The 57,671-nt window shown below is 69.4% G+C and carries 42 protein-coding genes; 25 read left to right on the forward strand and 17 right to left on the reverse strand.

Features of this window, described 5'->3' with window-relative positions:
- The first annotated feature begins 199 nt into the window (after positions 1 to 199).
- Positions 200 to 2,716, forward strand: a complete 2,517-nt coding sequence (hrpB, locus tag MJ605_RS17295) for an ATP-dependent helicase HrpB (protein ID WP_243042786.1) — start codon at positions 200 to 202, stop codon at positions 2,714 to 2,716.
- Positions 2,717 to 2,737: 21 nt separating this feature from the next.
- Here hrpB and MJ605_RS17300 read toward each other — a convergent pair whose 3' ends face one another.
- The 7 genes from MJ605_RS17300 to MJ605_RS17330 form a co-directional block, all read right to left on the reverse strand.
- Positions 2,738 to 4,129 (reverse strand): sugar porter family MFS transporter, encoded by a 1,392-nt coding sequence (locus tag MJ605_RS17300; protein ID WP_243042787.1) that lies wholly within the window; start codon positions 4,127 to 4,129, stop codon positions 2,738 to 2,740.
- Between the two features lie 64 nt (positions 4,130 to 4,193).
- Positions 4,194 to 5,099 carry an SMP-30/gluconolactonase/LRE family protein gene (locus tag MJ605_RS17305; protein ID WP_243042789.1) on the reverse strand — a complete coding sequence of 302 codons (906 nt, stop codon included), beginning with the start codon at positions 5,097 to 5,099 and terminating at the stop codon, positions 4,194 to 4,196.
- Positions 5,096 to 5,860, reverse strand: coding sequence for an SDR family NAD(P)-dependent oxidoreductase (locus tag MJ605_RS17310; protein ID WP_243042791.1), 765 nt, complete (start codon positions 5,858 to 5,860; stop codon positions 5,096 to 5,098). Before MJ605_RS17310 ends, MJ605_RS17305 begins: the two co-directional genes overlap by 4 nt.
- A 2-nt stretch (positions 5,861 to 5,862) precedes the next feature.
- A complete protein-coding gene (gene dgoD, locus MJ605_RS17315; protein WP_243042792.1) occupies positions 5,863 to 7,011 on the reverse strand; it encodes a galactonate dehydratase in 1,149 nt (382 codons plus the stop codon).
- Positions 7,008 to 7,646, reverse strand: a complete 639-nt coding sequence (locus tag MJ605_RS17320; RefSeq protein ID WP_243042793.1) for a 2-dehydro-3-deoxy-6-phosphogalactonate aldolase — start codon at positions 7,644 to 7,646, stop codon at positions 7,008 to 7,010. Before MJ605_RS17320 ends, dgoD begins: the two co-directional genes overlap by 4 nt.
- 5 nt (positions 7,647 to 7,651) lie before the next feature.
- Entirely contained in the window at positions 7,652 to 8,575 is a 924-nt protein-coding gene (locus tag MJ605_RS17325) for a 2-dehydro-3-deoxygalactonokinase (protein ID WP_243042794.1), read from the reverse strand.
- Entirely contained in the window at positions 8,572 to 9,300 is a 729-nt protein-coding gene (locus MJ605_RS17330) for a FadR/GntR family transcriptional regulator (protein ID WP_243042795.1), read from the reverse strand. The genes MJ605_RS17325 and MJ605_RS17330 overlap by 4 nt, the downstream gene beginning before the upstream one ends.
- 426 nt (positions 9,301 to 9,726) lie before the next feature.
- On the opposite strand from MJ605_RS17330, the gene MJ605_RS17335 reads away from it, so the two are divergent.
- From MJ605_RS17335 to MJ605_RS17395, 13 genes are all read left to right on the forward strand, one after another.
- Positions 9,727 to 10,857, forward strand: a complete 1,131-nt coding sequence (locus MJ605_RS17335) for an aldose epimerase family protein (RefSeq protein WP_243042796.1) — start codon at positions 9,727 to 9,729, stop codon at positions 10,855 to 10,857.
- A 100-nt stretch (positions 10,858 to 10,957) separates the two neighbouring features.
- A complete protein-coding gene (locus MJ605_RS17340; protein WP_243042797.1) occupies positions 10,958 to 12,139 on the forward strand; it encodes a glycoside hydrolase 5 family protein in 1,182 nt (393 codons plus the stop codon).
- A gap of 112 nt (positions 12,140 to 12,251) precedes the next feature.
- A complete protein-coding gene (locus tag MJ605_RS17345; protein WP_243042798.1) occupies positions 12,252 to 15,041 on the forward strand; it encodes a TonB-dependent receptor in 2,790 nt (929 codons plus the stop codon).
- A 102-nt stretch (positions 15,042 to 15,143) separates the two neighbouring features.
- Entirely contained in the window at positions 15,144 to 16,718 is a 1,575-nt protein-coding gene (locus MJ605_RS17350) for an exo-alpha-sialidase (RefSeq protein ID WP_243042799.1), read from the forward strand.
- Positions 16,702 to 17,700, forward strand: a complete 999-nt coding sequence (locus tag MJ605_RS17355; protein ID WP_243042800.1) for a glycoside hydrolase family 43 protein — start codon at positions 16,702 to 16,704, stop codon at positions 17,698 to 17,700. The genes MJ605_RS17350 and MJ605_RS17355 overlap by 17 nt, the downstream gene beginning before the upstream one ends.
- A 100-nt stretch (positions 17,701 to 17,800) precedes the next feature.
- The gene (locus MJ605_RS17360) at positions 17,801 to 19,450 is read left to right on the forward strand and encodes a M20/M25/M40 family metallo-hydrolase (protein WP_243042801.1); all 1,650 of its coding nucleotides are present in this window, start codon (positions 17,801 to 17,803) and stop codon (positions 19,448 to 19,450) included.
- A 373-nt stretch (positions 19,451 to 19,823) separates the two neighbouring features.
- Positions 19,824 to 21,803: a serine hydrolase domain-containing protein gene (locus MJ605_RS17365; RefSeq protein WP_243042802.1), complete on the forward strand. Its 1,980-nt coding sequence runs from the start codon at positions 19,824 to 19,826 to the stop codon at positions 21,801 to 21,803.
- Positions 21,804 to 21,877: 74 nt separating this feature from the next.
- Positions 21,878 to 22,858: a hypothetical protein gene (locus MJ605_RS17370; protein WP_243042803.1), complete on the forward strand. Its 981-nt coding sequence runs from the start codon at positions 21,878 to 21,880 to the stop codon at positions 22,856 to 22,858.
- Between the two features lie 68 nt (positions 22,859 to 22,926).
- Positions 22,927 to 23,880 (forward strand): prolyl aminopeptidase, encoded by a 954-nt coding sequence (gene pip, locus MJ605_RS17375; protein WP_243042904.1) that lies wholly within the window; start codon positions 22,927 to 22,929, stop codon positions 23,878 to 23,880.
- 68 nt (positions 23,881 to 23,948) lie between these two features.
- Positions 23,949 to 24,392 carry a hypothetical protein gene (locus tag MJ605_RS17380; protein ID WP_243042804.1) on the forward strand — a complete coding sequence of 148 codons (444 nt, stop codon included), beginning with the start codon at positions 23,949 to 23,951 and terminating at the stop codon, positions 24,390 to 24,392.
- Between the two features lie 158 nt (positions 24,393 to 24,550).
- Positions 24,551 to 25,837, forward strand: a complete 1,287-nt coding sequence (locus tag MJ605_RS17385; RefSeq protein ID WP_243042805.1) for a dicarboxylate/amino acid:cation symporter — start codon at positions 24,551 to 24,553, stop codon at positions 25,835 to 25,837.
- Positions 25,838 to 25,879: 42 nt separating this feature from the next.
- Positions 25,880 to 27,085 (forward strand): threonine synthase, encoded by a 1,206-nt coding sequence (locus MJ605_RS17390; protein ID WP_243042806.1) that lies wholly within the window; start codon positions 25,880 to 25,882, stop codon positions 27,083 to 27,085.
- Positions 27,086 to 27,218: 133 nt separating this feature from the next.
- Positions 27,219 to 27,434, forward strand: coding sequence for a hypothetical protein (locus MJ605_RS17395; RefSeq protein WP_243042807.1), 216 nt, complete (start codon positions 27,219 to 27,221; stop codon positions 27,432 to 27,434).
- A gap of 341 nt (positions 27,435 to 27,775) precedes the next feature.
- Here MJ605_RS17395 and MJ605_RS17400 read toward each other — a convergent pair whose 3' ends face one another.
- The 3 genes from MJ605_RS17400 to MJ605_RS17410 all read right to left on the reverse strand — a co-directional run bounded on the left by MJ605_RS17400 (position 27,776) and on the right by MJ605_RS17410 (position 34,443).
- Entirely contained in the window at positions 27,776 to 28,600 is an 825-nt protein-coding gene (locus tag MJ605_RS17400; protein ID WP_243042808.1) for a ribonuclease H-like domain-containing protein, read from the reverse strand.
- Positions 28,597 to 31,017, reverse strand: coding sequence for a DEAD/DEAH box helicase (locus MJ605_RS17405; protein WP_243042809.1), 2,421 nt, complete (start codon positions 31,015 to 31,017; stop codon positions 28,597 to 28,599). The genes MJ605_RS17400 and MJ605_RS17405 overlap by 4 nt, the downstream gene beginning before the upstream one ends.
- A 75-nt stretch (positions 31,018 to 31,092) precedes the next feature.
- Positions 31,093 to 34,443, reverse strand: a complete 3,351-nt coding sequence (locus MJ605_RS17410) for an autotransporter outer membrane beta-barrel domain-containing protein (RefSeq protein WP_243042810.1) — start codon at positions 34,441 to 34,443, stop codon at positions 31,093 to 31,095.
- Positions 34,444 to 34,796: 353 nt separating this feature from the next.
- Between MJ605_RS17410 and MJ605_RS17415 the strand changes: the two genes are divergently transcribed.
- The 5 genes from MJ605_RS17415 to MJ605_RS17435 are packed head-to-tail and all read left to right on the forward strand — an operon-like array spanning position 34,797 to position 42,383.
- On the forward strand, positions 34,797 to 35,462 hold the full coding sequence (locus MJ605_RS17415; protein WP_243042811.1) for a response regulator: 666 nt from the start codon (positions 34,797 to 34,799) through the stop codon (positions 35,460 to 35,462).
- Positions 35,459 to 36,913, forward strand: coding sequence for an ATP-binding protein (locus MJ605_RS17420; protein ID WP_243042812.1), 1,455 nt, complete (start codon positions 35,459 to 35,461; stop codon positions 36,911 to 36,913). The genes MJ605_RS17415 and MJ605_RS17420 overlap by 4 nt, the downstream gene beginning before the upstream one ends.
- A gap of 54 nt (positions 36,914 to 36,967) precedes the next feature.
- Positions 36,968 to 38,311 (forward strand): TolC family protein, encoded by a 1,344-nt coding sequence (locus tag MJ605_RS17425; RefSeq protein WP_243042813.1) that lies wholly within the window; start codon positions 36,968 to 36,970, stop codon positions 38,309 to 38,311.
- Positions 38,312 to 38,337: 26 nt separating this feature from the next.
- On the forward strand, positions 38,338 to 39,354 hold the full coding sequence (locus MJ605_RS17430; RefSeq protein ID WP_243042814.1) for an efflux RND transporter periplasmic adaptor subunit: 1,017 nt from the start codon (positions 38,338 to 38,340) through the stop codon (positions 39,352 to 39,354).
- The gene (locus MJ605_RS17435; RefSeq protein ID WP_243042815.1) at positions 39,351 to 42,383 is read left to right on the forward strand and encodes an efflux RND transporter permease subunit; all 3,033 of its coding nucleotides are present in this window, start codon (positions 39,351 to 39,353) and stop codon (positions 42,381 to 42,383) included. The genes MJ605_RS17430 and MJ605_RS17435 overlap by 4 nt, the downstream gene beginning before the upstream one ends.
- Positions 42,384 to 42,421: 38 nt before the next feature.
- On the opposite strand, the gene MJ605_RS17440 is transcribed toward MJ605_RS17435, so the two are convergent.
- The 3 genes from MJ605_RS17440 to MJ605_RS17450 all read right to left on the reverse strand — a co-directional run bounded on the left by MJ605_RS17440 (position 42,422) and on the right by MJ605_RS17450 (position 45,503).
- The gene (locus tag MJ605_RS17440) at positions 42,422 to 44,182 is read right to left on the reverse strand and encodes a tetratricopeptide repeat-containing diguanylate cyclase (RefSeq protein WP_243042816.1); all 1,761 of its coding nucleotides are present in this window, start codon (positions 44,180 to 44,182) and stop codon (positions 42,422 to 42,424) included.
- Positions 44,183 to 44,277: 95 nt separating this feature from the next.
- On the reverse strand, positions 44,278 to 44,586 hold the full coding sequence (locus MJ605_RS17445; protein ID WP_243042817.1) for a hypothetical protein: 309 nt from the start codon (positions 44,584 to 44,586) through the stop codon (positions 44,278 to 44,280).
- Positions 44,587 to 44,699: 113 nt separating this feature from the next.
- Complete coding sequence (locus MJ605_RS17450) at positions 44,700 to 45,503, reverse strand: SAM-dependent methyltransferase (protein WP_243042818.1); 804 nt, start codon at positions 45,501 to 45,503, stop codon at positions 44,700 to 44,702.
- A gap of 203 nt (positions 45,504 to 45,706) precedes the next feature.
- On the opposite strand from MJ605_RS17450, the gene MJ605_RS17455 reads away from it, so the two are divergent.
- Together MJ605_RS17455 and MJ605_RS17460 are read left to right on the forward strand one after the other, a co-directional pair.
- A complete protein-coding gene (locus MJ605_RS17455) occupies positions 45,707 to 46,123 on the forward strand; it encodes a hypothetical protein (protein ID WP_243042819.1) in 417 nt (138 codons plus the stop codon).
- Between the two features lie 140 nt (positions 46,124 to 46,263).
- The gene (locus MJ605_RS17460; RefSeq protein ID WP_243042820.1) at positions 46,264 to 47,121 is read left to right on the forward strand and encodes a fumarylacetoacetate hydrolase family protein; all 858 of its coding nucleotides are present in this window, start codon (positions 46,264 to 46,266) and stop codon (positions 47,119 to 47,121) included.
- A gap of 115 nt (positions 47,122 to 47,236) precedes the next feature.
- Here the strand turns inward: MJ605_RS17460 and MJ605_RS17465 are convergent, their stop codons facing one another.
- Positions 47,237 to 48,778, reverse strand: coding sequence for a S53 family peptidase (locus tag MJ605_RS17465; RefSeq protein ID WP_243042821.1), 1,542 nt, complete (start codon positions 48,776 to 48,778; stop codon positions 47,237 to 47,239).
- 190 nt (positions 48,779 to 48,968) lie between these two features.
- On the opposite strand from MJ605_RS17465, the gene hemB reads away from it, so the two are divergent.
- Positions 48,969 to 49,961 (forward strand): porphobilinogen synthase, encoded by a 993-nt coding sequence (gene hemB / locus MJ605_RS17470; protein WP_243042822.1) that lies wholly within the window; start codon positions 48,969 to 48,971, stop codon positions 49,959 to 49,961.
- Positions 49,962 to 50,006: 45 nt separating this feature from the next.
- Here hemB and MJ605_RS17475 read toward each other — a convergent pair whose 3' ends face one another.
- Both MJ605_RS17475 and MJ605_RS17480 read right to left on the reverse strand, forming a co-directional pair.
- Positions 50,007 to 50,387, reverse strand: coding sequence for a tautomerase family protein (locus tag MJ605_RS17475; RefSeq protein WP_243042823.1), 381 nt, complete (start codon positions 50,385 to 50,387; stop codon positions 50,007 to 50,009).
- A 17-nt stretch (positions 50,388 to 50,404) separates the two neighbouring features.
- Positions 50,405 to 50,956, reverse strand: a complete 552-nt coding sequence (locus MJ605_RS17480) for a DUF4865 family protein (protein WP_243042824.1) — start codon at positions 50,954 to 50,956, stop codon at positions 50,405 to 50,407.
- Between the two features lie 112 nt (positions 50,957 to 51,068).
- Here MJ605_RS17480 and MJ605_RS17485 point away from each other — a divergent pair, with 112 nt between their 5' ends.
- From MJ605_RS17485 to MJ605_RS17495, 3 genes are all read left to right on the forward strand, one after another.
- Entirely contained in the window at positions 51,069 to 51,959 is an 891-nt protein-coding gene (locus MJ605_RS17485) for a LysR substrate-binding domain-containing protein (protein WP_243042825.1), read from the forward strand.
- Between the two features lie 85 nt (positions 51,960 to 52,044).
- Positions 52,045 to 53,886 carry a monovalent cation:proton antiporter-2 (CPA2) family protein gene (locus MJ605_RS17490; protein ID WP_243042826.1) on the forward strand — a complete coding sequence of 614 codons (1,842 nt, stop codon included), beginning with the start codon at positions 52,045 to 52,047 and terminating at the stop codon, positions 53,884 to 53,886.
- 80 nt (positions 53,887 to 53,966) lie between these two features.
- Positions 53,967 to 54,182 carry a hypothetical protein gene (locus tag MJ605_RS17495; protein ID WP_243042827.1) on the forward strand — a complete coding sequence of 72 codons (216 nt, stop codon included), beginning with the start codon at positions 53,967 to 53,969 and terminating at the stop codon, positions 54,180 to 54,182.
- 16 nt (positions 54,183 to 54,198) lie between these two features.
- Here the strand turns inward: MJ605_RS17495 and MJ605_RS17500 are convergent, their stop codons facing one another.
- Positions 54,199 to 57,654 (reverse strand): ankyrin repeat domain-containing protein, encoded by a 3,456-nt coding sequence (locus MJ605_RS17500; protein WP_243042828.1) that lies wholly within the window; start codon positions 57,652 to 57,654, stop codon positions 54,199 to 54,201.
- Positions 57,655 to 57,671: the final 17 nt, after the last annotated feature.

A 57,671-nucleotide genomic window follows, 5' to 3' on the forward strand; every position in this document is an offset into this window, starting at 1 on the left:
GATCGTGCTGATCACCCCGCGGGTGATCACCAGCAGCGAGGAGGCCAAGCAGGTGACGGACGAGTACCAGCGCAAGTTCGAGTCGCTCGCCCCGCTGCGCGCCGCGCCCACCGCCGCGACCACGCCCAAGCCGTAGCGGCGGGTTGCCCTCGCCCCGCCGGGAGAGGGCGGAAAGGGAGGGGCGGCTATCATGGATGGGATGAGCCATCCGCTGTCCTTTCCCATCACGCCCCTGTTGCCCGAGATCGGCGCCTCACTGGCGGCGCATCCGCGCCTGGTGCTGGAGGCGCCGCCCGGCGCCGGCAAGACCACGCAGGTGCCGCTGGCCCTGCTGCGGCAGCCGTGGCTCGGCGACCGGAAGATCCTGATGCTGGAACCGCGACGCATCGCGGCGCGCGCCGCCGCGCAGTTCATGGCGCGCCAGCTTGGCGAGGAGGTCGGGCAGACCGTCGGCTATCGCATCCGCTTCGAATCACGGGTCGGCGCCGCCACGCGCATCGAGGTGGTGACCGAGGGCATCCTCACCCGGCTGATCCAGGACGATCCCGAACTCGCCGGCATCGGCGCCATCCTGTTCGACGAATTCCACGAGCGCCATCTCGCCGGCGACCTGGGCGCGGCGCTGGCGCTGGACGTGCAGGGCACGCTGCGGCCGGAGCTGCGCATCGTGGTGATGTCCGCCACGCTGGATGGCGAGCGCATCGCGGCATGGCTCGATGCGCCGCGCATCAGCAGCCCCGGGCGCGGCTTTCCCGTGCGCGTGACCTATCCGCCGGCCCGCGTGCAGGAAAGCATGGAGCACCATCTGGCGCGCATCGCGCGGCAGGCCTTGGCGGAGAACGACGGCGACGTGCTGGCCTTCCTGCCGGGGCGGCGCGAGATCGCGCGCGCGCAGGCGGTGCTGGAAACCGCGCTGGACGAGGCCATCGACATCGTCGCCCTGCATGGCGAGCTGTCGCTGGCCGAGCAGCAGGCGGCGCTGGCGCCGGCGGAGCCGGGCACGCGGCGCATCGTGCTGGCCACCAATGTGGCCGAATCCAGCGTGACCCTGCCGGGCATACGCGCGGTGGTGGACAGTGGACTGGCGCGCGAGCCGCGCTTCGATCCCAACTCCGGCTTCACCCGGCTGGAGACGGTGACTATCTCGCAGGCCTCGGCCGACCAGCGCGCGGGCCGTGCGGGCCGCGTGGCGGAAGGCACCGCCTACCGCCTGTGGCCGCAGAGCAAGCGGCTGGAACCCTCGCGCACGGCGGAGATCGCCCAGGCCGAACTGTCCGGCCTCGCGCTGGAACTGGCGGCCTGGGGCATCATCGCCGGCAGCGGCAGCGACTTGCCCTGGCTCGATCCGCCGCCGCCCGGCGCGCTCGCGCAGGGGCGCGAACTGCTGGCCCAGCTGGGTGCGCTGGGTGCCGACGGGCGCATCACGTCGCTGGGCCGCGCCATGCTGGAACTGGGCGCCGCGCCACGCCTCGGCGCGGCGGCCCTGCGCGCGCCGCCGGAACGGCATGCGCTGGTGGCCGACCTGCTGGCCTTGATGGAGGCGCGCTCGCCGCTGCGCGGCGAGCAGGCACGCAGCGATGATTTCCGTGCACGGGTCAGCGCCCTGCATGCGTGGCGCGACCGCCGTACCGCCGGTGCGCGCGGCGGCGCCGACGCCGGCGCGCTGGCCGCCATCGAGCAGGCCAGCAAGGGCTGGCGCCGGCGCCTGGACGTGCGCACGGCGGCCAGCGGCGTGCCCGATAGCCACGCCGTGGGCGACCTGCTGCTGCACGCCTTTCCCGACCGCGTGGCGCGCCGTGACGACGGCAACCCGTTGCGCTACACGCTGGCCAACGGGCGCGGCGCGCGCCTGCACGAAGGCACCGCCCTGCATGGCGAGCCCTGGCTGGTGGTGCTGGATCTGCGCCTGGAGGCGCGCGACAGCCTGGTGCTGGCCGCCGCGCCGCTGGACCCGCGCGTGCTCGAACGTGACTACCCAGCGCAGTTCCGCCGCGCGCGCGCGCTGCGCTGGAACGACGAGCGCAACGCAGTGGAGGCCTTCGAGGAACAGCGTTTCGCCGCCATCGTGCTGGAGCGGCGCGGCGTGCCGGTGAAACCGGAGGACGCATTGCCCGCGCTGCTTGCCGCCATCCGCGCCAAGGGGCTCGACGCGCTGCCGTGGAGCGAGCACGCCCGTCGCCTGCGCGCGCGCATGCAGGCCTTGCGCACCTGGTTGCCGGAACTGGGCCTGCCCGACGTTTCCGACGCCGCCCTGCTCGCCACGCTGGAACACTGGCTGGCGCCGTACCTGGAAGGCAAGCGCCGGCTCGATGCGCTGGATGCGGAAGAGCTCTCGCAGGCGCTCGGCACACTGTTCGACTACGAGCAGCGCCGCCTGCTGGACGCGCAGGCGCCCGAAAGCCTCAGCGTGCCCAGCGGCATGAACCGCCGCCTGGAATACGCCGGGGGCGAGCCGCCGGTGCTCGCGGTGAAGCTGCAGGAACTGTTCGGCCTGGCCGACACGCCGCGCATCGCCAACGGCCGCATTCCCGTCACGCTGCACCTGCTGTCGCCGGCCGGTCGCCCGATCCAGGTCACGCAGGACCTCAAGGGCTTCTGGGAACGCACCTATCCGGAAGTGAAGAAGGAACTGAAGGGCCGCTACCCGCGCCATCCCTGGCCGGACGACCCCTGGACCGCCGCCCCCACGCACCGCGCCAAGCCGCGCGGTACCTGAGCCGCGCGGCGGGCGCGGACTTCAGCGGCCGATCTCGCGCAGCCGCTTGCCGCCCATCAGGTTGCGTTCGATCTGCTCCAGCGTGACACCCTTGGTCTCGGGCACCAGCCAGAACGTCAGCGCGATGAACACCACGTTGAGCGCGGCGTACAGCCAGAACGTGGCGGCGTTGCCGATGCCGTTGAGCAGGCTGAGGAAGGTGAAGCCCACGACCAAGTTGCCGATCCAGTTGGTGAAGGTGGAGCAGCCGATGCCGAAGTCGCGGCCCTTCAGCGGCTGGATCTCCGAGCACAGCGTCCACACCAGCGGGCCGGCCGACATGGCGAAGCCCACGATGAACACCAGCAGCATCGCGACGGTGAAGATCTGCGCGCCATGGTCGTGGATGCCGCCGTGCATCATCGTGCCCACCACGCCCAGGCCGACGGCCATCACCGCGAAGCCGGTGTAAAGGATCGGCTTGCGGCCCCAGCGGTCGATCAGCGCGATGGCGATGAAGGTGGCCAGCACGTTGGTCAGGCCCACCAGCGCGGTGAACCACATCTGCGTGGTCGTGTCATAGCCCATCGCCTGGAAGATGCGCGGCGCGTAGTACATCACCACGTTCATGCCGGTGAACTGCTGCATCAGTTGCAGCAGCACGCCCAGGCCTACCGAGCGGCGGAAGTTGCGGTTCTCCCGGAACAGATGCCAGCCGCGCTGCGGCGTCTTGAGTTGCTCCTCGATGTCGGCCGCCTCGCGAGCCACCACCGCGGCGTCGCCGCGCAGGCGGTGCAGCACGCCGAGTGCCTCCTCGCGGCGGCCGCGCATCAACAGCCAGCGCGGGCTGTCGGGCAGCAGCAGCACGCCGAGCAGGAACAACGCGCCGGGAATGGCGATGATGCCCAGCATCCAGCGCCAGTTGCCGCTGTAGCTGAGCGCGGTGTCGGAAAGGAAGGCGACCAGGATGCCGATGGTAATCATCAGCTGGTAGGTGGAGATCATCGCGCCGCGGATATGCTCCGGCGCCACTTCCGCCAGGTACAGCGGCGCGGTGAAGGTCGCCAGGCCGATGGCCAGGCCCAGCACCACGCGCGCGGCGACCAGGGTTTCCGGCGACCAGGCCAGGCCCGACAGCAGCGAGCCGAGCACGAACAGCACCGCGCCCAGGATCAGCGAGCGCTTGCGGCCCAGCGCGGCCGACAGCCAGCCCGCGCCCACCGCGCCCACCGCGGCGCCGAACATCATGGCGCTGACGATCCACTCGATGGTGTGGTCGCTGGCCTTGAACTCGTCCTGGATGAACTGGGTAGCGCCCGAGATCACGCCGATGTCCAGGCCGAACATCAGGCCGGCCAGCGCGGCGAGCACGCAGGTGAAGATCACGGTCGCCTTCGATTGCGCCGTGGACGGCGCGATGGCATTGGCATTCATTGGAAGGTGTTCCCCGCTGACGGTAGTGGGCGCCTGGATGGGCGATGAGGACGAACCGCAGTCCCTATGCGGCGGCGATGACGTGTGGTGGCGGACCGGCGAAGCGCGGTTCCGGCAGGCCATGGAAGCCCGTGTCGGCACGGAACAGCGCGCCGGCATGGGGCTGGGCGGCCAGCGCATCGCCGGCGAGGCCGTCGCGCGCGCTGGTGATGTAGAGCACTGAATGGTCGGTGCCGCCGAAGGCCGGCTTGGTCGCCTGCATGGCGGGCACCTCGACGATGCGGTCCAGCCGTCCGTCCGGCGTGTAGCGCACCACGTGGCCCAGGCCCCATTGTGCGTTCCACAAGCCGCCGTCGCGGTCCACCGTCGAACCATCGGGCTCGCCTCGCGGGTCGTCCAGCGCGGCGAAGAGGCGCTGCGCGCCTGGCGCATCGCCGTAGTCGCAGCACTGGATGGCGCGCGACAGTGAATCGCAGAAATACATGGTGCCGCCGTCGGGGCTGAAGGCGATGCTGTTGCTGATCGCCACGCTGGGCAGCGGCAGGCGTTCGAGCGAGAGCTCGTGGTTGAGCCGGTAGAAACCGCCCACTGGCTGCTTGGGACCCTCGGCCGGCTCGTGCAGCGTGCCGAATACGAAGCGGCCCTGGCGGTCGCAGGCCCCGTCGTTGAGCCGCGTCGGCAGGCCGGCCTCCACGGCCATGAGCGGCACCATGGCCCGCGTGGACGGGTGGAAGAACGCCAGCCGCGAGGCGAGCCCGAGCAGCAGCCAGCCGTCCCCCTCGCACAGCGCGAAGCTGGCGAGCCGCTCGGGCATGGGCCACTGGTGCAGGGCGCCGTCGTGCGGGCGGTAGCGCCACAGCATGGCGGCGTGGATGTCGGTCCAGTACAGCGCTTGCTCGCGGTTGCACCAGGTGACGCCTTCGCCCAGCGTGTTGTGCACCTGCATGGCGACGGTGGCGCGCAGGCTCATACCCAGCCACCGTCCACGATGACGTCCTGGCCCGTGCACATGCGGCTGTCGTCGGCAGCGAGGAACAACGCGGCGCGTGCCAGGTCGTCCGCCATCAGGTAGCCGGGCAGGCATTGCACGCGGGCGATCTCCGCCTCGCCGGCCTCGTCCAGCCACAGCCGGCGCTGCTTCTCGGTGATGACCCAGCCCGGCACCAGCGCGTTGATGCGGATGCGGTCGCGGCCCAGCTCGCGGGCCAGGCCGTTGACCAGGCCATGCACGGCGGCCTTGGCCATGGCGTACAGGGGATAGCCGGCATTCTTCTTCATCCAGCCGGTGGAACCCAGGCAGATCACCGAGCCGCCGCCCAGCGCGCGCATGTCCTCGCGCACCGCCTGGGTGGCGAAATACTGGTGGCGAAGGTTGATCGCCACGCTCTGGTCGAATTCGGCGGCGGTGGTGTCGCCGAAACGGTGGCGCACGTCGTTGGCGGCGTTGTTCACCAGCACGCCGACGGGGCCGTGCACCTCGCGCGCGGTGGCGATGGATGCCTCCAGCGCATCGAGCTGGGTGACGTCGCAGCGTATGAACAGCGGTGCATGGCGGCAGCCGGCGAGGCCCCCGGCCAGCTTTTCGCCATTGGCCTGGTCGATGTCGATGAACGACACGCGGCTGCCCTGCGCCGCGAAGTGCTCCACGAAGGCGGCGCCGATGCCGGTCGCGCCGCCGGAGACGAACACATGGCGATCGGCCAGGCTGGGATAGGTGGCGAAGGCGCTCATGCTCACCACTCCGCCACGCTGCCGTCGGCGTGGCGCCAGACCGGATTGCGCCAGCGATGGCCGATGGCGGCGCGCTCGGCCACGTAGTCCTCGTTGACCTGGATGCCCAGGCCGGGGCCGCCGGGAATGGCCACGAAGCCGTCCTGGTAGGCGAACACGCTGCGATCGTGCACGTAGTCGAGCAGGTCGTTGCCGGCGTTGTAGTGGATGCCCAGGCTCTGTTCCTGGATGAAGGCGTTGTGGCACACCGCGTCCAGCTGCAGATTGGCGGCCAGCGCGATGGGGCCGAGCGGACAATGCAGCGCCAGCGCCACGTCGTAGGCCTCGGCCATCGCGGCGATCTTGCGCGTCTCGGTGATGCCGCCCGAATGCGAGGGATCGGGCTGGATGATGTCCACGCCGCCGATGGCCATCACGCGTTTGAAATCGTAGCGCGTGTAGAGGCGCTCGCCCAGCGCGATCGGCGCGGGCGACAGGGCGGCCAGTTCGGGCAGCGCCTCCAGGTGGTCGGACAGCACCGGCTCCTCGATGAACATCAGCTTGAACGGCGCCAGCTCGCGCATCAGCACCTTGGCCATCGGCTTGTGCACGCGGCCGTGGAAATCCAGGCCGATGCCGATGTGCGGGCCCACCGCATCGCGGATCGCCTGCACGTTCTGGAGGACCTGCTCCACCTTGTCGTGCGTATCGACGTATTGCAGTTCCTCGGTGGCATTCATCTTCACGGCGGTGAAGCCGCGCGTCACCGCCTCCTTCGCCGCGCGCGCCGTGTCGGCCGGGCGGTCGCCGCCGATCCACGAATACACGCGGATGCGCTCGCGCACCGGGCCGCCGAGCAACTGGTGCACCGGTTGGCCGAGGTCCTTGCCCTTGATGTCCCACAGTGCCTGGTCGATGCCGGCGATGGCGCTCATCAGCACCGGGCCGCCGCGGTAGAAGCCGCCGCGGTACATCACGTTCCACAGGTCCTCGATATGGCGTGGGTCCTTGCCGACCAGGTAGTCGGACAGTTCTTCCACGGCGGCGGCGACCGTATGCGCGCGGCCCTCGACGATCGGCTCGCCCCAGCCGACCACGCCCGCGTCGGTGTCGATGCGCAGGAACAGCCAGCGTGGGGGAACGACGTAGGTGGTGAGGCGGGTGATCTTCATGCCATCGATCCTTTCGAAACAGAGTGGCGTTGCCACGCGTCGGCGAATGCGCGAGCCTGCGCGGCCACGTCGCCGGCGGGGCGGCCGGGGGCGTAGAGGGCGCCGCCGATGCCGAAGCCGGCGGCGCCGGCGGCGATCCAGGGCGCCATGGTGTCCGGTGTGATGCCGCCGACCGGCAGCACGGCGGTGCCGGCCGGCAGCACGGCGCGCCAGGCCTTGAGCACGACCGGCGCGGACTGCTCGGCGGGGAACAGCTTGAGCGCGTCGGCGCCCGCCGCGAGCGCGGCGAACGCTTCGGTGGGCGTGGCCACGCCGGGCACGCAGTACAGGCCGGCCTGCTTGGCGGCGCGGATCACCGCGACGTCGGCGTGCGGCATCACGATCAGGCGGCCGCCCACATTGGCGACGCGCGCCACGTCCGCCGGGTCGAGCACGGTGCCGGCGCCCACCAGGGTGGCCTCGCCCAGCGTGCCGGCGAGGCGGCGGATGCTTTCGAACGGCTGCGGGGAGTTCAGCGGCACTTCCAGCATGCGGAAGCCGGCAGCGACCAGCACATGGCCGATGTCGATGGATTCGTCGGGCGTCAGGCCGCGCAGAATGGCGACCAGGGGGAGGGGATCGAGCCAAGCCTTCATGGGTGTCATGCCGTTGCGAGGGGGGAAGCCAGGCCGGCCTCGACGGCGATGCGCCAGAGGCCGTGCGCGGTGGTGTCGTCCGGGGTGGTGGCGATGTCGATGCCGAACAGGGCGGCGGCCCGGAGGTAGCGCTCGCACAGCGCGCCCTCGCCGACCATCTGGATGGGCGTAAGCGGATCGATCCAGCCGGCGGCGAGCGCGATGCGCAGCTCGTCGCCGATCAGCAGGCCCGACAAATAGTCGGGTACCGAAGCGGGCGGCAGCAGGCCGTCGAGCATCAGCGTGCGCGCCGAGAACACCCGCGACAGCGCGCCGGCCGCGCCGCTGTCGCGCGCCGTTTCCACGCCGCGGCGGAACACGCGTTCGTCGTCCTGCGCCGGTGGCAGCTGCGCGCCCAGGATGGAGTGCCGGCACAGCAGGCCGAACAGTTCGCCGGTCATCACCGTGGCGAAGCCGGTCACCGCGCCGTCGCGCAGTTCCACCCACTTGCTGTGCGTGCCCGGCAGCAGCAGGCAGCCGCGATGGATGGCGGACGGCGCGCGGGCCAGCACGCCGGCCACCTGCGTTTCCTCGCCGCGCATCACGTCCGGCCGGCCGGGATCGCGCAGCCCCGGCACCAGGTGCAGCGTGCGCCCGTCCGGCGTGCGCATGGCGCCCAGTGCGCCGGCGAGGCGCTCGATGCCGGTTGGCGTGTCCAGGTAGGGCACCTCCTGCCAGCCGTTGCGGCTGCCGATCATGCCGCAGGCAAGCAGCGGGGCGTCGGGCCAGCCGGCGACGGCCTGCGCGAAGGCCTCGGCGAAGCCGCCCCCGGGCAGGTGGCGGATGCCGTGCGGCAGGACCCGCTTGTCCAGCACCTCGCCGCGCTCGCCATAACGATAGGCGCGCAGCTGCGTGCTTCCCCAGTCCAGGCCGATCAGCGCCGTGGTCACGCGCCGGCCTTCCTGCGCGGGCGGCTGCCGCGGCTGCGCTGCAGGTTGGCGTGCGAGTCGGCGACCATGGCCTGCATGGTCTTGCGCGCCACTTCCGGCTGCTTGCGTCGGATCGCCTCCAGCACCTTCTGGTGATAGGGCAGCGAGTACTTGAAATCGGTGGCGCTGCGCGCGGACAAAGTGAAGAAGGTGCCGAGCGAGGTCTCGATCACCGAGAACAGCGACTGCATCAGTTCGTTGCCGGTGGCATGCAGCACGGCGTCATGAAACATCAGGTCGGCCTGCGACCACTCGTCCAGCGTCTGCGCGGCGTCCATCGCCCGGTAGGCTTCCTCGATGGCGTCGAGCTGCGCGGTGGTGCGACGCCGCGCGGCGGCCGCGGCGGCGGCCGGCTCGATGATCTCGCGCATCTCCACCAGTTTGTCCACGAAGTCGTCGGTCGGCATGGAGGCGCAGCGCCAGGCCAGCACGTCGGCGTCGAGCTGGTTCCAGAAGCGTTCTTCCAGCACGCGGGCGCCCACGCCGGTGCGCGATTCGATCAGGCCCTTGGCCGAAAGCACCTTGAGCGCTTCGCGCAGCGCGGTGCGGCTGACCTGCAGGCTTTCGGCGAGCGTCTCCTCGCGCGGCAGCACCTCGCCCGGCTTCACCTTGCCGCTGACGATGCGCTGTCCCAGCTCATGCATGACGTGCCCGTACAGGCTGCGAACTGCGATCGGTTTCTTCATGAAATCCACTGGTTCCCGGTTCCTGTCGGCTTGGCCCGCGCTCTGTTCGGGCGGCCAGGGGCTGTCCGATGCGTTTGTCATACAAACTGACTATAAGCAACTTGCTTGGCCCGTGCCAAGGTGTTTCGTGCCGGAATTTTTGCCCACGCGCAACGAATGGTCCGATGGCGGCATGGGTCGGCGATGACGCGGTGCGGAAGTTCTTGCCGGCGTCGCCTGCGCCGCGCCGCGCCCGCTCCGGCGGCATCGCGCATGAAAACGCCGCTTTGCGATTTCCGCGCCGCGATGCGCCATGCGATGACGCATCGCACCAAGGAAAAAATCGGTGCCGATGAACACTTGCACGATAATCATACAATGTGATTGCATGCGGCCACTCGTGACACCGCCCAAGGGGATACCAGGGATATGCAGCGTGCAGGTTTGATGGCTTCGATGCTCGGCCTCGCGGCATGGTCGCTGGCGGCGCAGGCGGCGGACGCGCGGCGCGAAACGTTCGGCGCCATGCCCGATGGCAAGCACGTGGACGCCGTGGTGCTGAGCAATTCGCATGGCATGAAGGCGCGCGTCATCGCGCTCGGCGCCAGCCTGCAGTCCCTTGAGGTGCCCGACCGCGACGGCAAGAGCGCCGACATCGTGCTCGGCTATGTCTCGCTCGACGGTTATCTTTCCAAGCCCCAGTATTTCGGCGCCACCGTGGGGCGCTATGCCAACCGCATCGCCAAGGGCCGCTTCGTGCTGGACGGCCATGTCTACCAGGTGCCCGTCAACGACGGCGCCAACTCGCTACATGGCGGCACGCGCGGCTTCGACAAGGTGCTGTGGACGGTCGGCGCGGTGGCGCACGACGCCGGCAAGGCCAGCGTGACGCTGCGCTACGTGAGCCCCGACGGCGACATGGGCTATCCGGGCACGTTGACGGTGAGCGCCACCTATACGCTGGACGAGGACAACCGCCTGTCCATCGACTACCGCGCCACCACCGACAAGCCCACCATCGTCAACCTGAGTAACCACGCCTACTGGAATCTTTCCGGCGAGGGCTCGGGCAGCGTGATGGCGCAGCGCCTGACCATACCGGGCGACGCCTACCTTCCCGTCGATGCGGGCTCCATTCCGACCGGCGAGATCCGCAAGGTCGACGGCACGCCGTTCGACTTTCGCCAGGGCAAGCCGATCGGACGCGACATCCGCAACGCCGATCCGCAACTGCTCGCTGGCCATGGCTACGACCACAACTGGGTGATCGGCCGCGACGAGGCAACGTCGCCGCGCGTGGTGGCGCGCGTGGAGGATCCGGTATCCGGCCGCGTGCTGACGCTGAAATCGAGCAAGCCCGGCCTGCAGTTCTATTCCGGCAATTTCCTCGACGGCACGACCGTGGGCACCGGCGGGCACGTGTATCGCCAGGGCGATGCCTTCGTGCTGGAACCGCAGCTTTATCCGGATACGCCGAACCAGGCGTCGTTCGGATCGGCCCGGCTGGAACCGGGCCACGAGTACCGCAACCTGATCGTGTACGAGTTCACCACCGAGTCGGCGGGCGGAGCGCGCTGACCCAACAAGCTTCGATGCAAGGGCGCCCGGAAGGGCGCTCACGGGGCCGTTTTGTCCCGCGATGACGCGGCCGATCCGCGCGATCCATGAGGGAGAACCGATGAAATACGCATTACTGGCAATGGCGATGGGTGTGGCGGTGGCGATGGCGCCACCCGCGCACGGAAGCGACGCCGCACGCTGGACGCCTGCGCAAGCCAAGGCCTGGTATGCCAGGCAGCGGTGGCCGCTGGGCAGCAACTACCTGCCGGCCGACGCCATCAACCAGCTGGAAATGTGGCAGGCCGGCACGTTCGATCCCGCGCGCATCGACCTGGAACTGGGTTGGGCGCAGCAGATGGGCATGAACACCATGCGCGTGTTCCTGCACGACCTGCTGTGGCAGCAGGACGCCGCCGGCTTCAAGCAGCGCATCGATGCCTTCCTCGCCATCGCCAGCAAGCACGGCATCAAGCCGATCTTCGTGCTATTCGATTCGTGCTGGGACCCCGAGCCGAAGCTGGGGCCGCAGCGCCCGCCGATTCCCGGGGTGCACAATTCGGGCTGGGTGCAGGGCCCGGGCGTGGCGATGACCGACGCCAGCCAGTATCCGCGCTTCGAGCAGTACGTGAAGGACATCGTGGGCAGCTTCGCCAAGGACCCGCGCATCCTTGCCTGGGACGTGTGGAACGAACCGGACAACCCGGGCGGCGGCAACTACGACCCGAAGGAACCCAAGGGCAAGGCCGATTACGTCGCCAAGCTGCTGCCGCAGGTGTTCGCCTGGGCGCGCGGCGTATCCCCGGCGCAGCCGCTGACCAGCGGCCTGTGGCATGACGAGGACTGGTCCGATCCGTCCCGGCTCAATCCGGTCGAGCGCACGCAGATCGAGCAGTCCGACGTCATCAGCTTCCACAACTACGGCTGGCCGGAGGAATTCGCCGCGCGCGTGAAGCAGCTCAGCGGCTACGGTCGCCCGCTGATCTGCACCGAATACATGGCGCGCGGCGCCGGCTCCACCATCGACGGCGTGCTGCCGCTGGGCAAGAAGCTGGACGTGGGCATGGTCAACTGGGGCTTCGTCGAAGGTCGCGAGCAGACCAACCTGCCGTGGGATTCGTGGCAGCACCCCTACACGTTGCAGCCGCCGACGCTGTGGTTCCACGACCTGCTGCATGGCGACGGCACCGCGTACCGCCAGCGCGAGATCGACATTCTCCGTTCGCTATCGCAGGCCCCGCGCGGCGTGGTTCCCGCCGAGGCGGCGAGTTATCCGATGCAGTTGTCCGCGGCGGGCCGCTGAGCGCGGCGCGTCCTCCATACATCCACCCGCCACGGCAAAGACCGTCGGCGAACCGAATAACGACACCGCCGGCATGCCCGGCGAGCCACGACCTCTGAGGGGAGGCTTTTCCATGATCCGCACACACATCCATAGGACCCTGCTGGCGGCGGCGATCGCCGCTTCGTTCGGCACCGCGCATGCGGCCGATGCGCCGTCCGCACCCGCCGGTCCGCAGCAATCGACGGACAATACCAACCCGCCCGCCAGCCCGGCAGCCAGCGCGCCCAGGAAGGCGGCGACCGGCGACGAGGCACAGCAGAAGGACGCGGTGAACCTGTCCGGCGTGGTGGTGACCCCGCTGCGCGAGAGCCTGCAGAGCGCGCAGTCGCTCAAGCAGGACTCGCGCATGATTACCGACTCGATCGTGGCTGAGGACATCGGCAAGCTGCCCGACAACAGCGTGGCCGACGCGCTGCAGCGCATCACCGGCGTGCAGGTGGCGCAGGGCTTCCAGGGCGAGACCAGCTCGGTGGTGATCCGCGGCCTGCCCAACGTGATCACCACTCTCAACGGACGCGAGATCTTCAGCGGCGTGGGCCGCGCGTTCGCCTTCCAGAACCTGCCCGCCACCGCGGTGAAGACCGTGCAGGTCTACAAGACCAGCGAGGCGAGCCTGCCCGACGGCGGCATCGCCGGCATGGTGGACATGCAACTGTTCCGTCCGTTCGACTTCGACGGCAGCAAGGTCGCCGCCACCATCACCGACACCCACAGCAAGTACGGCGGCAGGACCGACCCGACCGGCAGCGTGCTGCTGAGCGATCGCTGGAAGACCGACATCGGCGACATCGGCGCTCTGGTCAACGTGGGCTACGACCGCCAGCATTACGCCTACAACGCGGTCTGGGACGATGCGCCGAAAGTGCTGACCAACACCGCTGGCGATCCCATCCGCAGCTCGGGCGGCAACCTCATCTCGGTGCCCAACGAGTTCGGCGCGGATTACAACATCGGCGATCGCACGCGGCAGGAATTCAACTATGCCCTGCAGTGGAAGCCCAACGACAGCACGGAAGTGTATGTCGAGGGCCTGTACGACTGGGATTCGGACAACTACAACCAGCCGTTCTATTTCAACTCGCCGGCCGGCTCGGTCGATCCGAGCAGCATCTCGGTGAGCAACCATTGCTATCCGGACCAGTTGACCGGCTCGTCGTACTACGGGCAGACCATCTGCGACGCCAACGGCGGCACCTGGAGCGGCAACAGCTACGCCGCCACCAGTACGCAGGCGCACCAGGAATGGGGCCATGACATCCAGAACTCGATCGGCGCCAAGTGGCACGGCGACCGGCTGAACCTGTCCACCGACCTGTCGTTCAACTCGACCTCGTTCCACGAGCAGACCATCATCGTGGACACCTTCCTCAAGGGGCCGATCACCACCGTGTGGACCGGCCAGCAGAACTGGCAGCTGGCGGGCAATCCGCAGCTCGATCCGGCCAACTACTACCTCAACGGCCTGTTCCAGACCTGGAACAACCAGCGCGGCAGCCAGACCGCCTGGCGTGGCGACGGCAACTACGACCTCAACGGCGACTTCTTCCAGTACATCGATTTCGGCCTGCGCTATTCCGACCACAAGGCCGACTACCACGGCAGCATCGAGGTATCCACGCCGCCGCCCGGCGGCACCGGCGACATCGCGCTCAATCCCAATCCCGCCAACCAGGTCATCGCGCGTTTCCCCAGCGGCTATTTCTGCAGCCAGCCGACCACGCCGGCGATTCCGGTGTCCTGGCTCAGCGGCTGCTTCAACGCCCTGACCGGCAACGCCGACGCGATCCGCCAGCTGTATGGCGTGCAGACCGGCCTGGCCGCGGAGAACCCGGGCCGCTTCTACCAGATCGACGAGAAGTCGTACGCGGGCTACTTCCAGCTCGGCTACGGCAACGAGCTGTTCGGCCTGCCGTTCGACGGCCTGCTGGGCATGCGCGTCGAGCGCGTGAAGCGCCACCTCGATGCGTTCTCCTACGATGCCTCGACCAACGTCTACACGCCGCTCTCCGATTCGACCAGTGCGCCGGTCTACCTGCCCAACCTGAGCTTCAACCTGCACCTGAAGGACAACCTGCAGCTGCGCCTGGTGGCGGCCAAGACGCTGACCTATCCCGATTTCGGCCAGCTGAACCCGTCGCTGTCGCTCAACCCGGGCACCATCAACCGTGCCGGCATCGCCACCAGCGGCAACCCGGACCTCAAGCCGATCCGCTCGACCAACTACGACGCTTCGCTGGAGTGGTACTTCGCGCCGGCCAGCTATGTCAGCGGCGGCGTGTTCTATCGCGACATCAACGGCTACATCCAGAACTACGTGACGGACGTGACCATCGGCGGCCAGCCCTACCAGCTCAATTCGCCGCAGAGCGCGGGCTCGGGCCACCTGGACGGCGCGGAAGTGGCGTACCAGCAGTTCTTCGACTTCCTGCCGGAAGCCCTGAGCGGCCTGGGCGTGCAGTTCAACTACACCTATATCGACGGTTCCACCCGCTCGCCGCAGGTCATCGGCGGCCCCGTGGTCACCTCGCCGCTGCAGAACGTGTCGAAGAACAACGGCAACGCGGTGCTGATGTACGAGAAGTACGGCTGGTCCGCGCGATTGGCCTACAACTATCGCAGCCGCTTCATCGACGGCTTCAACCAGCCCACGGTGGCGGGCGTGAACGACGAGATCAAGCCGGCCAACCAGGTCGACTTCTCGCTGGCCTACGACCTCAACTCGTACCTGACCGTGGTGTTGAACGCCACCAATATCCTCGGCGCCAACCTGCACCAGTACTGGGGCGACGGCGACAGCCGCCCGCGCGACATCCGTTACCAGGACCGCACCGTGGGCCTGGGCGTGCGCTTCAAGATGTAATCTCCCACTGGGCGGGGACCGGTGGTGGCATGCCGATCCCCGCCACTTTTTTTGGGAGAGATCCGGCGGACGCCGTTGACCTGACATGGGGAAAATCTGCGCATGACTCGCTCGAAGCTTGGTGGTTCCATCCTGGTCCTTGGCATTGCCGGCGCACTGGCCGCTCGCGTCGCGGCGCAAGAGGTGCCCGATGCGGCGGTCGGCACGCGCCTGGCCGACGGCACCGGCTACGTCTCCGTGGCACGCGTCGAGCATGGCGCGGCTGGAGACAGTGGCCGCCTGCTGATGGTGTTCGAACAGGACGGGATGGACGGCATCCCGCTGTGGGAAAGCCGCGATGGCGGCGAGCACTGGCGTTTCCTGATGAATGTCATCGACCAGGTGCATGCCGGCGACCGGCGCTGGCAATTGCGCTGGCAGCCGCACATCACGGAGTTGCCGCGTGCCAGCGGCGACCTGCCGGCAGGCACGCTGGTGCTTTCGGCGAACGCCACCGGCAACGATCCGAAGGGCCGGGTGGTGGAGGAAGACCTGCAGCTCTATACCTCGAACGATGGCGGCAAGAGCTGGCATTACCGCAGCTCCATCATCCAGGGCGGCGGCCATCCGGAGGACAAGGACAACAAGGGCGTGTGGGAATCCAACGTCCATGTGCTCGACGATGGTCGCCTGGTGGCCTACTACTCCAGCGAGCAGCACAAGGCCGAAGGTTACAACCAGGTGCTGGCGCACAAGCTGTCCACCGACGGCGGCAAGCACTGGGGCGCGGAGACGCTGGACGTGGCCATTCCCGGTGGCGTCCAGCGCCCCGGCATGGCCATCGTCACGCGCCTGCCCGACCACCGCTATGCGATGACGTATGAAAACATCGACGGACCGCGCAACGGCCAGGTCTTCATCAAGTTCAGCCGGGACGGGCTGGACTGGGGCGATCCGCAGCGCCACGGCGAGCCGGTGATGACGCTGTCCGGCTTCTGGCCCGCGGCGTGCCCGGTGGTGCGTTGGTTCCCGCTGGGCGGGCCGGAGGGCGTGATCGTGGTGTCCGCCCAGCGCGGCGGTGGCGGCGCCGACGAGGGTGGGCGCGATCTCTACTGGAACAATGCGTCCGGGCGCGGTCCCTGGTGGGAAGTGCGCGCGCCGGTGCAGAAGCGCACCGGCAATATCCATGCGGGCTGGACGCAGGCGCTGCTGCTGCGCGATGACGGCAGCCTGCTGCACGTGACGTCCTCTTCCGCGCCCGACGCACCGACCGAGGCGAGGCGCAACGAGATCCTGTTCGGCGCCGCCACATTGCGCTTCGACCGCTACGAGGCGGAGGATGCCCAGTTCACCGGCGCGGTGGCAGTGCCCGACCCGAAGGCCTCCAACCGCCGCAAGGCGAGGCTGGGGCAGGGGCCGGAAGGACGGCTGCGTTTCGTCGTCAACGCCACGGGCGGCGCGCATACCCTGCGCGTGCGCTACGCCGACCTGGGCTTGGCCGCGACGCCCTCGGTGGTGGTGAACGGCGCGCGCCTGCCGGCGGCGCAGGCCGTCCGCTCGGCGGATGGCTGGCAGGTGGCGCAGGTGCAGGCCAACCTGTTGCCGGGCTTCAACACCATCGACGTCGATGGTGGCGCGCACGTGCTGGATGTCGATTACCTGCAGCTGGACGGAAGCGACGATGCGGCGGCCCACTGATCGCCATGGCGCGGGCATGAACCGGCGCGTGCTGGCTTGCCTGGCCTTGCTGGCCGGCGTGTTCCACGCACAGGCCGAGGTGCCGGCCGGGCCGTTGCTGCCTTCCGGACCCGATCCCTGGGTGACGCAGCGCGACGGCTTCTACTACTACACCAGCACCGAAGGCGACCGCATCTCGCTGCGCAAGACGCGCGACATGGCACGGCTGGCCGATGCCGATCCCGTGGTGGTGTGGCGGCCGCCGGCGAGCGGCGCCAACTCGGCGGCCATCTGGGCTCCCGAGCTGCATTTCCTCGATGGCAAGTGGTACCTCTACTACAGCGCCGCCGACCAGGCGCACAACGACGATGCGCATCGCCACGTATGGGTGCTGGAAAACGCCTCGCCCGATCCGACCCAGGGCCATTGGATCGACAAGGGCATGCTCAAGACCCGGCTCACCGGTATCGACGGCACGGTGTTCGACCACGGCGGCAAGCGCTACTTCGTCTACTCGGCCTACGTGGGCGACCACAGCGACCTCATCATTGCGCCGATGCCCAATCCCTGGACATTGGGCGAGCCGCAGGTGGACATCGCCCATCCCACCTTCGCGTGGGAGATGCAGGGCGGGCGCAGGATCCTGGAGGCGCCGGAGTTCATCGAGGGGCCGACCGGCAAACTGTTCCTCAGCTACTCGGCCAGCGCCTGCTGGTCGGACGGCTATTCGCTGGGCCTGCTTGAAGCCGGTCCGAACGCCGACCTCCTCGCGCCATCGTCATGGCGCAAGTCGGATCGGCCCGTACTGGCCAGCTCGCCGGCCGAGGGGTTCTACGCGCCGGGCCACAATGGCTTCTTCAAGTCGCCGGACGGCAAGCAGGACTGGATCGTCTTCCATGCCAACGGCGGCCCCGGCTGGCAATGCACCGCGCGCCGCGCGCCCTATATCCGGCGCTTCCACTGGAATGCCCAGGGCGAGCCGGTGTTCGACACGGCGCGCTGACGCCCGTGTTGCGCCAATGGTTTGCTCGGCCGGCGCACGCGTGGCACGCTTGCCGGCCAAGGGGCCGGCATCGGGTGGCCCTCGCCACCAGGGAGCCTCCATGCCTCGCACGCTGATCGCCCTCGCGCTTGCCGCGAGCTTGTCCGCCACCGCCATCGCCGCGGTGCCTACGCCCGAACAACCCGGCCTTGCGCAGATCCGCCAGAGCGACCTGCGTGCCGATATCGGTTTTCTCGCCTCCGATGCGCTGCAGGGGCGCATGTCGCTGCAGCCTGGCGACGATGCCGCCGCGCAGTGGGTGGCGTCGGAATTCGCCAAGGCGGGCCTCAAGCCCATCGCCACCGATGCGCAGGGCCAGCCGGGCTACCTGCAGGCGGTGCCGCTAGTCGAATACCGTCCCGATGCGAAGGCCACGCGGCTCACGCTCACGCGCCAGGGCAAGGCCGTGGAATGGAAGGACCCGGAGGTATCGGGGTCCTTCCCGACCGACCAGGACGTGGCCGCGCCGGTGGTGTTCGCCGGCTACGGCATCACCGCGCCGGAGCTGGGCTACGACGACTACGCCGGCCTGGACGTGAAAGGCAAGGTGGTGGTGGTGTTCGACCACGAGCCGCAGGAGACCGACGCGCATTCCATCTTCAACGGCACCGGCAACACGCGCTACGCCACCGGCTACGTGAAGGTGCTCAATGCGCAGGAACACGGCGCGGTGGCCGTGCTGCTGGCGCCGGAGCCCTCGCACAACCATCCCTCCGCGCAGGAGATCCGCACGCGCATCGGCCACCACGCCGAGCACGCGGCCAATCCGATCCCCGCGCAGGCGCTGGCGGACAGTCCGCTGCATATTCCCAGCATGGTGATCTCGGCGGCGGTGGCCGACCAGCTGCTGTCCACCAGCGGCACCACGCCGGCCGCGTTGCAGTCGGCCATCGACAAAGACCTCAAGCCGCGCTCGCAGGCGCTGCCGGATACCGCGATCAGCCTGCATCTGCACAACAGCTCGCGCCGCGAGGCGACGACCTGGAACGCGGTGGGACTGGTAGAGGGCAGCGATCCCAGGCTCGCGCCCGAGACCATCATCATCAGCGCGCATCACGACCATGACGGCGAAAGCGACGGCAAGATCTGGCACGGCGCCGACGACAACGCCTCGGGCACGGTGGGCGTGGTGACGCTGGCCCGCGCCTTCGCCGCCAATCCGGCCAAGCCGAAGCGCTCCATCCTGTTCGCCGTGTTCGCCGGGGAGGAGCGCGGCCTGCTGGGCGCGTACTATCTCGCCGCGCATCCGCTGCGCCCGCTGGACACCACGCGCGCCATGATCAACTTCGACATGATCGGCCGCGACGAGCAGCCCAGCCCGCAGACCGACGGCCTGATCCAGGTGCCGTCCGACACCGGCAACCGGCTCAACCTGATCGGCGCCGCCTACAGCCCCGACTACCAGCGCACCGTGGCCAAGGCCAACGAGCAGGTGGGCCTCGTGCTCGACGACCGCTTCGACCACGAATACGCGCTCAACGTGTTCTTCCGTTCCGACCAGTTCCCGTTCGTGCTGCACAACGTGCCGGCGTTCTGGTGGTTCACCGGCTTCCATCCGGACTACCACCATCCCAGCGACACCGCCGACAAGATCGACTATCCGAAGATGGCCAAGATCCTCAAGCTGGCCTACCTGAGCGCTTGGCAGTTCGCCGACGAGGCCACGCCACCGCGCTTCGTCTCCCATCCGGGCAGCGTGGAAAAGCACTGACCGGATATGCCATGCGACGTCGCCGGGCGTATCCAACGCTTCCTTAAAGCACGCCCGCATTGCTCCCTCCCCTGGGGAGGGAGCTGCGAGGACATTGAACAAATTCAATGACTGGCGGTGTCGCGGCATGTGGCCGTCGTCATTACACGGATGGCGCGGCGACCAAGGCATTGCGAGTGACGTGAAGCCTTGTAGTCAGACGCATGCGGCATCGGTGCGCATCCATCGAGGCGATGCGCCTCATCGGAATTGCACTGGCAACCGCCCCCAACCCGTGTAGACTCGGCCCGGTTGCCAATGACACCGCCATGCGTGCGCCTTGCCGCGCGCATGACCGACGAACGAGTGATTCCTCCGGCGAAGAGGTCCCTCCATGTGGATGCGTTGCGTTGTGCTGATGGCCTGGCTTGGATTGGCGATGCCGGTGATGGCGGCCAGTCCGCATCCGCCCGCCGCTGTGGCGGCGAAGGCGGATACGCCCAAGGTCACCTCGGCGGGCACCCAGTTCGTCGTGCCCGCCGAATGGTCCCTGCATGCCGCCGGCGCCAAGGTGACGCTGGCGCCGCCGGAAGCGGGCTCGCAGGTGGCGCTGGTCGATGTGAAGGCGGCGGATGCCGACGCGGCGGTGGCCCAGGCATGGAAGGCGTATGCGCCGGCCAGGCACTGGCCGCTGCAGGTCGCCACCGATAGCGCGCCACGCGACGACTGGGACCAGATCCGCATCTACGAGTACGAAACCTCCGCCAACGACAAGCGCGGCGTCAGCGCCATCGCCTTTCGCCATGGCAAGCAATTCACCGTGCTGATCTACGACGTGGCCAACGACGTGGGCGAGAAGCGCGCCTCGCAGCTGCGCGCGATCTCCGACCGCCTGCTGCCCAGGGGCTACAAGCGCGAGAGCTTCGCGCATCGCAAGGCGCATGCGCTGGATGCCGGGCGCATCGAGGCGCTCAAGGACTTCGTGGACGGTGCGCGCAAGGCTTATGACGTACCCGGCGTGGGGTTGGGCCTGATCGACCATGGCAAGGTGGTGTTCGCCGGCGGACTGGGCGTGCGCGAGGTGGGCAAGGTCGACCCCATCGATGCCGAGACGCTGTTCATGATCGCGTCCAACACCAAGGCGCTGACCACGCTGATGCTGGCGCGCCTGGTGGACGAGAAGAAGTTCGGCTGGGATACGCCGGTCGTGGAGGTGATGCCCTCGTTCAAGCTGGGCAACGCCGACACCACGCGCCAGGTGCTGATCCGCCACCTGATCTGTGCCTGCACCGGCATGCCGCGCCAGGACATGGAATGGCTGCTCAACAGTCGCGACGCCACGCCGGAAACCGTGATGAAGGCGCTGGCCGGCATGCAGCCCACCAGCAAGTTCGGCGAGTTGTTCCAGTATTCCAACCTGATGGCGGCCGCGGCCGGCTACATCGGCGCGCACGTGCTGTATCCCGACCTGGAACTGGGCGCGGCCTACGACCTGGCGATGCAAAAGCAGGTGTTCGATCCGCTGGGCATGCGCCAGACCACCTTCGACTACGACCGCGCCATGCTGGGCGACCACGCCACGCCACACGGGCTGGACGTGGACGGCCATGTGGCCGTGGCCAGCATGGCCATCAACGACACCATCCGTGCCGCGCGGCCGGCCGGCGCCGCCTGGAGTTCGGTGGCCGACCTGCTGCGCTACGTGCAGGTGGAACTGGCCGAGGGCCTGCTGCCGGACGGCAAGCGCTACGTGTCCAAGGAAGCCCTGCTGGAACGCCGCAAGCCCAATGTCGCCATCGGCACCACCGCCAGCTACGGCATGGGCCTGATGGTGGACCGCACCTGGGGCGTGCCGGTGGTGCACCATGGCGGCGACCTGGCCGGTTTCCACTCGGACATGCTGTGGCTGCCAGAACAGGGCGTGGGCGCGGTGATCCTCACCAACGCGGACACGGGCGCCTATCTGCGTGGCCCATTCCAGCGTCGCCTGCTGGAAGTGCTGTTCGACGGCAAGCCGCTGGCGCAGGGCGACATCGACGCGGGCGTGAAGCGGCTCAAGGCGCAGATCGCCGCCCAGCGCAAGCGGCTCGCCGTGCCCGCCGATACCGGCGAAGTGGCGAAGCTGGCGGACGATTACCGCAACCCGGCCCTGGGCAGCATCCACGTGGATCACGAGGGCAAGGCGGTACTGTTCAACTTCGGCGCGTGGCGCAGCGAGGTGGCCTCGCGCCGCAACGACGATGGCTCGATCTCGTTCGTGACCATCTCGCCGGGTTCGGACGGCTTCGAGTTCGTCGTCGCCGGCACGGCGGCCAACCGCCAGCTGGTGCTGCGCGACGGACAGCACGAGTACGTGTACGACGCGGTGAAGTAGCAAGCCATCGGTTGGGCTTCGCGGCAAGCCGAAGCCCGCTACCATGCGGGTAACGCAACAGACAGGGACGTGGCATGGGCAAGCGCGGCGTATGGGTTGGCGTGGTGCTGGCCGGCATGGCTTCGATGGTTGCAGCGCAGGAGCGCCAGCGTTTGCCGACGGTGTACGAGGCGGGGCATTTCTACGCCACGCCCACGCTGGCCGATGGCCGCTCGCTGCGGCTCCTGGTGGATACCGGAGGTGGGGGCGGCAGCGGCTGGTACGTCATGGCGCGATCGGCCGCTTCGCGGCTGGGGCTGAAGACCAGCCCATGCAAGTTCGATGAGGCGACGGTCGACGTCGTCGAGGCGATACCGTTCCGCGCTGGGCAGGGCCTGCCCGCTTCCATCGATACGCCCTGCCGCTCGGCGGCGCTGGTCATCGACGGCCTTGCCCCTGGCGACGACGAAGATGGCCAGCTCGGCGCCGGCTATCTGCCCGGACGCCTATGGACCTTCGACTATCCGGCCCGGGCGCTCTGGTTGGAGCGGGCGGATTGGAAGCCGCAGCCGGACATGCATCGCATCGCGCTCGACCTGCCTCGAAATGCGCATGGCCGCGTCACCCTGGGCATGGGGCGCATCGCGTTGAAAGTGGATGGTCAGTCCCTGGACCTGCTGCTCGATACCGGCGCCACCGCCAAGCCGACCGACGCGGGCAAGGCCACGGCGCCGTTGAACGGGCGGGGCGTCGGCGTGACCTCCTACATCACCACCAGCGTGCTGGATCGTTGGCATCGCGCGCATCCGTCGTGGCGCGTGATCGAGCATGGCGACGGGATGTCCGGCGGACGGCTGATCGAGGTGCCCGAGGTGGAGATCGCCGGCTGGCGCGTCGGGCCGATATGGTTTACCGAGCGCCTCGACGCCAATTTCGTGGGCATGTCGAACTATACGGACCAGCCCGTCACCGGCGCGGCAGGCGGCAATATCTTCCAGCATTTCCGCATGACGCTGGATTACCCGGCGGGCGCCGCCTGGTTCGCCTGCATCACCGACTGCCGCCCCGCCGACTAGCGGCAGTCCTTTCATTCATCATCGGCATGTGGGCTATGCTCGCGGACATGCCTTGAGGGAGCCGCATGGTGCGCGAGCTGTATCCGGAGATCGAACCCTATCGCACGCTGCGCCTGGCGGTGGACGATATCCACGAGCTGTACGTGGAAGAATGCGGCAATCCGCAAGGGCTGCCGGTGGTGTTCCTGCATGGCGGGCCGGGCGCGGGACTGTCGCCCTACCACCGCCGCTTCTTCGATCCGGCGCGCTACCGCATCGTGCTGTTCGACCAGCGCGGCGCCGGCAAGTCCACGCCCCCGGCGGAGCTGCGCCACAACACGACCTGGCACCTGGTGGCCGATATCGAGGCCATCCGCGAGTACCTGGGCATCGAGCGCTGGGTGGTGTTCGGCGGTTCGTGGGGCTCGACGCTGGCGCTGGCCTATGCGCAGGCGCATCCCGAGCGGGCGCTCGGACTGGTGTTGCGCGGCATCTTCCTGGGACGGCCTGGCGAACTGCGCTGGTTCAATGAATGTGATGGCGGCGCTTCGTGGATCTTTCCCGAGCGCTGGGCGCGCTATCTCGCGCATATTCCCGAGCCCGAGCGCGGCAACATGGTGGAAGCCTACTGGCGCCGCCTGGACAGCGACGACGAGGCGGTGCGCCTGGCCGCCGCCATGGCCTGGGGAAACTGGGAGGGCGGCAGCACTGCGCTGGTCCATGACCCGGACGAGCCGGGCAGCTTCGGCGACCCGCAGGTGGCGATCAACGTGGCGCGCGCCGAGGCCCACTATTTCCGCCACGCCGTGTTCCTGGAACCCGGCCAGCTGTTGCGCGACATCGGTCGCATCCGGCATATCCCGGCCACCATCGTGCATGGCCGCTACGACATCATCTGTCCGGTGAAAAGTGCCCACGACCTGGGCCAGGCTTGGCCCGAGGCACGTCTGCGCATCGTGCTGGCGGGCCATAGCGCCGCCGATCCGGCCATCGTCGACGTGCTGGTGAGCGCCACGGATGCATTGGCGGACAGGTACGGCTGATTCGGTCAAAGAATGATGTAGCAGACTGATCCACAGGGGGAGCAATGCCTAGGCAACAGCGAAAGCTCGTGTTGGTCCTGGTCTTCGTGACGGGTCTGCTCATGGGAGCCATCGCCGGTTTTCTCGGTACCTTCATTCCCTACTACCGATACCACTTCGTCGTGCTGGATGGACCTGCGGGTGTCGTTGCCCGGGACTATGCGGCAACGGCCGCTCATCTGGCGAACATGGGGCTCGGCCGCGCACGGACCGTGCAAGAGATCGTGGACTACGACGTGAGGGCCGCCGGTGTGCAAAGCCTGCTCGCGGCCAGCGCGTATTGCGCGATGAACGAGGGCAACCGGGCGACGACCAGGAGCGCCGCCATGGCGCTACGGGCCAGTCCCTATGTCCAGGATGCCCTGAAGGCCGCGGGACGAGAGCAAGTGATGCTTTCGCTCGACTATCTGGCGAACGCCCCGGACAAGGGCACTGGTTGTGCACCGTTCCAGCCATCGGTCCAAGGCATCTGACAAGCCAAAACCGGAGCGTCATACGATCGAGTCTTGTATATAAGAAGGATGTATATCGCCAGAACGCCTGGTTATATGCACTGGCCGCATGATTTTGATTGGCCATCCAGATGGCTGAATAAGGTACTCTCGGGCGACACCAGGTGGGATGTCGTGCATTGAGTAACCATAGGGCGTGGTCATGGCGTGGGGTCGGGCAGCATGTGTTCGCGGCGTTCCTGGTCGCGGCCACGCTGCTTGGCGTCGCCGCCGGATGGCTGTGCCATCGGTTCCTTGCGCCGCCGCAGGCGGCCGCCGTCGCGGCGGGCCTGTCGGTCGTCACCGATGCGTTCCTGCGCCTGATCCGCATGATTATCGCGCCGCTGGTGTTCGCCTCGCTCACCTCGGCCGTCGCGCGCATGGGCGGCGCGGGCGACGTCGGGCGTATCGGTTTCAAGGCCCTGGCGTGGTTTCTTGGCGCTTCGTGCGTTTCGCTGGCGGTCGGCCTGGGCATGGCGCATTGGCTGCAGCCGGGAGCGGCGTTGCATATCCAGGCGCCGTCGTTGCCGACAACCATGCCTGGAAGCGCCGATGCGTCGGGATTCTCGCTGGCCGGTTTCGTGGCGCACCTGATACCGCGTTCCATCGCCGAGGCGATGGCCGGCAACGAGATCCTGCAGGTGGTGGTGTTTTCGCTGTTCATGGGCACGGCGATGGCGTCGCTCAAGGAACGGGCGCAGCGGTTCGTGGAATTGGTGGAGCAGCTGTCCGCCGTCATGTTCAGGGTGACGGACTATGTCATGCGGTTCGCGCCACTGGCGATCTTCGCCGCCTTGGCCAGCGCGATAAGCGTGCATGGCATGGGCATCGTGGGAACCTATGCGCGCTTCGTGGCGGGGTTTTATCTTTCGCTGGGCATCCTGTGGGCATTGCTGGCCGGGGCGCTGGCGATCGTCGTCGGGCTGCGCGGCCTGCGCCTGCTTGCCGGCATCCGGCAAACCGTGTGGTTGGCGTTCGCCACGTCATCGTCGGAGGCGGCCTATCCGCGCCTGCTCGAGGAGTTGGTGGCATTCGGCATTCCTCGCCGTATCGCGAGCTTCGTGCTGCCGCTGGGTTATTCCTTCAACCTGGACGGGGCGATGATGTATTGCACGTTTGCCGTCCTGTTCATCGCGCAGGCCTACGGCATCGAGCTGACGTGGGCGCAGCAGCTGTCGCTGTTCGGCATGCTGCTGGTGACCACCAAGGGCCTGGCCGGCGTTCCGCGCGCCGCCATCGCGGTGCTGGCGGTGACGCTGCATGATTTCCATTTGCCGGATGCCGGCCTGGCGCTGGTGCTGGCGGTCGACCACGTACTCGACATGGGGCGTTCGGCCACCAACATCGTGGGCAATGCCGTGGCCGCCACCGTGGTCGCTTCCTGGGAGCGGCGCGCCGGGCAGGTGCCTGGGGACGGCCATCCATGACGCTCTTCTTTCCTTCCATCGTTACGTACCTGTCGAGGTCCCATGCCTGCCATTGCCTATCTTGAATGTTCCCGCTGCCATGCGCGCCTGCCGGCCGACGTGCCGCAAACGCTCTGCACACAATGCACGGACCAGCCCGCCGGCGCGCTCTATGTGAGGTACGACCTCGCCCACCTGCACGGCAGTTCGCCGCGGGAGGTCGTCGGCGAGGACGCCTCCTCGCCATGGAGCGGCATGTGGCGCTATCGCGCGGTGCTTCCCGAGGTGGCGCCGGTGACGCTGGGCGAGGGCTGGACGCCGATGCTGCGCAGCAAGCGGCACGGCGGCGTTTTCCTGAAGGAGGAGGGCGCCAATCCCACCGGCTCCTTCAAGGCGCGCGGCTTGGCGCTGGCCGTGACCATGGCCAGGCATTACGGCCTGCGCAAGCTGGCGATCCCCTCGGCGGGCAATGCCGCTGGCGCGCTGGCCGCCTATGCCGCGGCCGCGGATATCGAGGCGCATATCTTCATGCCGCGCGACGTGCCGCTGGCCAATGCGGTGGAAGCCGCAGCCTATGGCGCCAAGGTCACCCTGGTCGATGGCGTCATTTCCGATTGCGCGCGCATCGTGGGCGAACGCAAGCAGGCCGAGGGCTGGTTCGACATTTCCACGCTGAAGGAGCCCTTCCGCGTCGAGGGCAAGAAGACCATGGGCTACGAACTGGTCGAGCAGCTCGGCTGGGAATATCCCGACGCGGTGTTCTATCCCACCGGCGGCGGCGTGGGCCTTATCGGCATGTGGAAGGCGTTCGAGGAACTGGAGCGACTGGGCTGGGTGAGGCCCGGCAAGCGGCCGCGCATGTTCGCCATCCAGTCGTCCGGCTGCGCGCCGGTGGTGCAGGCCTTCGAGGAAGGCGCCAGCGCCAGCCGGATGTGGCAGGACCCGGCCACCGCGGCCTCGGGCCTGCGCGTGCCCAAGGCCTATGGCGACTACATCATCCTGGACATCCTGCGCGCTTCCGGTGGCCAGGCCGTGGCCGTATCCGACGAGGCCATCTTCGCCTCGCTGCGCGACTGGGCCGCGAACGAGGGCATCTTCCTCTCGCCGGAGGGCGCGGCGGCCACGGCCGCCTACGATCAGCTGCTGGCATCGGGCGTGCTCAGCGCCTCGGACCGAGTGGTCCTGTTCAACACGGGAGCCGGCCTGAAATATACCGACGTGGTCGCGGCGGCCCTCGGGCTTGCATCGGCTGGCCACACCGCTCGTTGATGGCTGCTTATGCCGGCGGCTTGCGACGACAATCATGCGGCCGTCATGCTACATATCGGGGAGCATCTGCCTGGGTTGGAATCCATCGGATGTTTTGGTGCGGGGCAACATTGACGAGAAAGGGAGATCGCCGATGAACTGGAAACGCGGGTTGACCAGGTTGTACCTGGTGTTCTGGCTGGTGTGGCTTGCCTACCTTGGAATCCGGACCTACCTGTTCGCATCGTCCTATGGCTGGGAGGCCACGACGCTGGGGCTTACGATGGCGGGGCTGCTTGCGCCGGGACTGCTATTGCTTGGGCTGCGCTGGGCCTTCAATGGGTTCGAAGGGCAGCCGGCCCGTTCTTGACGCACTGCGACTTTTCGCGCGATAGCGAACCTTCGATCAAGTGCGTCAGTCGCGGCGAAAGGGCGGCGGTTCTCAGAGCCTGTTCACGATCTCCCCGTAGCCCGCGTTGAGCCGGTGTGCCCGCCAGGGAATCGAGCGTGGCGAAGCGCCTGACTGGCGGTCAGGTCGAGCCGCGCGCGGCTTCCTGGCGGGCACACCGGCGCAACCCTCCGGGCCGGGTCTGTTTGCCCCCAGGCCGGCGTCATCGCTCGGTCGTGTACGGACGTACACTCCCTCGCTCTTCCTTGTCCTGCGTGCAAACAGCTCCCGGCGCGGGCCACGGGGAGATCGTGAACAGGCTCTCAGGCCTCGGCTCCTTGCGCGAAATGACACAGGATGCCGCCCAGGCTGCGCAGGTCCTGGCTGTTGTGGCGGGCCACGCGGTGCAAGGGGCCGCTGGCGCCGCCGCGCAGGTAGCCGAGCCAGGCGGCGGGCGCTTCCGAGCCGGGCAGGTCGTCCTCGCGCACCACGCGCAGCAACTGGCGCTCGGCGGTGGCGAGGCGGCAGTTCTCCCACACGCCGCGCCAGCGGCGGCGCACCGGGTGCAGCAGGTCGATATGCGCCAATCCGTCGAGCGGACAGGCGCGCTGGTGCAGGCGGAAGCGCGTCTTGAGCAGGGGCGCGTCGTAGGACTTGCCGTTGTAGCTGACCAGCACGCTGTCCGGCCGCAGCCAGGCGGCGAAGCAGTCGAGCATGGCCGCTTCGCCGGCCAGGGTGGTGATCAGCAGCTGGCGTTCGCGGAACCGGCCGCCGTGCCAGTCGGCGACGCCGATCATGAAGGCGCGCGTGCCGGTGCCGCCGGCCAGTCCGGTGGTTTCGGTGTCGAACAGCAGCAGGCGCTCGGGCGCGATGGTGCCGGCGACGCGGGCGAAGCCGGCGTCGAACGCGGCGGGCATCGGCGGCCAGTCGCCCAGGCTTTCGCTCAGCTGCAGGCCGGGGGCGATGCAGTGGCCGGGCAGGGCGGCGGGCTCCATCGCCTTGCGTTGCGTCGGATGGGTGGCGCGCTGGCGCACGCCGAGCAGGGCGCGCAGGTTGTCCGCCAGCGGCTCGGGGCGCCGCGCGGGCGCCGCCACGGTGACGCCGGCCTGGCGACGCAGGCCGCGCAGCTTGTCGGCCAGCGCGTTCACAGCGCCGCGATGAGGTCGAGCACGCGCGTGGCGAGCGACTTCAGCGAGTGCTCGCCTCGCTCGTCGGCGGCGAGCACGGGACCCACGCAGGCTGGGCAGCCGTGCCGGCAATCGCAGCGCTGCACCAGTTCGCGGGCGAGCCGTACCAGGTCCTCGCGGCGCTCGTACAGCGGCGCGCTGAGCCCGACGCCGCCGGGGAAGGCGTCGTAGAGGTAGAGCGTGGGAATGAACGGACCATGCGCAATGGCATCCGCGTCACTCATGCCCGAACGCAACTGTGCGCGTCCGTTCGCGTCGGGCGTGGCGAACCAGGCGCCATCGCCGCTGCCCACGGCCTTCTGCAGGTCGCGCGCCTCGGCCATCACCGCCACGGTGGCGACGATGTGCAGCGCATGCGCGGCGGCGAGGAAGCCGTCGAGCGCCTGCTGGCGATGGTCGAAGGCCTGCTCCAGCGCGCGCTGCGGCAACTGCCACCACACGGCGGTGGTGTGCAGCTCCAGGTCGGGCAGGTTCACCGGGCCGTAGCCGATGTTCTCGTGCGTGTAGTAGCGGATCTTCTTGTAGCCGGCCACGCGGCGCGCCACGTGCACCTCGCCGTGGTGGGCGCTGCCGGCACCGGCCGGCGAGCCGTCGAAGGCTTCCAGCACCTTGAGCCGGGTGTAGTCGATGGCGTCGGTGTAGTAGTCCACCTGCGTGCGCGTGACGTACGCCTTGCGCCCGTCCCAGTCCAGCTTCTCCACCTGGTAGGGCGCGGACTGCACCATGTGGATCGCGCCTTCGTACAGGGTGAGCGCGGCGGCGCTGAAGTCGACCTCGGCCACGATGGTCTGCCGCCCGCCGGTGCGGTCCACCACCACGAAGTTGCCGTCGGCCACCGAGCGCAGCGACACCGCGTTGGCCGGGTAGCTGTCGGCGATCCATTCGAAACGGCTGTTTTCCTGGTGCAGCACGCCTTCCTCGGCCAGCACCCGCAGCCACGGCGTGGCGTCCTGCGGGCCGAACAGCCCGCCGTCGTCGAAGGGCAACTCGAAGGCGGCGCAGCGGATATGGTCGAGCAGGATCAATGGCTGGTCGGGCGCGATGCGCGCATGTTCCGGCGATGCGCCCTGGAAGAATTCGGGATGGCGCACCAGGTACTGGTCGAGCGGGTCGCTGCTGGCCACCAGCACGCCCAGCGAGGCCTGTTGGCGGCGTCCCGCGCGGCCGAAGCGCTGCCAGGTCGCCGCCACGCTGCCGGGATAGCCGTTGAGCACCACCACGTCCAGCGCGCCGATATCCACGCCCAGTTCCAGCGCCGAGGTGCTGACGATGCCATCCACCTGGCCGGCGCGCATCTCGCGTTCGGCGGCGCGGCGTTCGGTCGGCAGGTAGCCGCCGCGATAGGCGCGGATGCGCGGCGGCTTGCGCGGATCGCTGTCGAACACGTCCTTGAGGTACTTGGTGAGCACTTCCACCATAAGCCGCGACTGCGCGAACACCAGGGTCTTGAGCCCCGCGCGGATCGCGGTGCGCGCGATGCGGTTGGACTGCGAGCGCGCCGACGCGCGCAAGCCCAGGTCGGGATTCACCACCGGCGGGTTCCACAGCAGCACGTGCTTCTCGCCCATCGGCGCGCCGCTGTCGGTGATGGCGGTGACCGGCTGCTCGATCAGCGCGGAAGCATGCTCGGCCGGGTTGCCGATGGTAGCCGAGCACAGGATGAACTGCGGCGACACGCCATAGAACGCGCATACCCGCTGCAGCCGCCGCAGCACGTTGGCCACGTGCGAGCCGAACACACCGCGATAGGTGTGCACCTCGTCGATCACCACGAACGCCAAGTTCTCGAAGAACTGCGCCCATTTGGTGTGATGCGGCAGGATCGCCTGGTGCAGCATGTCCGGGTTGCTCACCACGATGTCGCCGTGCAGGCGGATGGCCTGGCGCGCGTCGCCCGGCGTATCGCCGTCGAAGGTAAAGGCCTTCACGCCCAGTTGGCCGGCCTGGTTCAGTTCCAGCAGTTCCGCCACCTGGTCCTGCGCCAGCGCCTTGGTGGGAAACAGGTACAGCGCCTTGGCCCGCTGGCGGATCGCCGCGCTGATCACCGGCAGCGTGTAGCACAGCGACTTGCCCGACGCGGTGGGCGTGGCGATCACCACGTGCTCGCCCGCCGCGGTGGCCTCCCAGGCACGGGCCTGGTGATCGTAGAGCTGTTCGATGCCGCGGCAGCGCAGTGCCTGCGCCAGCGCGGGCGGCATGTCGCCGGGCAATGGGGCGTAGCGGCCTTCCCTGCCGGGTAGCACGAAGGCGCCGGTGATGCGGTCGCCATAGCGCCTGGCCAGCCGCCGGGCAAGCTGGTCGCCGCCCGCCGCGGCGACGGCTTGGCCGTCGTCGCGCTGCCACTCACGCTGGGCCAGGGGATTGGGCAAGGCATTCATGGGTGCGCTCCGTCCGGGAACGGCATTGCACCCGCCGGCCGTCTCAATCCTTGAGACGGCCGGCGCCGGAATGGCCTAGAAGGCCCAGGTCAGGCTCACGCGGGCGGCCTGGTCGGAGGCATGGCTGGCGTACTGACCCTGGTAGCTCGCATCCACCGCCACGCTGCGCGACAGCGCGAAGCTCAAGCCCGCATCGAACGCGGCCGCATTGTGCGCTACCGGCACGCCATCGACGGTGAAGGCCGTGCCGCCGGCCTGGAAGCGCAGCGTGCTGCTGGTGGCGGTGTCGCCCCAGGCATGCTGCCAGCCCAGCCCGAGGTGGGCGCGCAGGCCACCGCTGGCGTCCAGCGCGAACACGCCGCGCAGGCCCAGCGTGGCGTAGGTGGCCGAGTCGTCCTGCGCGCCGGCATCCAGCGCGGCCGGTCCACCGCTCTCGCTGGCCGCGTCGGTATGCAGGCGCACGTGCGCCACGTCCAGGAAGGGCGACAGCGTGCTGGCGCCCAGCGCGAACGCATAGCTGCCGTCCAGGTAAGCCTGCGCGGTGTTGGCGTCGTACTCGCTGTCGTAGCGGCCCTGGAAGCCGTTGAAGGCGACGCCGCGATGGCTGTCCACCGTCTGCCAGGTATAGGCGAGCGCGCCGCGCAGCTGCCAGCCGCCCGATGCCACGTCGCCGTACACGCCCAGGTGGGTGCCGGTGGCGTGGGAGGACGAGCCCAGCGCATCGACGCCGGTGCTGCTCTGGCCGTAGCCGACCACGGCGCCCAGGCGTGCCAGCGAGCCCACCGGCAGGTCGGCGCCCACCAGCAGGCCGCTGCCGTCGGCAGTGAGGCGCGAGGCGTTGCCATCGCCGTCGTGGTCGCCCCAGTGGCCCCAGCCGGCGGTCCACGCGGTGACGCCGCCCTCGCTAGTGGCGCTGAGGCCATTGGCGCCGTTGTTCACGCCCAGCAGGTGGCCGTTGATGGCCTCGCGCACGTAGCGGCTGTCGTCGAGCAGGGCGGTGCGCGTGCTCGCATAGCCCTGGCCGGAAAGCTGGTCGAAGGCGCGGCGGGCCTCGCCGGCTTCGGCCGTCACCACGGCGTTGTAGACCGCGCTGTTCCAGCCCAGGCTTTCCACCGCGGCGGCGGTGGCGCGCTGGTTGGCGGTCTGCGCCACGCTGGCGAAACTGACGTCGTTGCGTTCCAGCGACAGCGTTACCGCATTGTTGCCGTACGCCAGCATGGGCGTGAGGAAGGCGAGGCTCGAACTGGCCGAGGCGAACTGGCCGCTGATGCCCTGGCTGGCGGTGAGGATGGTGTAGTCGGTGCGCGGTGCCCAGTTGCCGGCCTGGGCGAGCACCACGGCGCCGCCGGCGAGGTTGGCCTTGCCCGCGACGGCGAGGCGGCTGGACTGGCCGTCCGGCGTGGCGTCGATGTTGAGCGTGCCGCTCGCGGTCTGCGTGTAGTTGCCCTGGATGGTGAGCGTGCCGATCGACGCGCCCGGCCACACCGTACCGGCGTTGGTGACGTTGCCGCCAATACTGCCGTGGCCGCGCAGCATGCCGCCCGCCGCCACCTGCACGTTGCCGCCCAGGGTGGCCGAGGGCGATTGCGCATCACCCACTTCCAACGTGCCGGCATTGATCGTGGCGGTGCCGGTGAACACATTGTTGCCGTCGAGCACCAGCGTGCCGCTGCCGGTCTTGGCGATGCCGTAGCCGCCGGCGATGGCGCCCGCCTGCGTGGCCGTGTCGCTGCCGTCCACCTCCAGCGTGGCGGTGCCCTGCAGGCTGATCGCATTGGCGAGGGCGATGCCGTTGCGATAGACCACCGTCGCATCCGATGCCAGCAGCTGGCCGCTGCCGATCGCGCCGCTGTTGCCCAGCACCAGGGTGCCGCCGCTGAGCGTGGTGTCGCCGGTGTAGCTGCTGGCGCCGTTGAGCGTGGTGGTGCCGCTGCCGATGGCCACGCTGGCGAAGTGCGAGATGCTGCCCGCGTAGGTGAAGGCGTTGCCGGCGCCCGGCACGATGGTGAGCGTACTGGTGCCTGTGCCGCCGGAGATGTCGCCGTTGATCGCCGCCGCGCCGCCCAGGATCTGCAGGCTGCTGTTGCCGCTGCCCAGGTCCACCGCGAGGTGGCTGCTGTCGGCGGTGATGGTGCCGTAGTCGACGATGGTGGCGTCGTTGCCGCCGGTGTAGACCGCCGCCGCGCTGCCGCCGCCTTCCAGCGTGCCGCCGGCGAGGTTGGTGATGGTGACGATGAAGGTGTTCGCCGCGCCGGTGACCGCGATGGCCGAGTCGCTCTGGCCGCGGATCAGGCCGCTGTTGGTGATGCTGGTATTGCCGTAGATGCCCTGCACCGGAATCGCCGTCCCGGTGGTGGGGTCCTTGTCGATGCCGGCCAGGGTGATGCCGCGGCCGGTGCCGCTGTTGGCGGTGCCGTCGGCGTTGGTGGCCGCGTTGTCGCCTTCGATGGTGCCGGAGTTGACGATGGTGCCGCCGCCCACCGTGACGCCTTCGCTGGTGTCGTTGTAGGCGTGCAGGGACTTGATGGTGCCGCTGTTGGTGAGGTTCACCAGGCCGTCCACGTCGACGCCGTCGCCGTCGCCCTGCACGCCGTTGCCGGTGATGGTGCCGTGGTTGACCACGGTGACCAGCTCGTTGCCGTTGATGCCGTCGATATTGATGCCGGCGCCGTTGTCGCCCTGGATGGTGCCGCCGAGGTTGTTCGTCACCGACATCGCATAGGTGCCGTCGCCATCCGTATTGCCGCCGGTAATGCCGTGGCGGGCACCCTCGATGGTGCCGGAGGCGGTCGTGCTGGCATTGACGATGGTGATGTTGCTGTTGGACTGCGCGTCGATGCCGTCGCTGCCGTCGGTGCTTCCCGGGTTGTTGGTCGATTTGATCAGGCCGTCGTTGTAGACATAGCCGCCGACGCCGGGGCGCACGGCATCGGCCTCGTTGGCCTGGATGACGCCGGTGGCGTAGTTGTTGAGCACGTTGCTGCCGGAGCTGATCGCGTTGAAATCGATCGCCTGCGAGCCGCCGTTGGAGGCGTTGAGCGAGGTCAGCGTGCCGTAGTTGTTGAAGGTGATGCTGCTGCTGCCCTTGTTCATCTGGATCACGTCGCCGTCGGCCGCTTGCATCACGGCCCCGGCGTTGTTGGTCACGGTCAGCGTGAGGTGGCCGCTGTTGTCGCGGATGTCGCGGCCGGTGCCGGTCTGGATGATCGTGCCGTTGTTGACGAGCGTGCTGTTGCCGGTGACGGTGACGGCTACCGTGTCGCTGCCGATGGAAAGGGTGCCTCCCGCATTCACCGTGCCCGCGTCGCCGGCGGCCAGCGTCTGGCCGGCGGTGACGGTTTGTCCCGTGCCTACCGTGAACGAGGCCGCCGTGGCGGGTTGGGCGAGTGCGAAAAGGATTCCCGCGGCGAGCAGCTTCTTCTTCATGGGTGGCCCCTGTGGCAAGAGCCGCGGAGTGTGTGACGGCTATTGCGTAATTTTCATGACAGCGGCGAGACAGCGTGGCCGGTCCGCGGTCATGGACGTCTGGACGTCCGCAGGGGGGGGGCGCATGATATTGCGTGGCGCGCGATATCCACGGAATCCCCAGCCGCCGCCCTTCGGGGCAGGGACGTCGCCGCGCTGGCGTTTTCCCACGCAAGCCCCTGGCGGGCGCCGGCGCGCGTTCCACCCGGCCTTGGCCCTGGGGCGGCAGGAGGCGCCGCGCCGCTTAAGCGTTTCATAAGGCGCCTGGCCGATAATTCCCTGGCCATTCCATGGGCGACGGGAGCTGTCGGTTCGTGCATATCCTTCTGGTCGAAGACGACGTGCGCCTCGGCGAGGCGCTGCAGCGCGCGCTGCAGCGCCTGAGCTATACGGTGTCCTGGCTGCGCGACGGCCGCACGGCCCTGGCGGCCATGCGCGACCGTACCGCCGACCTGGTCCTGCTCGACCTTGGCCTGCCGGGGCGCGACGGCATCGACGTGCTGGTGGAGGCCAGGCGGGCAGGCGTGGAGACGCCGGTGCTGGTGATGACGGCGCGCGACGGGCTCTCCTCGCGCGTCGACGGGCTAGACGCCGGCGCCGACGACTACCTGGTCAAGCCCTTCCATGTGGAGGAGCTGGCCGCGCGCATCCGCTCGTTGAACCGCCGCATGCGCGGCCTGGCCGCCAATCGCATCGACGTGGGCATGCTGAGCCTGGACATGGGGACTTCCAGGGTGGTTTTCCGTGGCCGGACGGTAGACCTCACCCGCCGTGAATTCGCCCTGCTGCAGGCGCTGATGGAGAACGCCGGGCGGCTGGTGCGCCGCGAGAGCCTGGAAAATTCGCTGTACGGTCTGGACCACGTGGTCGGCAACAACGCGCTGGAAGTGCTGGTGCATTCGCTGCGGCGCAAGCTGGACCACGAGACGATCCGCAACGTGCGCGGCTTCGGCTACATGATCCCGCGGGACCCGAAGTGAGCGCGCCCAGCCTGCGGTCCCGCCTGCGCTGGCTGATCCTGGGCGTGATCGCGCTGGTGCTGCTGCCGCTGGGCGTGTTCAGTCTCAAGCGCACCATCAACGAGGTGGCCGAGCTGTCCGACGGCCGGCTTGCGCAGTCGGCGCGCACCCTGCAGGCGCTGATCGACGGCCTGGGCCTTCCTGCCTTGCAGCAGCACGGCACGGCGGCGGGCATGGTGGTGCCGATCACGGCGAAGTCGATGCAGGAGCTGGTACTGCATGGACATACCTACGAATCCGAAGTCGGCTTCCAGGTATTCGACCGGGATGGCCGGCCCCTGCTGGTCAGCGGCAACCTTGCCCGGCTGCCGCCGCCGGCCGCCGGCGATGCCGGTTTCCGCGACGTGAGGCTGACGCACTATCGCTGGCGCCTGTTCACGTTGCCTCCGACCGCCGATGGCGTGGTCGTGCGTACCGCTGAGCGTTACGACAGCCGCCGCGACATCACGCGTGCCCTGTGGATGGAGCATGCATTGCCGCCCCTGATTGCCTTGCCCGTGCTTGCCCTGCTGGTGGGCTGGGCGGTGCGACGCGGGCTGCGGCCCCTGGATGTGCTGGCCGCCATGCTGTCCTCGCGCCGCCTGGGCAGCCGCGATGCGCTGGCGATCGACGATGCCCCGCGCGAACTGGAGCCGGTGTTGGCGGCGCTCAACGGCCAATTGGCGCAACTGGAGGATGCGCTGGAGCGCGAACGCCGCTTCAGCGCCGACGTGGCGCACGAGCTGCGCACGCCGCTCGCCTCTACCATGATCGACCTGGAGAACGCCGAGGCCAGCCGCGATACTCGGGAAGCCGGCGTGGCGTTGTCGGACGCGCGGCAAAGCCTGGCCGCGCTGGCGCGGCGCGTGGAACAGCTGCTTTCGCTGGCGCGGCTGGAGGCTAGCTCGCGCGAGGACCGGCGCGTCGAACTGGATCTGCTTGCGGTGGCCCGCACGGTGATCGAGGAGCTGTCGCCGCTGATCGCGGACAGCGACGTGGAACTGGACGTGGCGCTGGCCGCGGGGCAACTGCTGGTACGCGGCCACGAGGTCGCGCTGGCCGCGCTGCTGCGCAACCTGCTGGAGAACGCCCTGCGCCATGTCCCCCAGGGGGGCCAGGTGCGGTTGTCCGTAGCGAGGGAGCACCGGGATGCCGTGATCGAGGTCGTCGACAATGGCGAGGGCATCCCGCCCGAGCGTCGCGCCGCCGTGTTCGCGCGCTTCCACCGCGAGGCGGGCAGCCGGGGAGAGGGCTATGGCCTGGGGCTCTCCATCGTGCAACGCGCGGCGCAGATGCATGGGGCCGCCATCGAGCTGCTGGACTCGCCGCATGGTCGCGGCCTGCGCGTGCGGGTATGCCTTCCCCTTTCCCATGCGGACGATGTCCCGATGGACTGGCCGGTTCGTCCGGAGCCTTTCCAAAGTCAACGCTAAGGCAAGCCGGCTAGGGTGGGGCTTTCCGAACGCGAAGGGTCGCAGGTGCGAGCGTTGTCCACACGGCAGGTCTCCAAGCCGCACGGCCGGCCGGTCGCCGTGCTGGTCGCCGCGTGCCTGGCCGGTTGCGCCACCTACCAGGCCCGGCCGCTGCCTGAGCAGGCGAGTTCGGCGTCATCGCTGGCACAGCTGCGCGGCTACGACGCTGCCGCGCAGCCGCTCGACATGCCCGCGGTCGAGCGCCTGGTGCTGCTCAACGACCCGGACCTGCGCAATGCGCGCTACCGCCGCCGGGTGGCGCAGGCGCAGCGCCGGCAGGACGGCGTTGTGGCCAATCCCGTGGTGGGCGGCAGCGTGGGCTATCTGTTGTCCGGTCCGGGCGACGCCACCGCGTGGACGGCCTCGCTCGGCCAGGACATCACCTCGCTCGTCACGCTCAGGCCGCGCCGCGAGGCGGCCAGGAGCAGCGCCGACGCCATCGATGCCGGCCTGCTGTGGGAGTCGTGGCAGACACTGGGCAAGGCGCGGCTGCTGGTGATCGGGCTGGTCGAGGGCCAGCGCCTGATCGAGCTGCAGCAACAGGTGCTGCAACGGCTGGCGCAACGCGAGTCGCGCCTCGCCCGGGCCATCGCGGTGGGCGACGTCGATCGCGTGGCCGCCGCCCCGGATGTCGCCGCAGCGGCCGAGGCGCGCGCCGCGCTGGACGAGCTGCAGCGCCGCCAGCTCGACCAGCGGCAACAGCTCAACGCCTTGCTGGGGTTGCGGCCGGAAGCCGCCGTACCGCTGGCTTCGCCGGCGCCGCCCGAACTGGATGCGGCATCCATCCGCGAGCAGGCCGCCGGCATCGGCCGGCGCCGCCCCGACCTGGTGGCCTTGCAGCTGGGCTACCAGGCACAGGAGGCGACGCTGCGGGCCGCCGTGCTGGCGCAGTTCCCGCCGCTGGCCATCGGCTACGACGCATCGCAGGACAACAGCCGCGTGCGCAACGGCGGGCCCGCCGTATCCTTCGCCCTGCCCATCTTCGATCACCACCAGGGCAGCGTGGCCGTCGCCAGCGCCACCCGCGACCAGTTGCGCCATGAATACGCCGCGCGCCTGGCCGCCTCCCACGACGAGATCGATGCGCTGCTGGCGCAGTACCTGCAGTTGCAAGCGCAGCGGCAGGCCTTGTCGCCCGCGCTCGACGACGCCGAGCGCACCGCGGCACGGGCCGCGCATGCCGCGCAATCGCGTCTGCTGGATTGGCGCGGCAGCGTCGATCTCGACGTGGCCGCGCTCAACCGGCGCATGGCCCAGGTCGCCATCGAGCAAGCGATGCTCGAACGGCAGGCGGCCCTGGCGCTGCTGGTGGGCCGTGGCATGCCTACTTCCCTGGAACAGGATGTGATCGCCCCATGACGTGCCGTTCACCAAGGCTTGCCTGCATGCTCGCCCTGTGGGCGCTGGCGGCCTGCTCCCGTCAGGAAGCGCCGGAGGAGGGCGCGGTCAGCGCGGCCGTGGTGACGGTGCCGCCGAGGCAAGGCAGCCTGCCGGAGCGGGTGACCGCCTATGGCACCGCCGGCCCGTCCCAGGATGCACTCCGGGTGTTGAACGTGCAGGCGGCAGGGCATGTCGCGCACTGGGACGTTGCCGTGGGCGCCCCGGTAAGGCGTGGACAGCGGCTGCTCACCTTCGCGCTGGCGCCCTCGGCGGTCGCGGCCTATCAACAGGCGACCTCGGCGCTGGCGCTGGCCGTGGCGCAGCGCGCGCATGCGGCTGCGCTGTACGCGCAGCAACTGGCGACGCGCGACCAGCTGGACCAGGCCGGCAAGGTGCTGCGCGATGCGCAGTCCAATCTCGATGCGCTGGCGCGGCAGCAGGGACGCGCGGCGACGGTGGAGGTCGATGCGCCCTTCGATGGCAGCGTGGCGGCCATCGACGCCGCGCCGGGCGATGCGCTGGCGTCCGGTGCGCCGCTGCTGTCGGTGCAGCGCGGCGATGGCCTGGTGGTGACGGTGGGCATCGAGCGCGAGTCGGTGGCGCGCGTGATGGCCGGCGCCGAGGTCGAGCTGACGCCGCTGGATGCCGGTCCGGCGATGCGCGGCACCGTGCGGCGCGTGGCGCGCGTCCTCGATGCCCATACGCACCAGGTCGACGTGGAAGTGGTGCCGGATGGCGCGCCGCTGGCCGGCGAAGGCTTTCGCGCCGAGATCGTGGTGGGCCAGTGGCAGGGCTGGCTGCTGCCGCGCGATGCCGTGCAAGGCGACGAAGGCAGCCGCTACGTGTTCCAGCTGGCCGACGGCAAGGCGGTGCGCGTGCCGGTGCGCGTGCTGGGCGAGTCGGAGCGCGTGAGCGTGGCCGCCGGCGCGCTGGACAGCCATCGACCGCTGGTGACCGAGGGCGCCTCCCAGCTCGACGACGGCATGGCGGTGCGCGCCGCCGGGGCGGCAGACCGGCCATGAGCGGGGCGCCATTCCTGGCCCGGCACGCGCGTGCCATCGTGGTGGTGGCATTCGCCCTGGCGCTGGCGGGCCTGGCCGGCGCATGGGCCCTGCCGGTGGGATTGTTCCCGCACGTGTCGTTCCCGCGCGTGGTGGTGGACCTGGATGCCGGCGACCGCCCCGCCGACCAGACCGCGCTGCTGCTGACGCGTCCGGTGGAGGAGGCCATCCGCACCGTGCCCGGCGTGGCCGGCCTGCGTTCGGAGACGACGCGCGGCTCGGCGCAGGTCTCGGTCGATTTCGGCTGGGGCCGCGACATGACCGCCTCGACTCTGCTGGTGGAGGCGGCCATCGCGCGTGCGCTGCCCGGCCTGCCGCCGGGCACGGGCTACGGCGTGCGACGCATGGATCCCACGGTGTATCCGATCCTCTCCTATGCGTTGCAGTCCGATGGCTTGTCGCCCGTGGCGTTGCGCGACCTGGCGCAGTACCGGATCGTGCCGCTGCTGGCTTCGGTCGAAGGGCTGGCGCGAGTGGACGTGCAGGGCGGCGAAACCGCCGAGATCGAGGTGGAGGCCGACCCGCGCAAGCTCGCGCTGCATGGCCTGGGCATGGACGACCTGGCCGCCGCGCTGGCCGGCGCCAACCAGTTGCAGGCGGTGGGGCGGGTGCAGGATCGCAACCAGCTCTACCTGGTGGTGGCCGATCACTCGCTGCCGCGTATCGAGGCGATCCGCCAGGTGGTGGTGAAAAGCGATCCGCATGGCTGGGTGCGCGTAGGCGACGTGGCCAGCGTGCGCGAGGGTTACGTGCCGCAATGGACCAAGGTGAGCGAGGACGGCAGGCCCGCCGTGCTGTTCAACGTCTACGAGCAGCCGGACGGCAATGCGGTGCAGGTCGCCAACCAGGTGCGCGACAGGCTCGCCGGATTCCGCCTGCCCAGGGGCGTCACGCTCAAGCCATGGTACGACCAGAGCGAGCTGGTGGTGGCGTCCGCCCGCAGCGTGCGCGATGCGGTGCTGATCGGCCTGTTGCTGGCGGCAGCCGTGCTGCTGCTGTTCCTGCGCAGTCTGCGCGTCACCCTGGTCGCCGTGCTGGTGGTGCCGCTCACGCTGGCCGTGACGGTGCTGCTGTTGCAGGTGTCCGGCATGAGCTTCAACATCATGACGCTCGGCGGCATCGCGGCGGCGGTGGGGCTGGTGATCGACGACGTGATCGTGATGGTGGAGCACGTAGCGCGCCGGGCCGGCGCCACGGCGACCGATGGCGCCGGCATGGTGCTGCCAGCCGCGCACGAGTTCCTGCCGCCGCTCGCCGGCTCCAGCCTGGCCACGCTGATCGTGTTCGTGCCGCTGGGCCTGCTCGGCGGGGTGACCGGCGCGTTCGCCAAGGCATTGTCGATCACCATGGCCGGCGCGCTGGCGGTGTCCTGGATGGCCACCGCCTGGCTGGTGCCGGTGCTGTTGCGGTGGCTGGTGGATTTCCGCCGCTGGCGCGATCCGGGCACGGATCGCGAGTGGTGGCTGCCGCGCCTGCATGCGCGTCTCTACGAGGGCCTGTCGCGGCGTCCGGTGTGGCTGCTGGCGGTGGCGATCCCGTTGCTGGCGCTCGGCGGCCTCGCCTATCGGCACGTATCCACTGGCTTCATGCCTTCCGTGGACGAGGGTGGCTTCGTGATGGACTACTACACCCGCCCTGGCACCTCGCTGCCGGAGACGTCGCGGCAGGTGGCCCAGGTGGAGGCGATTCTGCATGCCACGCCCGAGGTGGCGACTTTCTCGCGCCGTCTGGGCACCGGGCTGGGCGGCGATCTCGGCCAGTCCTACCACGGGGACTTCTTCGTGCGCCTGAAGCCCGGCCATGCGCGTTCCACGGAAGCGGTGATGAGCGAAGTGCGCGCACGGGTGGCACGCGAGGTGCCCGGCGTCGATGTCGAGCTGGCCCAGTTGATGGAGGACCTGATCGGCGATCTCACCGCCGTACCGCAGCCGATCGAAATCAAGTTGTACGCCGCCGATCCGCACGAGCTGGTGCCGCAGGCACGCAAGATCGCCAAGGCGCTGGCGGGCATCCCGGGCGTGGTGGACATCAAGGATGGCGTGCAGCTGGCCGGCGACGCGCTCGATGTGCGGGTCGATGCGGACAAGGCCATGTTCGAAGGCATGACGGTCGAGGCGGTCACCCAGGCGGTAAGCCATGCGCTCACCGGCGTGGTGGCCACGCAGCTGCCGCAGGCCACCAAGAGCGTAGGCGTGCGCGTGCGCATGCCGGATGCGCAGCAGTGGCGCCTGCCCCAGCTGCTGGCCTTGCCGATCCGCGCGCCCGACGGCCACCTGTTCCCGCTCGGCCGCGTGGCGGCCGTCGCCGCCGAGAACGGCCAGCCGCAGATCTCGCGGGAGAACCTGCAGCCGATGGTGGCGGTGACCGCGCGCATCGAGGGGCGAGGCATGGGCGCGGCGGTGGCCGACGTGACGAAGCTGCTGACGCGGCCCGGCATGCTGGGCGCGGACACGCGCTACGAACTGGGCGGCCTGTACCGGCAGCAGCAGATCGCCTTCCTGGGCCTGGGCAAGGTGTTCCTGCTCGCGCTGGCGGCCGAGTTCGTGCTGCTGCTGTTCCTGTATGGACGGCCGAAACTGGCCATGATCGTGATGGGGTGCTCGCTGTTCTCGGTGACGGCGGTATTCATCGCGCTGTGGGCATGCGGGGTGGATCTCAACATCACGGCCATGATGGGCATGACCATGATCATCGGCATGGGCACGGAGATGGCGATCTTCTACGTTTCCGACTATGTCGTGCTGGCGCGCGGCATGCCGGCGCGGGAAGCCTTGCGCGCGGCCAGCCGCGACCGCCTGCGGCCGATCACCATGACCACGCTGGCCGCCATCCTGACCTTGCTGCCGCTGGCCCTGGCCATCGGTGCCGGCGCGGGCATCCAGCAGCCGCTGGCCATCGCCATCATCGCGGGCCTGGCCTTGCAGTATCCGCTGGTGTTGCTGGCGATGCCGATCCTGATCGGGGCCAGCCTGGGCCGTGCGCGCGGGTGAGGCACCGGATTGCGCCGAATGGCCCGATGCCGGCGGCTTCAGTGCGTGGATTCGGAATAGGTGGAGAGCGCGGCCACGCGTTCCGGCGCCTGGTCATGGCCGGCATGGGTCGCCGCGCCGGCGGGCTTGCCGTCGGCGTCCTCGTAGACGACGCGGTTGCGGCCGTCGCGCTTGGCCCGGTACAGCGCGTTGTCGGCATCGATCACCAGCTGGCGCAGCTCGTAGCCGCTGCGGTCGGTGGAGGCGATGCCGAAGCTGGCCGAGATGACCACATGCCGCGTCTCGCCCCATAGCGGCGTGGCGGCGATGGCCTGGCGGATGCGCTCCGCGCGCTGCAGCGCCAGTGCGGCGGTGCAATCGGGCAGCAGGATGGCGAATTCCTCGCCGCCGAGGCGGCCGAAGATGTCCAGGCGGTGCAGGTGCTGCTGGCAGGCCGCAACCGCGCGCTTGAGCACGAGGTCGCCGGTGGCGTGGCCGTGGGTGTCGTTGACGTCCTTGAAGTGGTCCAGGTCGAACAGCAGCAGGCAAGCGGGCCGGGCGGCCTTGGCCGCCGCGCGCAGGGCCAGTTCGGCCTCGTCCACGAAATGCTGCCGGCTATGGATGCCGGTGAGGCTGTCGCGCGTGGCCAGCCGCTTGAAGCGCAGCTGCGAACGCTTGATGCGCAGCAGCCAGAAGGCGATGGAGGCGAGCACGGTCAGCAGCAGGGCGATGTAGAGGCGGCTGGTTTCCATCGCCTTGCGGTCGAGCTGTCGTTGCAGCTGCAGGATCTGGTTTTGGCGATTGAGCGTGTCGACCTGGTTCTTGTTGGCCTGTACCTGCTGCTTGATGGTTTCGTAGGCCAGGGCGCCAGCCGTGACATCGTTGAGGTATCCCTTGTCCGCGGCCATGTATTTTTCATGGTAGGCCAGCGCTTCGTTGTCATGGCCGAGCCGGCTCTCGATCCGGTACAGCAATCCATAAGCCCGGCTCAAGGGCTCGCTGTAGGCGTTGTCTTCCTTTCCTTCAATGGTGGCGAGGGCGAACTTGTGCGCCTTGGCCAGGTTGCCCTGGCTGAAATAGCCCTCGGCCAGCAGAACGTTGAAGTACTGCATGAGAGGTAGGTAGTTGTAACCCTGCACTTCCGCGTAGTGCTCGTCCAGCAAGCGGATGGCCTCGGAGGCGTGCCCCTTTTGCAGGTAGAACGCCGCCATGTCGCTGCGCACGGCGTTTGCGAAGAGCGAATCGTTGCCGTCCGTGCAGAGGGCGACGCCTTGCTGGAACTGGGCGGGCGTCAACTGGGCATTGCTGCGAATAAGCGCCTGCAGCCTGTAGCGTATGGCATGGCAGGCGTTTTTATCCTCAGGCACGTCCTGCAGCATCTGGTCGGCGTATTCCACCGCCTGCTCGTAGCGATGGGAGAGGATCAGGAATTGTGCCGCCTCGCCCATGGCGGCATAGCGCGCACCCTTGTCGGTTACCTCGGGAAGCAGCTCGGTAAGGCGGTTCAGCTGGACGAAGGCGTCCTCATAGCGATGCGCAAAGCCGAACAGATTGACGATCGTCGCCATGGCGCGCAGGCGCAGCGCCGGAACGGGCGCCTGGTCGGCGATGGTGCGCAGGGCGGCAATGGCTTGCGTCTCGTTTCCCTCGAAGGCCGCCTGCCAGGCATCGAGATAGCGCAGCGTCCATTGCTCGTCCAGGGGAAGGTTGTCCTCCAGTTGGTGCAGCTGCGTGAGAACCTTCAGGAATTCGTCGTGATCCGACGTCTTGATGTTGAAGGCGTGCTGCAGCAGTTGCTGCGGCGAATCGGCGGTGGGCATGGCCTGCACCGCCATGCCCACGCAAAAGCCCGTGAGAGCGATGATGCTCCCCAGGAATGTCCGACTCGTTTTGCCAAGCCGGAACACGAAGTGGCTCAAGCCGGGGAAGTGAGTGCGTAGCCGCCGACGCGGGGCGCGGCGAGTGCGTCCTTTTCTTCCTCGTCGTCTTCTTCGCCCTCGCCCTCTTCTTCCTCATCCTCGCGGCCGGGATTTTCGAGGGTATGGAACATGGGCTTGAGGTCCAGCAGCGCGTAGAGATCGGCCGTGCCGCGGCCAATGATCGCGGCCTCCGCCACCGCATCGACCTGCGATGCCTCCAGCGCCTGCGCGATCTCTTCTTGCGACGCGTGACGCAGCTGCGCGTTCGCGCCCATTCGTTCCAGGAATTCGATAACGCTCGACATGGCTTGTTCCCCTGATGGTCTGAAAAGACGACATCCCCCCGACTTGCCGTTCCCCTCTCCCCGGGGGAGTGCTGGGAGAAGGCGATCATAACCCTGTTTTCAAGGATATATATCTATGCCGGAACCGCCTGGTCCAGCGCCGCCAGCCGTGCCAGCACCTCGTCATCGGGCTGGAGCGCCCGCGCGGGCGGTATGGCCAGGGTGTCGGCGCCATTGAGATCGATCTCAGGCAGCCGGGACAGCGGCAGGCGTTCCATGCGCGGCGCCTGCACGGGCAGCATGGCGGCCCGGTACACGATGGCCTCGTGGTCCGGCGGGTAGTCGCGCGCCAGCACGTCCAGCAGCACCCGCCGCTGGGCCGCGCCGGTGGCGAAGCGGTGGCCCGTGTGCTCGCCGGCCAGGCCCACCTGCCACAGGATCAGCCAGGCGCTGGGATCGACGGTGCGCCTGTAGAGCATGAACTGGGTGGTATCGAAATGCTGGCAGCCGACACTGCCCGGATCGATGCCGAGATCGGCATACAGGCAATCCTCGGAGGAAATGCCCGGCTCCATGTGGGCGCGGTAGCCCTCCTCGCGCGCCAGCTTGATCGCCCGGTGCGGCGCCCAGGCGAACACGCCGGGATGGCCATAGAACACCGCGCATACGCGCCTGCCGGCCCGCACCTCGGCGAGGATGGCCTCCACCATCTCGCGGTAGGTCTGCGTGCGCCGCTTGCCCTCGGCATAAAGCGGCTGCAGGCTGCGCACGTCAGCATGCATCTCCTTGAGCCACAGCTCCACGATGCCGTCGGAGACCACGGCGAACACCACCTCGGCAGTCTGGATATGGCTGCGCGCCAGCGGCGTGATGTGCGAGCCCAGCGTGATGCCGATACCGACGCAGGCCAGGCTTCCGTTCGGAGGGGACGTGCTCAAAGCCTTGTGCTCCTTGATGGCGGCGGGAAGCCTGTGGCGAGCCCTGCCCATACCCCAGCATAAGCACAGCGTGAAGGCATCCGCCACCATGTCGGGTGGCGTCCGCGCCGGCGATGGCCATGCGGCGGCGTGGCGCGGGCCCGGTGCCGTGTTCAGCGGCATTCGCCTACGATGCCGATGCCACTCGCAAGGAGGAGCGATCGATGAAACGCTGTCCGTCGTCATGGATGCTGGCCGCAGTGATGGCCGCGGCCGCGTCGTTGTCCACCGGGGTGTTGGCGGAGGAGGCCGGTCCGGCGCCGTCCTATCGCTCTCCCGTGCTGGGTGCCCCGCAGGGAATGGGCGAGGTGGCCTTGCCCGGGGCGGTCCCGGCCGGGACGCGTCTGCCGGCCTTGCCCGCCGGACCGACGCCGCTGGTCCATGCATCGCGGGACGCACTGGGCTTCATGGCGAAGGCGGGCTTTGCCCTGGCCGCCGAAAAGACCGGCACCCACGCGCCGGTGGCGCCGCCGTCCTACCCGCCGTACCGGCCCAGCCTGCCCATGCCCGAGCCTGCCGCGAAGGTGAATTGCCAGCCCGCCGGCGCGATCCTGCTGCCGGCGATGTGCCAGCAGCGCTGAGAGCCTGTTCACGATCTCCGCGTGGCCCGCGCCGGGCGCTGCCTGCGCGCGGGACAAGAAAGAGCGAAGAACAAGGGCACCCGTGACGCCTCCGGGCCGACGTTCTAGAGTGGCGGCCTGTCTTTCTGGAGAGCGCCGACATGCGATTCTTGCGCTTTGAGCGGGAGGGCCGGCCTGGCCTGGCCCTTCACACCGATGGCGGCTGGCGCGCCTGCGCGGTGGACGAGACCTGGTTCTCCGACGACATCGGCGCCTTGGCCGCGCTGGGTGAAAGCGAGCGGGAGCGCGTCTACGGCGAACTGCGCACGGGCAACCCGATCGATCCCGGCACCGTCACGGTGCTGCCGCCCTGCCCGCATCCGGGCAAGATCATCTGCCTGGGACTGAATTACCGCGACCACGCGCACGAGTTCGACTTCAAGCCGCCGGACTATCCCACGCTGTTCGCGCGCTTCGCTTCCAGCCTGGTCGGCCATGGGCAACCGCTGGTGCGGCCGCGCGTGTCCGACACGTTCGACTACGAGGGCGAACTGGCGGTGATCCTGGGCCGTGGCGGACGGCATATCGCCGAAGCGGAGGCGCTCGGCCACGTGTTCGGCTACACCGTGTTCAACGACGGCTCGATCCGCGACTACCAGCTGCGCACGCCGCAATGGACGGTGGGCAAGAACTTCGACGGCACCGGCGCGTTCGGTCCCTGGGTGGTGACGGCCGACGAGCTGCCGCCGGGCGCCACGGGCCTGATGCTGGAGACGCGCCTCAACGGCCAGGTGATGCAGCGGGCCTCCACCAGCGACATGATCTTCGGCGTGGCGCGGACCATCGCGATCGTGAGCGAGGCGCTCACCCTGGCCGCCGGCGACGTGATCGTGATGGGCACGCCCTCGGGCGTGGGCTACGCGCGCCGGCCGCCGGTCTACATGAAGGCCGGCGACGTTTGCGAGGTGGAGATCGAACGCATCGGCCTGTTGCGCAACGTCGTCGCGGACGAAGCCTGAAGCCGGTGCCTTCGGCATTTCTGTGGGAGCGCACCCTGTGCGCGACAACCGGCGGAGCGGTGAGATGCATGCCGCCGTCGCGCACAGGGTGCGCTCCCATAAGGTCGTCGTTGACTCAGTTCGTGGGTTTCATCGCCGCCAGCGCCGTCAACAGCGCCTGCCCGTTGGGACTGCCCAGGCCCGTGCAGGCATCCCAGCCCTTGGCCGCCTTGAACTTGCCGTTGTCGCCCGAGGTGATGTCGCGGAAGGCCGCCTCGCCGATGCCGTAGAGCGCCGCGTGCGGATCGCCCAGCCCCTGTCCCAGCTGCTGGTTGCAGCGGGCGATCAGCGCCGCCCATAGCGGCGCCACCGCGCTGGTGCCGCCGATCACCTCGTCCTGTCCGTCCACGCGTACCTGGTAGCCGGTGGTGGGGTCGGCGTTGCCGGCCACGTCGGGCACGCCGCGCCCCGCGTAGCCGTTGGCGCCGGCGGGCACCTTGGACGATTGCTGCCAGTCCGGCAGCGCGAAGCTGGCGCTGACGCCGCCGCCGGTGGCGCCTTCGTCGCTGCTCAGCTCGTTCCACACGGTCTCGCCCTGGATGCTGCCGCCGCTGGCGACGAGCCGGGTGCCGCCGCAGGCCAGCGCATAGGGGCTGGAGGCGGGATAGTCCACGTGGGGCTGGTTGTCGCTCTCGCCATCGGTATAGCCGCTGTCGCCGCTGGCCACGGTGACGGTGACGCCCAGCGCCACGGCGTCCTGCAGGGCGCTCTGCATCGCCGCCAGCGACGAGGCGCTCCAGCTATCCTCCGGGCCACCCCAGCTGATCGAGATCACCGACGGCTGGCGGGTCGTATCGTGCGCGGCCTGCGAGATCGCCTCGTAGAAGCCCTGGTCGGTATTGGGGGCGAAATACACCGCGATGGCGGCGCCGGGCGCGAGCGCGCCGACCACTTCCACGTCCAGCATTACCTCGCCGTCGGCGTCGCCGCCGGGTTGGCTGCTGCCGCCCGCCACCGACACCACGCTGACACTGGGCACCTTGTCGATGCCCAGCGACTGGAGGTACTGGGTGAAATCGCTCTGGGTGAAGCCGCCGCCCAGTTCGATCACCGCCACGGTCTGCCCGCTGCCGTCGGTGCCATCGGGGAAGCCGTACAGCTGGCCCAGCTGCACGGGCGTGTAGGTCGTGCTGGGCTTGGCGGCTGGGCGGCGGAAGTGCGGCCGCGCCACCGGCCGCTTGTCCAGTCCCAGCACGGCGATCACGGCGGGGGAAATCTCGGGCGGCAGCGAGGGCGGCTGGTGGCAGCCCAGCATCACCGGGCCGCCGTCCGCGAACTGGTAGCGGCCCAATTGCACGCCGAAGGCCTGCTGCAACGCCTGCGGCGTGCCGCGCAGGTGCAGCGCGCGGCGATGCAGTTCGCAGCCGGTCTCGCTGAGCCCGTGCTGGCGAGCGTAGCCGCGCAGCCGTTCCGCATCGGCAGGATCGGCGCCCCAGCGCGCGCCGAAGTCCTCGCGCCGCAGGGCAGGCGCATGCGGCCACGCGGCGGGCGAAAGGTGATTGCCACGGCGGCGCAGCACCACGGTGACGTCGATCGGCTCGGTGCCTTCATGCGGGCCCAGGTAGCGGGCTTCGGCGGCCAACGGCCAGTGGTGACGGCGGGCGGTGGACGTACTCATGGGACCGTGCTCCTCGATGGACGTGAAATAGAGAGACTGCACCGGCGAATGTGGCCGTGGGGTATTCGCCGGTCGCCCCGTTCACGCATGGTGCGGTTTGCCCGTCTCACCGGACGCGTCAACCTGCCATCGCGGGCGGCCTGGGCGCGTAGGGGTAAAATGACCGGATGTCTCCCCCGAGTAGCCACCCATGAGCTTCCCCGCCGTCCGCATGCGCCGCATGCGCCGCGATGCCTTTTCCCGCGCGCTGATGCGCGAGCACACCCTGTTGCCCACCGACCTCATCATGGTCGCCTTCGTGATCGAGGGCGAAGGGCAGCGCGAGCCGGTGCCGTCCATGCCGGGCGTGGCGCGCCTGTCCATCGACGAATTGCTCAAGCTCGCCGGCGAATGCGTGCGGCTGGGCATTCCCGCGCTGGCGCTGTTCCCCTCGCCGGGCGCGGCGGTGAAGACCGAGGACGCGCGCGAGGCCTGGAACCCGCAGGGCCTGATGCAGCGCGCCACCCGCGCGCTGAAGGCGGCGTACCCGGAGCTGGGGCTGATCGGCGACGTGGCGCTGGACCCCTACACCACGCATGGCCAGGACGGCCTGATCGACGAGCACGGCTACGTGATGAACGAGCCGACCATCGAGGCGCTGATCAAGATGTCGCTGGCGCAGGCCGAGGCCGGCATGGATTTCGTGGCGCCGTCGGACATGATGGACGGCCGCATCGGCGCCATCCGCGAGGCGCTGGAGGATGCCGGCCATATCCATACGCGCATCCTGGCCTACTCGGCCAAGTACGCCTCGGCCTTCTACGGCCCGTTCCGCGACGCGGTGGGCTCGGCCGGCAACCTGGGCAAGGGCAACAAGCACACCTACCAGATGGACGTGGGCAACAGCGACGAGGCGTTGCGCGAGATCGAGCTGGACATCCACGAAGGCGCCGACGCGGTGATGGTCAAGCCCGGCATGCCGTACCTGGACGTGCTGCGCCGCGTGAAGGACGCCTTCGGCATGCCCACCTTCGTCTACCAGGTGAGCGGCGAGTACGCGATGCTCAAGGCCGCCGCGCAGAACGGCTGGCTGGACGAGAAGGCGGTGGTGCTCGAATCGCTCACTGCGTTCAAGCGCGCCGGCGCCGACGCCATCCTCACCTACTTCGCCATCGACGCCGCGCGCTGGTTGCGCGGCGAGTAGCGGGGCATTCAAGCCCTCTCCCCAGCAGGGAGAGGGGGCGGAGCGCTATGCGTACTGCGCGATGCCGTTGCCGAACGACCAGTTCTCCTTGGCCGTCTCCAGCAGGTTGATGAAGACGTCCTGCGGACGCAGTCCGGGCTCGGCGGCGAGCAGCTCGGCGGCGCGGCGGTAGAACGCCTTCTTCTGCTCCACCGTGCGCGTGTTGTTACAGGCGATCTGGACGATGACCAGGTCGTCGGTGCGCGCGATGTCCAGGTAGTTGGGATCGTAGTCGAACTCGTCCGCATCGTGCTGGTGCACCAGGATGAAGCGGTCGTTCGGCGGCACGTTGAACACCTCGGTCATCGCGCGATAGATGCTGTCGCGGATGGCGGCGATATGCGGGGCGGGCTTGCCGCGGCGTAGCGAGATGCGGACCAGGGGCATGGGAGTCTCCGTGGCGGTCAGGGTTGGGATACGTGGCCGACCTCGTACCACTGGCGGTGGTCGGTCATGGCGGCGGGCGGCGTTTCGTCGAACAGGCGCAGGCTCGCCCGCGTCCAGGAGGTGGGCTCGAACGCGGTGACGGCGGCCAGCGCGCCGCGCTCGAGGTCGCGCTGCATGGCGTCGTGCGCTTCACGTCGCAGTGCGTCCAATGCGGTGTACGGCGCGATCGGCTGGACCTCGCGCGAGGCGAAGCGTGCCTGCCGCGCCTGCGGCGGCAGGTAGGCGTCCCAGACCTGCCAGCAGCGGATCGATGGCCAGCCGAAGGCCTGGGTGAGCGCGGCGAAGCCGGAGCCGCCCAGGAAGCGCTGCATCGCCTCGCTGTCGCGCCACACGTAGAACGGTGCATACAGGTTCTCGGCGGAATGCTGGCCGCGCTCGGCATGCAGGTAGGCCTTCAGACGCAGGCCCTCGAAGTGGTCCAGCAACCGGCCCTTCTCGGCGATGCGGCGGCGGACGATCGCCATGTCGTAGTCCGCGGGCAGCGTGAAGCTGTATTGCATGGCGATCATGAGCGGCGCGGCCTTCGTGGTGGGAGTTGACGTGGTCCAGCCTAAGGCGGAAAGTATCATTCTGGAAATTGGAAAATTCAGGATGGATGATCCTGAAAAATAGGATGATCCCATGCGTCGCGTGAACTTCGACCTGGATGTGCTGCGCAGCTTCGTCACCGGCGTCGAGCTGGGCAGCTTCGCCAAGGCGGCCGACCGGCTGGGCCGCTCCACCTCGGCGGTGAGCGCGCAGCTGAAGAAGCTGGAGGAGCAGGCCGGTACGCCGGTGCTGCGCAAGTCCGGCCGCGGCATGGCGCTGACCGAGGCGGGCGAGACCATGCTGGCCTACGCACGCCGCCTGTTGGAGCTCAACGACGAGGCCGCCGCCGCACTGCGTGGTGCGGAACTGGAAGGCTGGGTGCGGCTGGGCCTGCAGGAGGATTTCGGCGAAAGCCTGCTGTCGGAGGTGCTGGGCCGCTTTGCCCGCGCCCATCCGCGGGTGCGCGTGGAAGTGCGCATCGCGCGCAACGTGGAATTGCTGGAGCGCGTCTCGTCCGGCCGGCTCGACCTCGCGCTGGCCTGGGATGCCGGCAACGCCACGCCCCATGCCGAGCGCTTGGGCGAGCTGCCGATGCGCTGGATCGCCGGGGCGGGGCAGCCGTTGCCTTGGCGCCCCGGCGAGAGCGAACCGCTGCCGCTGGTGATGCTGGAATCGCCCTGCCTGATGCGCAGCGCCGCCACCGAGGCCCTCGATCGCGCCGGCCTGCCGTGGCGCGTGGTCTTCACCAGCGCCAGCCTCGCCGGCATCTGGGCAGCGGTGGCGGCCGGCCTGGGCATGTCGCTGCGCACGCCGTTCGGGCTGCCGGCCAGCGTGCGCGCGCTGGCGCCCCGTGAGGAAGGCCTGCCGGCGCTGGGTTCGCTGGGGCTGTGCCTGCATCGCGCCGAGGCCGAGCCCACGCCGGCGGTGGCGCGGTTGGCCGCTATCCTCACCCAGCAATGGCAGGGGTTGCCGCTGGCGGCGTGACATGGGTCACCCGTCATGTCCGAAAGAGGCGGGCGTGGCAGGGCGTCGCATGAAATAATGGCCAACCCCTGACTGGAGCGCGCGAGTGGATAGCCACCATTTCCTGGAAACGGCGCTGGTCTTCCTGGTGGCGACGGTCATCGCGGTACCGCTGACCAAGCGCTTCAAGCTGGGTTCGGTGCTGGGCTACCTGCTCGCCGGCATCATCATCGGGCCGCAAGAACTTGGCCTGGTCAGCGACACCTCGGGCGTGGCCACCATCTCCGAGTTCGGCGTGGTGCTGATGCTGTTCGTGATCGGCCTGGAGCTGTCGCCGCAGCGCCTGTGGGTGATGCGGCGGCAGGTGTTCGGCACCGGCCTGCTGCAGGTGCTGGCCACCAGCCTGGTGATCGGCGCGGCCTGCTACTGGTTGCTGGGCCTCACCGACAAGGCCGCCGTGATCGTCGGCGGCAGCCTGGCGCTGTCCTCCACCGCGTTCGGCCTGCAGATCCTCGCCGAGCGCAAGGAGGCCGGCACGCCCTATGGCCGCCAGGCCTTCGCCATCCTGCTGTTCCAGGACCTGGCGGCGATCCCGCTGATCGCCGCCGTGCCGCTGCTGGCCAGCGCCTCGGGCAAGCACGGCTTCGATCTCACGGCAGTGCTGCGCACGGTGGGCGCGATCATCGCGGTGATGGTCGGCGGCCGCTACCTGCTGCGCCCGGTGTTTCGCTTCGTGGCCAAGGCGGACACGGTGGAGGTATCCACCGCCACCGCGCTGCTGGTGGTGATGGGTACCGCCTGGCTGATGGAACAGGTGGGCATGTCGGCCACGCTGGGCGCCTTCCTCGCCGGCGTGCTGCTGGCCGATTCGGAATACCGCCACGAGCTGGAATCGCACCTGGAGCCGTTCAAGGGCCTGCTGCTCGGCCTGTTCTTCATCAGCGTGGGCATGTCGATGGACGTGACCCTGCTGCTGCGCCAGCCGCTCACCGTCGTCCTGCTGGTGGCCGGCCTGCTGCTGGTCAAGGGCGCGCTGCTGTGGCCACTGGGGCGCGTGGTGGGCCGGCTCGACCCGCGCGACGCGCTGCGCCTGGCGGTGCTGCTGGCCTGCGGCGGCGAATTCGCCTTCGTGGTGCTCAAGCTGGCGCGCGAGCAGAACCTCATCACCGGCGAGCAGCACGGCCTGCAGGTGCTGGCGATCACCCTGTCGATGGCGCTCACCCCGCTGCTGGTGGCGCTCTGCGGCCGCGTGCTCGGCGCCAAGCCGAAGAAGGCGCGCGAGTTCGACACCATCGTGGCCGATTCGCCGCGCGTGATCATCGCCGGCTACGGCCGCATGGGGCAGATCGTGGCGCGCGTGCTGCGCGCCCACGGCATCTCGTTCGTGGCGCTGGACCATTCGGTGGAGCAGATCGACCTGGTGCAGCGCTTCGGCACGCAGAACAACATCTTCTACGGCGATCCGGCGCGGCCGGAGCTGCTGCGCGCCGCGCAGGCCGACCAGGCCGACGTGTTCGTGCTGGCGGTGGATGATCCCGAGGCCAGCCTGCGCACCGCGCGGCTGGTGCGGCGGATGTACCCGGACCTGAAGATCATCGCCCGCGCGCGCAACCGCCAGCATGTCTGGCGCCTGATGGACCTGGGCGTGGAGATGCCGGTGCGCGAGACGCTGTATTCCAGCCTCAAGATGACCCGGCAGACGCTGGAGGCGCTGGGCATGTCGGCGGAGCTGGCGGCCGACCGCGTGGAGCGCTTCCGCCGCCACGACGCCGAGTTGCTCAAGCGCCAGTACCTGGTGTACGACGACGATGCCCGCATCAAGCAGACCACGCGCGAGGCGCTGGCGGACCTGGACCAGCTGTTCCAGGCCGACGCCGAGCCCGAGCCCAAGTCCGAGCGCAAGCGGCCCACCGGCGTCACTCCGGGCGACCAGGACGTCACACGCTGAACCGCGGCTAGCCATGTCATGCGACGACACGCCGTTGCAGCCCGACGAGCATGGGGTCGACTGGCTGCTGCGCTTTGCCGATGAGACGTCGGCGGCCTTCCATCCTGGCGGCGGTGGGGTGTCCGCTGGTGGTGCTGTTCGGCAATCGCTGGCCGGCGGTATGGCGGCCGCGCAGTGCCAGCGGCAGCGCGGTGAGCGTGCTCGGCGGCCTGCCAAGCGTGGACGGGATCGCGCTGGAGCAGGTGGTGCAGGCGTGGCGCCAGTTGCCGCCACGCCCGGAATCCGCCCCGCGCTAGCCGGCCGGGCGGCGCCTCAGTCGGCCGGCTGGGCCGGCTGCCTCAGCATCTGCCGCACGCTGGGAATGCCCGAGGCGTTGCGGGCGGCCAGCTCATGGGCGATATCGACATAGCCGATGGCTCGCGCCACGTCTGCGGCCGTGCGGCCGAAGGCGTCGGCGGCCTGGCGGTCGGCGCCGCGCGCCAGCAGCACGCGCGCCGGTGCCAGCAGGGCGTGCATGGCGCAGGCGTGCAGGGCGGTGACGCCGCGCTGGTCGGCGTGCTCCAGCTTGGCGCCGGCATCCAGCAGCACCGGCACCAGCGCGCCGATGTGGGTGGGATCGCAAGGACTGCCCGGGCGCAGGTGCGCGCCCAGCAGCAGCAGCAGCGGCGTCTTGCCTTCCTTGTCCGCCAGGCCCACGTCCGCGCCGTGCTTGAGCAGCGTGTCGAACAGCCGGCGCGCGCGCAGGCTGTCGTTGTGGTCGAAGCCGAACTGCGCGGCGGCGTGCAATGCGGCATGGCCGCGCGCATCGGCGGCGTTGACGTCGGCGCCGCCGTCGAGCAGCAGTTCGGCGAGCTCGGGATAGCCCATCGCCGCGGCGATCATCAGCGCGGTGGCCTCGCCCGGCAGGCGCTGGTCCACCGCCACGCCGTGCTGCAGCAGCAGCGCGACCAGGGCCTCGCGGCGCGCGCCCACGGCGGCGGCCAGCGGGGTCATGCCGTTGGTGGCCGCCTGGCTGGCATCGGCGCCCTTGTCCAGCAGCAGGGCCGCCACCTCGCGGTGGCCCGCGCCACAGGCGTGCAGCAAGGCGGTGGCGCCCTGGTGGTCGCGGGTATCCACGGCGAAGCCCAGTTCGAGCAAGCGATCCACCGCGCCGAGCGCGCCGGCGGCGGCGGCTGTCGGCAGGTCGCCGGGGCGCAGCGGACGGGCCGGGCGAGTCCACTCGCCCCAGTTCAGCCAGCGCTCGATCGCTTTATGTTCCAGCGAAAGCCCCAGCGGCGTCTCGCCGTTGGCGTCGATCGCCTCGGGGTCGGCGCCGTGCGCCACCAGCGCGCGCACCAGCGGCAGCGCGCCCTCGCCGTGCTCCAGCGCGGCGAACAGCGGCGTGCGGCCGTGGCTGTCGCGCGTGTTGGGATCGCAGCCGCGCGCCAGCAGGGTTTCCAGCAGCGCCTGATGCCCGAAGGTGGCGGCGAGATGCACGGGCGTGCGCTCGCGCGCGTCCGGGCCGAACGGATCGGCGCCGCGCTCCAGCATCGCCAGCGGCAGCGCCGCGCCCTGCACGCTGTCCTCCAGGCGCAGCAGCGCCTGCGCCAGCAGGCCGGCGCCCGCCGGGCTGGCGCCGGCCTGCAGCAGGTCCTCCACCGCTTCGCTGGCGGCGGGCAGGCGCTGCAGCAGCGCGTCGAACAGGCGGCGGCCTAGCGGCGGCAACTGCGGCTCGCGCGGTTCGTCGACGTCGGCATCGTCCACCAGCTGCGGCTGCAGGCGGGCCTCCGGGTCCAGCGCGTGGTCGAGCAGCCAGCGCCGCGCGGCGCTTTGGCCGGGCGTGGCCAGGTCCAGATAGAGCTGGGCCAGCTGGGCCTGCGGCCACTCGCGCACGCGGGCGCTGAAGGTGGACACGACGGCCCAGTGCCCGAAGCGCAGCGCGTCGAGCAGGTGGGCCGGGGTGTCGGCGCCCTCGGGCAGGGCATCCAGGCTCAGGCTGGCCGGCAGCGGGGTTTCCGGATCGAGCAGGGCCACCAGGTCCCAGCGGCCGGCGGCGGCGGCGTGGTCGAGCGCGCTGCGGCCATCGCTGCCCACGGCCTTGGGCTCGGCGCCCAGGGCGAGCAGGGCGCGGACAGTCTCGGCATGGGCGCGCGGCGACTGGCACGCCAGGGTGAGCGCGTCGCGGCCATGGCTGTCGCGGGCGCGGGCGTCCGCCTGGGCCTCGGCCAGCAGCTTGACGATGCCTACCGCACCGGCGCGCGCCGCCTCCATCAGGGCGGTGCTGCCGTGGCGATCGGCCAGGTTCACGTCGGCGCCGGCGGCGCGCAGCGCGCGGGCGATCTGCTCGTGGCCCTCGGCGGCGGCGGCCATCAGGGCGCTGCGATGGCGCGCGTCCACCGCGTTCACCGCGGCACGGTGCTTGAGCAGCAGCTTGATGCCTTCCACGTCGTCGTCGGCCACGCCGGCAGCCGCCACCAGGGCGGGCTCGCCATCGGCGGGGGTGGGCTTGGCGCCGCGCTCGAGCAGGAACTTCGCCACTGGCCAGTTGGCCGCGCGGCAGGCCACCGCCAGCGGGCTCAGTCCTTTCTTGTCGAGCGCGTTGATGGGGGCGCCGGCGTCCAGCAGCATCGCCGCCACGATCGGTTCGCCGCTCAGCACCGCGCCATGCAGCGGAGTGTTGCCTTCGGCGTCGGCGGCCAGCGCATTGGCGCCATTGGCCAGCAGGGTCATCACCGCCTCGGCGCGGCCATGCCAGCTGTCGCGCGTGGCGGCCAGCAGCGGGGTGAGCCCGCCGCTGGCGCGGTTGACGTCGGCACCCTTGGCAATCAGGGCGCGCAGCAGGCGGGTGTCCGGCAGCAGGGCCGCCAGCATCAGTACCGGGCGCTGGTCGCGATCGTCGGAAGGTGGCGCGGTGTTCGGGTCGGCGCCGGCCTCGACCAGGGCGATGGCGCGCTCGATGTCGCCATCGCGCGTGGCGGCCAGCAGAGCCCGGGCCTGCTCCGGCGTGCCGGCGGTGCGTTCCTGCTCGCTCAGCTGCGGGGCCGGCCTGGGGGCCGGGGCGGCCTTCGGTTCGGGCGCGTCACGGCGTGCTGGACGGCGGTTCTCGCACAGCAGGGCGCGCAGCGTGCGGTTGGCGATCACCAGGCAGCCCACCGGCATCAGCACCACGCCGTAGAGCGCCAGCGCGGCGGTGCGCAGTTCCGAGGGCAGCACGCCGTACAGCCCGGTCAGCGCGATGCCGACGAAGGCCAGCGCCAGCAGCGCGAACGCGGCCGGCAGGTAGTGGGTGAAGAAGCGCTCCTCGCGCGAGAGGTGGCGGCCGAAGGTGAGGCTGCGCGCGGTGGCGGTGAAGATCCACGAGCCGTCGCTCTGCACCGGGTAGGCATCGTCCCAGACATAGACCAGGCCGAATGCTGGCCATACCCGCCATAGCACGCCCAGCGCCACCACCAGCGCGCCAGCCAGCATCAGCGCGCCGCCCAGGCTGGGCGACTGGTTGAGCATCAGCATCGGCCAGGCCACCAGCAGGAACACCAGCACCACGTAGGCGGTGAACATCACCAGGTAGGCAGCGCCGCGGCGCAGCACGGTGCGGCCGAAGCGCGGCTCGGGATCGAATCCGATGGCGTGGCACACGGCCGCCATGGTCAGCGCATTGGCGATCAGCAGGGGAATCAGGGCCAGCGGATGCGCCCCGAGCGCGGCGATCGCGGTGGCGATCAGTCCGGGCACAAACCAGGCGAGGGCTTGCAGTTTCGGGGGCGGGCGACGCGTTTTTGAATAGGCCATGGGCTCGGAGTATAGGA

Origin of the sequence: Dyella sedimenti, assembly GCF_022760995.1 — a bacterium.
Taxonomy (GTDB): Bacteria; Pseudomonadota; Gammaproteobacteria; order Xanthomonadales; family Rhodanobacteraceae; genus Dyella; species Dyella sedimenti.

What these genes read in the sequence shown, in the direction of transcription:
- MJ605_RS17440 (WP_243042816.1), bottom strand. Translation starts at nt 44,182, where the DNA reads ATGCCCACCGCCGATTCGCCGCAGCAACTGCTGCAGCACGCCTTCAAC.
- MJ605_RS17480 (WP_243042824.1), bottom strand. Translation starts at nt 50,956, where the DNA reads ATGATCGCCATGCAATACAGCTTCACGCTGCCCGCGGACTACGACATG.
- MJ605_RS17310 (WP_243042791.1), bottom strand. Translation starts at nt 5,860, where the DNA reads ATGAGCGCCTTCGCCACCTATCCCAGCCTGGCCGATCGCCATGTGTTC.
- MJ605_RS17320 (WP_243042793.1), bottom strand. Translation starts at nt 7,646, where the DNA reads ATGAAGGCTTGGCTCGATCCCCTCCCCCTGGTCGCCATTCTGCGCGGC.
- MJ605_RS17360 (WP_243042801.1), top strand. Translation starts at nt 17,801, where the DNA reads ATGCCTCGCACGCTGATCGCCCTCGCGCTTGCCGCGAGCTTGTCCGCC.
- MJ605_RS17430 (WP_243042814.1), top strand. Translation starts at nt 38,338, where the DNA reads ATGCTCGCCCTGTGGGCGCTGGCGGCCTGCTCCCGTCAGGAAGCGCCG.
- MJ605_RS17435 (WP_243042815.1), top strand. Translation starts at nt 39,351, where the DNA reads ATGAGCGGGGCGCCATTCCTGGCCCGGCACGCGCGTGCCATCGTGGTG.
- MJ605_RS17455 (WP_243042819.1), top strand. Translation starts at nt 45,707, where the DNA reads ATGAAACGCTGTCCGTCGTCATGGATGCTGGCCGCAGTGATGGCCGCG.
- MJ605_RS17485 (WP_243042825.1), top strand. Translation starts at nt 51,069, where the DNA reads ATGCGTCGCGTGAACTTCGACCTGGATGTGCTGCGCAGCTTCGTCACC.
- MJ605_RS17355 (WP_243042800.1), top strand. Translation starts at nt 16,702, where the DNA reads ATGCGGCGGCCCACTGATCGCCATGGCGCGGGCATGAACCGGCGCGTG.
- MJ605_RS17300 (WP_243042787.1), bottom strand. Translation starts at nt 4,129, where the DNA reads ATGAATGCCAATGCCATCGCGCCGTCCACGGCGCAATCGAAGGCGACC.
- MJ605_RS17445 (WP_243042817.1), bottom strand. Translation starts at nt 44,586, where the DNA reads ATGTCGAGCGTTATCGAATTCCTGGAACGAATGGGCGCGAACGCGCAG.
- hemB (WP_243042822.1), top strand. Translation starts at nt 48,969, where the DNA reads ATGAGCTTCCCCGCCGTCCGCATGCGCCGCATGCGCCGCGATGCCTTT.
- hrpB (WP_243042786.1), top strand. Translation starts at nt 200, where the DNA reads ATGAGCCATCCGCTGTCCTTTCCCATCACGCCCCTGTTGCCCGAGATC.
- MJ605_RS17495 (WP_243042827.1), top strand. Translation starts at nt 53,967, where the DNA reads ATGAGACGTCGGCGGCCTTCCATCCTGGCGGCGGTGGGGTGTCCGCTG.
- dgoD (WP_243042792.1), bottom strand. Translation starts at nt 7,011, where the DNA reads ATGAAGATCACCCGCCTCACCACCTACGTCGTTCCCCCACGCTGGCTG.
- MJ605_RS17395 (WP_243042807.1), top strand. Translation starts at nt 27,219, where the DNA reads ATGAACTGGAAACGCGGGTTGACCAGGTTGTACCTGGTGTTCTGGCTG.
- MJ605_RS17350 (WP_243042799.1), top strand. Translation starts at nt 15,144, where the DNA reads ATGACTCGCTCGAAGCTTGGTGGTTCCATCCTGGTCCTTGGCATTGCC.
- MJ605_RS17405 (WP_243042809.1), bottom strand. Translation starts at nt 31,017, where the DNA reads ATGAATGCCTTGCCCAATCCCCTGGCCCAGCGTGAGTGGCAGCGCGAC.
- MJ605_RS17465 (WP_243042821.1), bottom strand. Translation starts at nt 48,778, where the DNA reads ATGAGTACGTCCACCGCCCGCCGTCACCACTGGCCGTTGGCCGCCGAA.
- MJ605_RS17330 (WP_243042795.1), bottom strand. Translation starts at nt 9,300, where the DNA reads ATGAAGAAACCGATCGCAGTTCGCAGCCTGTACGGGCACGTCATGCAT.
- MJ605_RS17410 (WP_243042810.1), bottom strand. Translation starts at nt 34,443, where the DNA reads ATGAAGAAGAAGCTGCTCGCCGCGGGAATCCTTTTCGCACTCGCCCAA.
- MJ605_RS17370 (WP_243042803.1), top strand. Translation starts at nt 21,878, where the DNA reads ATGGGCAAGCGCGGCGTATGGGTTGGCGTGGTGCTGGCCGGCATGGCT.
- MJ605_RS17340 (WP_243042797.1), top strand. Translation starts at nt 10,958, where the DNA reads ATGAAATACGCATTACTGGCAATGGCGATGGGTGTGGCGGTGGCGATG.
- MJ605_RS17365 (WP_243042802.1), top strand. Translation starts at nt 19,824, where the DNA reads ATGTGGATGCGTTGCGTTGTGCTGATGGCCTGGCTTGGATTGGCGATG.
- MJ605_RS17305 (WP_243042789.1), bottom strand. Translation starts at nt 5,099, where the DNA reads ATGAGCCTGCGCGCCACCGTCGCCATGCAGGTGCACAACACGCTGGGC.
- MJ605_RS17345 (WP_243042798.1), top strand. Translation starts at nt 12,252, where the DNA reads ATGATCCGCACACACATCCATAGGACCCTGCTGGCGGCGGCGATCGCC.
- MJ605_RS17475 (WP_243042823.1), bottom strand. Translation starts at nt 50,387, where the DNA reads ATGCCCCTGGTCCGCATCTCGCTACGCCGCGGCAAGCCCGCCCCGCAT.
- MJ605_RS17500 (WP_243042828.1), bottom strand. Translation starts at nt 57,654, where the DNA reads ATGGCCTATTCAAAAACGCGTCGCCCGCCCCCGAAACTGCAAGCCCTC.
- MJ605_RS17390 (WP_243042806.1), top strand. Translation starts at nt 25,880, where the DNA reads ATGCCTGCCATTGCCTATCTTGAATGTTCCCGCTGCCATGCGCGCCTG.
- MJ605_RS17335 (WP_243042796.1), top strand. Translation starts at nt 9,727, where the DNA reads ATGGCTTCGATGCTCGGCCTCGCGGCATGGTCGCTGGCGGCGCAGGCG.
- MJ605_RS17460 (WP_243042820.1), top strand. Translation starts at nt 46,264, where the DNA reads ATGCGATTCTTGCGCTTTGAGCGGGAGGGCCGGCCTGGCCTGGCCCTT.